Source organism: Caulobacter radicis (assembly GCF_003094615.1).
Taxonomy (GTDB): domain Bacteria; phylum Pseudomonadota; class Alphaproteobacteria; order Caulobacterales; family Caulobacteraceae; genus Caulobacter; species Caulobacter radicis.
Window position 1 is genome coordinate 56,131 of sequence record NZ_QDKO01000009.1, and the last position, 53,449, is coordinate 109,579.

At 71.1% G+C, this 53,449-nt stretch carries 62 protein-coding genes and 1 riboswitch (2 of these 63 running past the window's edge); of the genes, 42 read left to right on the plus strand and 20 right to left on the minus strand.

Translation table 11 applies throughout. The features are described from left to right. From DDF62_RS02695 to DDF62_RS02720, 7 genes are all read left to right on the plus strand, one after another. Positions 1–390, plus strand: the 3' end of a protein-coding gene (locus DDF62_RS02695; protein WP_116487686.1) for a phage portal protein. It extends 747 nt beyond the left edge of the window; only the last 390 of its 1,137 coding nucleotides appear in the window; its start codon lies off the left edge, out of view; its stop codon occupies positions 388–390. A 157-nt stretch (positions 391–547) separates the two neighbouring features. Beyond that, entirely contained in the window at positions 548–799 is a 252-nt protein-coding gene (locus tag DDF62_RS02700; protein WP_116487687.1) for a hypothetical protein, read from the plus strand. Continuing rightward, positions 796–1,194, plus strand: coding sequence for an HK97 family phage prohead protease (locus tag DDF62_RS02705; RefSeq protein ID WP_116487688.1), 399 nt, complete (start codon positions 796–798; stop codon positions 1,192–1,194). The genes DDF62_RS02700 and DDF62_RS02705 overlap by 4 nt, the downstream gene beginning before the upstream one ends. Before the next feature lie 158 nt (positions 1,195–1,352). Then, complete coding sequence (locus DDF62_RS02710) at positions 1,353–2,588, plus strand: phage major capsid protein (protein WP_116487689.1); 1,236 nt, start codon at positions 1,353–1,355, stop codon at positions 2,586–2,588. A 205-nt stretch (positions 2,589–2,793) separates the two neighbouring features. Continuing rightward, positions 2,794–3,060, plus strand: coding sequence for a head-tail connector protein (locus tag DDF62_RS25980; RefSeq protein ID WP_244286682.1), 267 nt, complete (start codon positions 2,794–2,796; stop codon positions 3,058–3,060). Next, entirely contained in the window at positions 3,057–3,452 is a 396-nt protein-coding gene (locus tag DDF62_RS25985) for a DUF3168 domain-containing protein (RefSeq protein ID WP_244286683.1), read from the plus strand. The genes DDF62_RS25980 and DDF62_RS25985 overlap by 4 nt, the downstream gene beginning before the upstream one ends. A 25-nt stretch (positions 3,453–3,477) precedes the next feature. Beyond that, positions 3,478–3,894: a phage major tail protein, TP901-1 family gene (locus DDF62_RS02720; RefSeq protein WP_058349350.1), complete on the plus strand. Its 417-nt coding sequence runs from the start codon at positions 3,478–3,480 to the stop codon at positions 3,892–3,894. Here the strand turns inward: DDF62_RS02720 and DDF62_RS02725 are convergent. After that, positions 3,891–4,268, minus strand: a complete 378-nt coding sequence (locus DDF62_RS02725; protein ID WP_116487691.1) for a hypothetical protein — start codon at positions 4,266–4,268, stop codon at positions 3,891–3,893. The two genes, DDF62_RS02720 and DDF62_RS02725, sit on opposite strands and share 4 nt — an antisense overlap. A 65-nt stretch (positions 4,269–4,333) precedes the next feature. Between DDF62_RS02725 and DDF62_RS02730 the strand changes: the two genes are divergently transcribed. Genes DDF62_RS02730 through DDF62_RS02740 form a run of 3 tightly spaced genes read left to right on the plus strand, consistent with a single transcriptional unit; the run spans position 4,334 to position 5,318 of the window. Further along, entirely contained in the window at positions 4,334–4,615 is a 282-nt protein-coding gene (locus DDF62_RS02730) for a GTA-gp10 family protein (RefSeq protein WP_116487692.1), read from the plus strand. Beyond that, a complete protein-coding gene (locus tag DDF62_RS02735; RefSeq protein WP_244286684.1) occupies positions 4,612–4,806 on the plus strand; it encodes a phage tail assembly chaperone in 195 nt (64 codons plus the stop codon). The genes DDF62_RS02730 and DDF62_RS02735 overlap by 4 nt, the downstream gene beginning before the upstream one ends. After that, positions 4,803–5,318, plus strand: coding sequence for a phage tail tape measure protein (locus tag DDF62_RS02740; protein ID WP_116487694.1), 516 nt, complete (start codon positions 4,803–4,805; stop codon positions 5,316–5,318). Before DDF62_RS02735 ends, DDF62_RS02740 begins: the two co-directional genes overlap by 4 nt. Here the strand turns inward: DDF62_RS02740 and DDF62_RS02745 are convergent. From DDF62_RS02745 to DDF62_RS02775, 7 genes are all read right to left on the minus strand, one after another. After that, entirely contained in the window at positions 5,315–5,737 is a 423-nt protein-coding gene (locus tag DDF62_RS02745; RefSeq protein ID WP_116487695.1) for a DUF805 domain-containing protein, read from the minus strand. The genes DDF62_RS02740 and DDF62_RS02745 overlap by 4 nt on opposite strands. After that, on the minus strand, positions 5,734–6,168 hold the full coding sequence (locus DDF62_RS02750; protein ID WP_116487696.1) for a DUF805 domain-containing protein: 435 nt from the start codon (positions 6,166–6,168) through the stop codon (positions 5,734–5,736). The genes DDF62_RS02745 and DDF62_RS02750 overlap by 4 nt, the downstream gene beginning before the upstream one ends. Beyond that, positions 6,165–6,584 (minus strand): hypothetical protein, encoded by a 420-nt coding sequence (locus DDF62_RS02755; protein WP_116487697.1) that lies wholly within the window; start codon positions 6,582–6,584, stop codon positions 6,165–6,167. Before DDF62_RS02755 ends, DDF62_RS02750 begins: the two co-directional genes overlap by 4 nt. Then, a complete protein-coding gene (locus tag DDF62_RS02760; RefSeq protein WP_116487698.1) occupies positions 6,581–6,982 on the minus strand; it encodes a hypothetical protein in 402 nt (133 codons plus the stop codon). The genes DDF62_RS02755 and DDF62_RS02760 overlap by 4 nt, the downstream gene beginning before the upstream one ends. 5 nt (positions 6,983–6,987) lie before the next feature. After that, positions 6,988–7,401, minus strand: coding sequence for a DUF805 domain-containing protein (locus DDF62_RS02765; RefSeq protein WP_116487699.1), 414 nt, complete (start codon positions 7,399–7,401; stop codon positions 6,988–6,990). A gap of 233 nt (positions 7,402–7,634) precedes the next feature. Then, positions 7,635–8,093 carry a DUF805 domain-containing protein gene (locus DDF62_RS02770; protein ID WP_116487700.1) on the minus strand — a complete coding sequence of 153 codons (459 nt, stop codon included), beginning with the start codon at positions 8,091–8,093 and terminating at the stop codon, positions 7,635–7,637. Positions 8,094–8,172: 79 nt separating this feature from the next. After that, a complete protein-coding gene (locus tag DDF62_RS02775) occupies positions 8,173–8,688 on the minus strand; it encodes a hypothetical protein (RefSeq protein WP_116487701.1) in 516 nt (171 codons plus the stop codon). 87 nt (positions 8,689–8,775) lie between these two features. Here DDF62_RS02775 and DDF62_RS02780 point away from each other — a divergent pair, with 87 nt between their 5' ends. The 6 genes from DDF62_RS02780 to DDF62_RS02805 all read left to right on the plus strand — a co-directional run bounded on the left by DDF62_RS02780 (position 8,776) and on the right by DDF62_RS02805 (position 15,579). Continuing rightward, a complete protein-coding gene (locus tag DDF62_RS02780) occupies positions 8,776–9,411 on the plus strand; it encodes a DUF2460 domain-containing protein (RefSeq protein ID WP_116488190.1) in 636 nt (211 codons plus the stop codon). Then, entirely contained in the window at positions 9,411–10,076 is a 666-nt protein-coding gene (locus DDF62_RS02785; protein ID WP_116487702.1) for a baseplate hub domain-containing protein, read from the plus strand. Before DDF62_RS02780 ends, DDF62_RS02785 begins: the two co-directional genes overlap by 1 nt. Next, a complete protein-coding gene (locus tag DDF62_RS02790) occupies positions 10,073–10,510 on the plus strand; it encodes an NlpC/P60 family protein (RefSeq protein ID WP_116487703.1) in 438 nt (145 codons plus the stop codon). The genes DDF62_RS02785 and DDF62_RS02790 overlap by 4 nt, the downstream gene beginning before the upstream one ends. Next, positions 10,510–14,262, plus strand: coding sequence for a baseplate multidomain protein megatron (locus DDF62_RS02795; protein WP_116487704.1), 3,753 nt, complete (start codon positions 10,510–10,512; stop codon positions 14,260–14,262). Before DDF62_RS02790 ends, DDF62_RS02795 begins: the two co-directional genes overlap by 1 nt. Before the next feature lie 86 nt (positions 14,263–14,348). After that, complete coding sequence (locus DDF62_RS02800; protein WP_116487705.1) at positions 14,349–15,287, plus strand: DnaJ C-terminal domain-containing protein; 939 nt, start codon at positions 14,349–14,351, stop codon at positions 15,285–15,287. 91 nt (positions 15,288–15,378) lie between these two features. Then, on the plus strand, positions 15,379–15,579 hold the full coding sequence (locus DDF62_RS02805; RefSeq protein WP_101718418.1) for a hypothetical protein: 201 nt from the start codon (positions 15,379–15,381) through the stop codon (positions 15,577–15,579). A 300-nt stretch (positions 15,580–15,879) separates the two neighbouring features. Here DDF62_RS02805 and metE read toward each other — a convergent pair whose 3' ends face one another. Then, positions 15,880–18,228 (minus strand): 5-methyltetrahydropteroyltriglutamate--homocysteine S-methyltransferase, encoded by a 2,349-nt coding sequence (gene metE / locus DDF62_RS02810; protein WP_116487706.1) that lies wholly within the window; start codon positions 18,226–18,228, stop codon positions 15,880–15,882. 116 nt (positions 18,229–18,344) lie between these two features. Next, positions 18,345–18,559, minus strand: a riboswitch (cobalamin riboswitch). A 157-nt stretch (positions 18,560–18,716) separates the two neighbouring features. On the opposite strand from metE, the gene DDF62_RS02815 reads away from it, so the two are divergent. From DDF62_RS02815 to DDF62_RS02875, 13 genes are all read left to right on the plus strand, one after another. Continuing rightward, positions 18,717–19,034 (plus strand): PepSY domain-containing protein, encoded by a 318-nt coding sequence (locus tag DDF62_RS02815; RefSeq protein ID WP_101718416.1) that lies wholly within the window; start codon positions 18,717–18,719, stop codon positions 19,032–19,034. Between the two features lie 17 nt (positions 19,035–19,051). Next, positions 19,052–19,729 (plus strand): response regulator transcription factor, encoded by a 678-nt coding sequence (locus tag DDF62_RS02820; protein WP_101718415.1) that lies wholly within the window; start codon positions 19,052–19,054, stop codon positions 19,727–19,729. A 16-nt stretch (positions 19,730–19,745) separates the two neighbouring features. After that, the gene (locus tag DDF62_RS02825; protein ID WP_116487707.1) at positions 19,746–21,140 is read left to right on the plus strand and encodes an ATP-binding protein; all 1,395 of its coding nucleotides are present in this window, start codon (positions 19,746–19,748) and stop codon (positions 21,138–21,140) included. Between the two features lie 172 nt (positions 21,141–21,312). After that, on the plus strand, positions 21,313–22,644 hold the full coding sequence (locus tag DDF62_RS02830) for a hypothetical protein (RefSeq protein ID WP_116487708.1): 1,332 nt from the start codon (positions 21,313–21,315) through the stop codon (positions 22,642–22,644). Positions 22,645–22,723: 79 nt separating this feature from the next. Next, on the plus strand, positions 22,724–23,836 hold the full coding sequence (gene ccmI, locus DDF62_RS02835) for a c-type cytochrome biogenesis protein CcmI (protein ID WP_116487709.1): 1,113 nt from the start codon (positions 22,724–22,726) through the stop codon (positions 23,834–23,836). Next, complete coding sequence (gene ccmE, locus DDF62_RS02840) at positions 23,833–24,327, plus strand: cytochrome c maturation protein CcmE (RefSeq protein ID WP_116487710.1); 495 nt, start codon at positions 23,833–23,835, stop codon at positions 24,325–24,327. Before ccmI ends, ccmE begins: the two co-directional genes overlap by 4 nt. Next, positions 24,324–26,306 (plus strand): heme lyase CcmF/NrfE family subunit, encoded by a 1,983-nt coding sequence (locus DDF62_RS02845; protein WP_116487711.1) that lies wholly within the window; start codon positions 24,324–24,326, stop codon positions 26,304–26,306. The genes ccmE and DDF62_RS02845 overlap by 4 nt, the downstream gene beginning before the upstream one ends. Next, the gene (locus DDF62_RS02850) at positions 26,303–26,764 is read left to right on the plus strand and encodes a cytochrome c-type biogenesis protein (protein ID WP_244286685.1); all 462 of its coding nucleotides are present in this window, start codon (positions 26,303–26,305) and stop codon (positions 26,762–26,764) included. The genes DDF62_RS02845 and DDF62_RS02850 overlap by 4 nt, the downstream gene beginning before the upstream one ends. Positions 26,765–26,907: 143 nt before the next feature. Beyond that, a complete protein-coding gene (locus tag DDF62_RS02855) occupies positions 26,908–28,485 on the plus strand; it encodes a Do family serine endopeptidase (protein ID WP_116487712.1) in 1,578 nt (525 codons plus the stop codon). A gap of 182 nt (positions 28,486–28,667) precedes the next feature. Then, a complete protein-coding gene (locus DDF62_RS02860; RefSeq protein WP_116487713.1) occupies positions 28,668–29,339 on the plus strand; it encodes a response regulator transcription factor in 672 nt (223 codons plus the stop codon). A gap of 33 nt (positions 29,340–29,372) precedes the next feature. Next, positions 29,373–29,588 (plus strand): hypothetical protein, encoded by a 216-nt coding sequence (locus tag DDF62_RS02865; RefSeq protein WP_116487714.1) that lies wholly within the window; start codon positions 29,373–29,375, stop codon positions 29,586–29,588. A 10-nt stretch (positions 29,589–29,598) separates the two neighbouring features. Beyond that, the gene (locus DDF62_RS02870; protein ID WP_116487715.1) at positions 29,599–29,895 is read left to right on the plus strand and encodes a type II toxin-antitoxin system RelE/ParE family toxin; all 297 of its coding nucleotides are present in this window, start codon (positions 29,599–29,601) and stop codon (positions 29,893–29,895) included. A 3-nt stretch (positions 29,896–29,898) separates the two neighbouring features. After that, positions 29,899–31,305 (plus strand): sensor histidine kinase, encoded by a 1,407-nt coding sequence (locus DDF62_RS02875; RefSeq protein WP_116487716.1) that lies wholly within the window; start codon positions 29,899–29,901, stop codon positions 31,303–31,305. Between the two features lie 9 nt (positions 31,306–31,314). Here the strand turns inward: DDF62_RS02875 and DDF62_RS02880 are convergent, their stop codons facing one another. Further along, positions 31,315–31,794, minus strand: coding sequence for a HEAT repeat domain-containing protein (locus DDF62_RS02880; protein ID WP_116487717.1), 480 nt, complete (start codon positions 31,792–31,794; stop codon positions 31,315–31,317). 328 nt (positions 31,795–32,122) lie between these two features. On the opposite strand from DDF62_RS02880, the gene DDF62_RS02885 reads away from it, so the two are divergent. After that, positions 32,123–32,959, plus strand: a complete 837-nt coding sequence (locus DDF62_RS02885) for an alpha/beta fold hydrolase (RefSeq protein WP_205685389.1) — start codon at positions 32,123–32,125, stop codon at positions 32,957–32,959. A gap of 94 nt (positions 32,960–33,053) precedes the next feature. Further along, positions 33,054–34,331, plus strand: coding sequence for a Xaa-Pro dipeptidase (locus tag DDF62_RS02890; RefSeq protein ID WP_116487719.1), 1,278 nt, complete (start codon positions 33,054–33,056; stop codon positions 34,329–34,331). A gap of 47 nt (positions 34,332–34,378) precedes the next feature. Here the strand turns inward: DDF62_RS02890 and DDF62_RS25325 are convergent, their stop codons facing one another. Continuing rightward, positions 34,379–35,155, minus strand: coding sequence for a hypothetical protein (locus DDF62_RS25325; protein ID WP_133244874.1), 777 nt, complete (start codon positions 35,153–35,155; stop codon positions 34,379–34,381). Positions 35,156–35,557: 402 nt separating this feature from the next. On the opposite strand from DDF62_RS25325, the gene DDF62_RS02895 reads away from it, so the two are divergent. The 4 genes from DDF62_RS02895 to DDF62_RS02910 all read left to right on the plus strand — a co-directional run bounded on the left by DDF62_RS02895 (position 35,558) and on the right by DDF62_RS02910 (position 40,212). Beyond that, positions 35,558–38,065: a S9 family peptidase gene (locus DDF62_RS02895; protein ID WP_116487720.1), complete on the plus strand. Its 2,508-nt coding sequence runs from the start codon at positions 35,558–35,560 to the stop codon at positions 38,063–38,065. 13 nt (positions 38,066–38,078) lie between these two features. After that, entirely contained in the window at positions 38,079–39,080 is a 1,002-nt protein-coding gene (locus DDF62_RS02900) for a methionine ABC transporter ATP-binding protein (protein ID WP_116487721.1), read from the plus strand. Beyond that, a complete protein-coding gene (locus DDF62_RS02905) occupies positions 39,077–39,739 on the plus strand; it encodes a methionine ABC transporter permease (RefSeq protein ID WP_116487722.1) in 663 nt (220 codons plus the stop codon). The genes DDF62_RS02900 and DDF62_RS02905 overlap by 4 nt, the downstream gene beginning before the upstream one ends. Before the next feature lie 113 nt (positions 39,740–39,852). Next, positions 39,853–40,212, plus strand: a complete 360-nt coding sequence (locus DDF62_RS02910; RefSeq protein WP_116487723.1) for a hypothetical protein — start codon at positions 39,853–39,855, stop codon at positions 40,210–40,212. A gap of 7 nt (positions 40,213–40,219) precedes the next feature. On the opposite strand, the gene DDF62_RS02915 is transcribed toward DDF62_RS02910, so the two are convergent. Continuing rightward, positions 40,220–40,675, minus strand: a complete 456-nt coding sequence (locus DDF62_RS02915) for a hypothetical protein (RefSeq protein ID WP_116487724.1) — start codon at positions 40,673–40,675, stop codon at positions 40,220–40,222. A gap of 161 nt (positions 40,676–40,836) precedes the next feature. Between DDF62_RS02915 and DDF62_RS02920 the strand changes: the two genes are divergently transcribed. The 4 genes from DDF62_RS02920 (at position 40,837) to DDF62_RS02935 (ending at position 44,213) form a co-directional block, all read left to right on the plus strand. After that, entirely contained in the window at positions 40,837–41,640 is an 804-nt protein-coding gene (locus tag DDF62_RS02920) for a MetQ/NlpA family ABC transporter substrate-binding protein (protein WP_116487725.1), read from the plus strand. 222 nt (positions 41,641–41,862) lie between these two features. Further along, complete coding sequence (radC, locus tag DDF62_RS02925) at positions 41,863–42,636, plus strand: RadC family protein (protein WP_116487726.1); 774 nt, start codon at positions 41,863–41,865, stop codon at positions 42,634–42,636. Between the two features lies 1 nt (position 42,637). Beyond that, positions 42,638–42,901, plus strand: coding sequence for a hypothetical protein (locus tag DDF62_RS02930; protein WP_116487727.1), 264 nt, complete (start codon positions 42,638–42,640; stop codon positions 42,899–42,901). A gap of 94 nt (positions 42,902–42,995) precedes the next feature. Next, positions 42,996–44,213, plus strand: coding sequence for a dipeptidase (locus tag DDF62_RS02935; RefSeq protein WP_116487728.1), 1,218 nt, complete (start codon positions 42,996–42,998; stop codon positions 44,211–44,213). Positions 44,214–44,340: 127 nt separating this feature from the next. On the opposite strand, the gene msrQ is transcribed toward DDF62_RS02935, so the two are convergent. The 7 genes from msrQ to DDF62_RS02970 form a co-directional block, all read right to left on the minus strand. After that, entirely contained in the window at positions 44,341–45,105 is a 765-nt protein-coding gene (gene msrQ / locus DDF62_RS02940) for a protein-methionine-sulfoxide reductase heme-binding subunit MsrQ (protein WP_116487729.1), read from the minus strand. Beyond that, positions 45,105–46,055: a protein-methionine-sulfoxide reductase catalytic subunit MsrP gene (msrP, locus tag DDF62_RS02945; RefSeq protein ID WP_116487730.1), complete on the minus strand. Its 951-nt coding sequence runs from the start codon at positions 46,053–46,055 to the stop codon at positions 45,105–45,107. Before msrP ends, msrQ begins: the two co-directional genes overlap by 1 nt. Positions 46,056–46,076: 21 nt before the next feature. After that, positions 46,077–46,595, minus strand: a complete 519-nt coding sequence (locus DDF62_RS02950) for a periplasmic heavy metal sensor (protein ID WP_116487731.1) — start codon at positions 46,593–46,595, stop codon at positions 46,077–46,079. After that, positions 46,592–47,035, minus strand: a complete 444-nt coding sequence (locus tag DDF62_RS02955) for a hypothetical protein (protein WP_116487732.1) — start codon at positions 47,033–47,035, stop codon at positions 46,592–46,594. Before DDF62_RS02955 ends, DDF62_RS02950 begins: the two co-directional genes overlap by 4 nt. Before the next feature lie 22 nt (positions 47,036–47,057). Next, positions 47,058–47,618, minus strand: coding sequence for an RNA polymerase sigma factor (locus tag DDF62_RS02960; RefSeq protein WP_116487733.1), 561 nt, complete (start codon positions 47,616–47,618; stop codon positions 47,058–47,060). 34 nt (positions 47,619–47,652) lie between these two features. Further along, positions 47,653–48,060 carry an EF-hand domain-containing protein gene (locus DDF62_RS02965; protein ID WP_116487734.1) on the minus strand — a complete coding sequence of 136 codons (408 nt, stop codon included), beginning with the start codon at positions 48,058–48,060 and terminating at the stop codon, positions 47,653–47,655. Positions 48,061–48,291: 231 nt separating this feature from the next. Further along, positions 48,292–51,180: a bifunctional [glutamine synthetase] adenylyltransferase/[glutamine synthetase]-adenylyl-L-tyrosine phosphorylase gene (locus DDF62_RS02970; RefSeq protein WP_244286686.1), complete on the minus strand. Its 2,889-nt coding sequence runs from the start codon at positions 51,178–51,180 to the stop codon at positions 48,292–48,294. A 98-nt stretch (positions 51,181–51,278) separates the two neighbouring features. On the opposite strand from DDF62_RS02970, the gene DDF62_RS02975 reads away from it, so the two are divergent. From DDF62_RS02975 to DDF62_RS25480, 3 genes are all read left to right on the plus strand, one after another. Then, positions 51,279–51,647 carry a BlaI/MecI/CopY family transcriptional regulator gene (locus tag DDF62_RS02975; RefSeq protein WP_058349304.1) on the plus strand — a complete coding sequence of 123 codons (369 nt, stop codon included), beginning with the start codon at positions 51,279–51,281 and terminating at the stop codon, positions 51,645–51,647. After that, positions 51,637–52,545: a M56 family metallopeptidase gene (locus DDF62_RS02980; protein ID WP_116487736.1), complete on the plus strand. Its 909-nt coding sequence runs from the start codon at positions 51,637–51,639 to the stop codon at positions 52,543–52,545. The genes DDF62_RS02975 and DDF62_RS02980 overlap by 11 nt, the downstream gene beginning before the upstream one ends. A gap of 179 nt (positions 52,546–52,724) precedes the next feature. Continuing rightward, positions 52,725–53,282 (plus strand): hypothetical protein, encoded by a 558-nt coding sequence (locus DDF62_RS25480; RefSeq protein ID WP_165832155.1) that lies wholly within the window; start codon positions 52,725–52,727, stop codon positions 53,280–53,282. A gap of 78 nt (positions 53,283–53,360) precedes the next feature. On the opposite strand, the gene DDF62_RS02990 is transcribed toward DDF62_RS25480, so the two are convergent. Then, a protein-coding gene (locus DDF62_RS02990; RefSeq protein WP_116487737.1) for a TonB-dependent receptor crosses the window boundary here: on the minus strand, positions 53,361–53,449 show its end. 2,698 nt of this gene lie beyond the right edge of the window; only the last 89 of its 2,787 coding nucleotides appear in the window; the start codon falls outside the window, past its right edge; it ends in the stop codon at positions 53,361–53,363.

Sequence of the window (53,449 nt, forward strand, 5' to 3'; positions counted from 1 at the left end):
CTGCTGGAGGGCGGGCTGGAGTGGAAGCCGATGTCGCTGACGCCGGCCGACCTGGATTTCGTCGAGGGCAAGCATGCCGCGGCGCGCGAGATCGCCCTGGCCTTCGGGGTTCCGCCGCAGCTCTTGGGGATCCCCGGCGACAACACCTACGCCAACTATCGCGAGGCCAACGGGGCGTTCTGGCGGCACACGGTGGTTCCGCTGGCCGAGCGGGCGGCGCGGGCCATCACCGCCTGGCTGGGGCGCAAGTTCCCCGGCGCGCGGGTGGGCTGCGATCTCGACGCCGTGCCGGCGCTGAGCGCCGAGCGGGACGCGCTGTGGGCGCGGCTGGAGGCGGCGAGCTTTTTGACCGGCGAGGAGCGGAGAAGGCTGGCGGGGTTGGAGGGGTGATCAAGATCCTCCCCCCGAAGGGGGAGGTGGCCCGAAGGGCCGGAGGGGGAAGCCCCTTCGGCCTCCGGTGCATCGCCACCTCCGCAATCACATCCCCCTCCGTCGGCTTCGCCGACAGCTCCCCCTTCAGGGGGAGGATCCTGGAGAACGGACTTCCATGACTTCATCCCCCAACCGCTGGCGGCTGGACCGCCAGATCTCGGCGGCCGTGCTGGTGGCGGTGACGCTGCAGGCGGCCGCGGCGCTGATGTGGGCCGGGCGGGCCAGCGCGCGGATCGACGAGATGCAGAAGCGCCTCGACGCCCAGGCCCCGGTGGCCGAGCGGCTGGCCAGGCTCGAGACCCAGGCCGAGGCCACGCGCGCGGCCCTGGTGCGGATCGAGGCCAAGCTGGAAGGGGGCGGTCGATGAGCGAGCTGCGCATCGAAGGCTACGCGTCGCTGTTCTGGACCCGCGATCTCAACGACGACGTCACCGCCGCCGGCGCCTTCAGGCAGAGCCTGGAGGCCGGGCCGATCCGCATGCTGCACCAGCACGACGAGGCCGAGCCGGTGGGCGTCTGGGACGAGGCGTTCGAGGACGCGCGCGGCCTGTTCGTCCGTGGGCGGATCATCACCGCGACGCCGCGCGGGCGGCTGGTGGCGGCGCTGGTGAAGGCCGGCGCGCTGGACGGGCTGTCGATCGGCTTTCGGCAGGTCAAGGCGCGACGCGACGGGCGCTTGCGGGTGCTGAGCCGCGTCGACCTCTGGGAGGTGTCGATCGTGACGTTTCCGATGCTGCCGGCGGCAAGGCTGGCGGTGGTTTGAGATCTCCCTTCCCCCTTGATGGGGGAAGGGCCGGGGTTGGGGGTGGAGCGGCCTTTCCGCGCCCCTGACCGCCGATGGCTGCGGGGCTGACGCGCTGCGTCACCCCCATCCCAAACCCTTCCCCCATCGAGGGGGAAGGGCTTTTCACGGAGAACTCCATGAAGGAAACCAAACAGGTCCCGGCCTCGCCGGAGGCCCGGGCGGCGCTGGCCGAAATGCTGGCGGCGTTCGAAGGCTTCAAGGCCGCCAACGACCAGCGGCTGGCGGCCATCGAAAGCAAGAGCGCGGACGTGCTCCTGGAGGAGAAGGTGTCGCGCATCGACGCGGCCCTGAACGCCGCCCAGGACCGGCTGGACCGCGTGCTGGCCGAGAGCCGCCGTCCGGCCCTGGCGAGCGAGGCGCCGGCCGCGCGGGTCGACGAGCGCAAGGCCGCCTTCGACCGCTATGTGAAGACCGGCGAGACGGCCGGTCTTGTCGGGGGGCTGCTCGAGGCCAAGGGCCTGTCGGAGGGCGTGGCCACGGCCGGCGGCTATGTGGCGCCGCCGGAGCTGGAGCGGCAGATCCTGCGCCGCCTGGCGGCCACCAGCCCGATGCGCGAGATCTGCCAGGTGCGCACGATCGGCGGCGGTACGTTCCGCAAGCCGGTGTCGCCCACGGGCCTGGCCGCCGCCTGGGTGGCCGAGACCGCCGCGCGTCCCGAGACCACGGCGCCGACGCTGGACGTCATCGACTTCCCGGCCGGCGAGCTCTACGCCAGTCCGGCCGCGACTCAGGCGCTGCTGGACGACGCCTATGTCAGCATCGACGAGTGGCTGGCGGAAGAAGTGCAGGACGCCTTCGCCGCCCAGGAGACGGCGGCCTTCGTGGCCGGCGACGGGGTCAACAAGCCCAAGGGCCTTCTGGCCTACACCGCCGCCCCGGACGCGTCGTACGCCTGGGGCCAGCTGGGCTATGTGGCCACCGGCGTGGCCGGCAACTGGCCGGCCAGCAACCCGACCGACAAGCTGATCGACCTGATCTATTCGGCCAGGGCCCAGTACCGCCAGAACGGCCGCTTCGTGCTGAACCGCAGGACGGTCAGCGCGGTGCGCAAGTTCAAGGACGCGCAGGGCAACTACATCTGGAACGCGGCCCTGCAGCCGGGCCAGTCGGCGTCCCTGCTCGGCTTTCCGGTGACCGAGATCGAGGCCATGCCCGATGTCGGCGCCAACAGCATCGCCGTGGCCTTCGGCGACTTCGAGAAGGGCTACCTGATCGTCGACCGCGCCGGGGTGCGGGTGCTGCGCGACCCCTATTCGGCCAAGCCGCACGTGCTGTTCTACACCACGAAAAGGGTGGGCGGCGGCGTGCAGAACTTCGACGCGGTGAAGCTGCTGAAGTTCTCGGTGAGCTGATCTGAACCTTCCTCCGACCTTCCGGGAACCTCTCCCTGTGGGGGATGCGGCCCGGAGGGCCGGAGGGGGGACGTTCTCAGCTGTCGCGGAGACGGCCGGTTTCGCAGGTCTCCCCCCACCGATCGCTGCGCGATCGCCTCCCCCACGGGGGGAGGTTCCCGAAGGCCGACCCGCAGGGCGCCTTCCCCCAACACTGGAAATCCCCATGCCCAATTCCGTGACCCTGGCGCAGGCCAGGGACTTCCTGCGCGCAGGTGGCGAGGACGAGCTGGTTTCCCTGCTGATCGACGCCGCCGAGACGCGGGTCGGGCAGGCGGCCGGGGTCGTCATGAGCGCCGCCAGTCCCGCGCCGCTGCGCCTGGCGGTGCTGATCCTCGCCTGCCACGCCTACGAGCACCGCGGCGACGCGAGGCCGCCGCCGCTGTCGCTGGTCGAGCCGTGGCTCGCGCCGTTCCGGCAGGCGCGGCTGTGAGCGCCGAGATCGCCCTGGCCAGGGCCTTGGCCGACCTGCTGGCGGGCGCGCCGGCGGTGGCGGCGATCGTGGGGACGCGGGCGCACGCCGCCCCGCCCCGGATGCTGACCTATCCGTGCATCAGCGTCGGCCGGATCGAGAGCCGGCCCGTGGGCGAGGGCGACCTGCTCGAGCACGTCGTGACCCTCACCTGCGCCTCGCGCTTCGGCGGGGCGGAGGAGGCGCGGGCCATGGTCGCGGCCGCCCGGCTGGCGCTGCACGACGCCGCGCCGGCGGTGGAGGGCCGCGCGCTGGCCTCGCTGAAGGTGCGGTTCTGCGACGTGTTCTCCGCCGCCGACGACGAGCTGACCCTGGGCGTGCTGCGGGTGCGCGCCGTCAGCGAGCCGGCCTGAAGTCCAACAACGAAGGAGATCGACCATGGCCGCGCAAGCCGGCAAGGACATGCTGCTGAAGATCGGCGACGGGGGCTCGCCGCAGGCCTTCGTGACGGTGGCGGGCCTGCGGGCCCGGACCATCAGCCTGAACGCCAGGACCATCGACGCCACTGACGGCGACAGCGCCGGGCGCTGGCGCGAACTGCTGGCCGGGGCGGGCGTGCGCTCGGCCGCGGTGTCGGGGGCGGGGGTGTTCCGCGATGCGGCCTCGGACGCCCTGGTGCGCGACAGCTTCTTTTCGCAGACGGCCAGGACCTGGCGCCTGGTGATCCCCGACTTCGCCCAGCTGGAGGGGCCGTTCCTGGTCTCGGCGCTGGAATATGCCGGCCAGCACGACGGCGAGGCGGCCTTCGCCCTGACCCTGGCCTCGGCCGGGGCGGTCAGCGTGACGGCGATCTAACCGAGGAAGAAGCGCTGGTTCTCGGCCTTGAAGGCGCGCAGGCGCTCGGGGTCGTCGTCGCGCAGGTCGGGGTCGGAGACCAGTGTGGCCTCCACGCCGACGCGGAAGATCTCGACCCGGCCGTCGTCGCGTTGCAGCGACACCCGGTAGAGCCGCCACGGCGGCGCGCCGTTGCGCTGGGGGAAATCGAGGCCGGCGAAGGCGATCTCGAGAACCTTGCGGCCGGACCCCTCGTAGTCGCGCTTGATGCGCAGGTGGTCGCGCTCGCGCCCGGCGGCCACGAGCCAGCCCAGATACAGCGCGAACGGGCCGCAGCAGGCGGCGAGCACGAACAGGAAGCCGATGACGTCGAGGAGGTCGGACAGGGCGGCCATCGCGAAGAAAGGGGACCAGGCGGGCGCAGCCTAGCTTTCGGTCCGGCAAGCAACAAGGAGGCGAGATGGGCGAGGTGAATCGCGCGCGCGGCGAGGTCGCCGTGACGCTGGGCGGGGTGACGCGGCGGCTGTGCCTGACGCTGGGCGGCCTGGCCAGGATCGAGGCGGCGCTGGGCTTGTCCGACTGGAGCCAGCTGCCGGCGCGGCTGGCGCGGCCGTCGGCGAGCGAGCTGATGGCGGTGCTGGAGGCGCTGGTCGACGACGAGCTGGGGCCGCTGGACGCGGGCCGGCTGGACCCGCGCGAGGCCGCCGCGGCGGTGGCCATGGCCCTGGCGGCGGCCGCGTGAGCCCCTGGGGCGAGATGCTGCGCCGGGCGGCGGTGGCGTTCGCCATCCCGCCGGCGGCGTTCTGGCGGCTGTCGCTGAAGGAGTGGCGGGCCTTGGCGGGCGAGGGCGAGGTCGGCGGCGCAGCGATGGGGCGGCCGGCGCTGGCGGCGCTGATGGCGCGGTTTCCCGACGCGATGGAGGACGAGGCATGAGCGGTTTCAATGAGGTCGAAGGCCTGCCGCTGCGCACGGCCGAGGCGGCAGACGCCCTGGCGGGCCTGGAAGCCCCGGCCCGGGCGGCGGCGCGGTCGATCGAGGACGCCTTCGCCCACGCCGGCGAGAACCTGGCGCGGTCGCTGGCGAGGGCGGCCGCCGACGGCGAGCTGTCGCTGGCAGACCTGGCGCGGGCGGTGCTGGGCGCGGTGTCCGGCGGTCGCGGAAGCGGCCTGGGCGAGGCGCTGAGCGCGGCGGTGTCGGGCGTGTTCTCCGGGGCGCGGGCCGAGGGCGGTCCGGTGACCGGCGGCGGGGCTTATCTGGTCGGCGAGCGCGGGCCCGAGGTGTTCCGGCCGGCCGGGGCGGGAACGATAGAGCCCGTTGGCGGCGGGGGCGGGATCAGCGTGACCGTGCAGGTCAGCGGCGGCGACGCCCCGGCCCTGGCCCGCTCGGACGCCCAGCTGGCCCAGGCCCTGGCGCGGGCGGTCAGCCTGGGCGCGCGCCGGCTCTAGCCGAAGACGTCGGCCCGCTCCCTGGGCGTGGGCGGCGGGGCGGGCTTGGATCTCCAGGCGCCGAGCAGGATGATCAGCGCGATGACGACCAGGGCCGTCACGAGGTTGACGGCGCTCAGGCTGCTCAGGCCGCTGACGACGTTGTCGCTCGCCTGGATCATCAGCCGGTAGATCCCTCGGCCGGCGAGCACGACGGCCAGCGGAAACGGCGCCAGCCAGAACGGCAGGCCGACGTCGCGCAGCCGGCGGGCGGCGAAGACGCACCAGGCCGCCAGGCTCGTCCAGTCGAGGACCTTGCCGGCCAGGTCGCCGTCCGTGAGGTTGGTGATGGTGAGCGACACGACGGTGATGGCGACGACCGCGATCCAGTACTCGGCGCGTCGGCCGCGACCACGCAGATAGGCCAGCACCAGCTTCATCCGAACACCTCCGCTCGGGTCTTGGGTTCGATCCGGGGCGCGCGCGAGGGCAGGCAGCCCAGGAGGATCACCGCGCCGGCGACGAGCGCCAGCACCGCGCCCTCGACCTGGATGCGCAGGACGACGTGGAAGGCGACGTCGTGCTGGCCGTACGCAAGGTCGAAGAAGGCGGCGCTGGCCAGGCTGGCGATTGGGGCCGGGACGCTGAGCCAGAGCGGCCAGCGGGCGTCGCGCAGCCGGCGCACGGCGGCGACAACCCAGACAAGCCACAGCAGCAGGCGCAGGGGCCAGTCCAACGACAGCAGGTTCGGCGCGACGGTGGCGATGATCGCGGTGGCGGCCATGTTGGCGGCCAGGACGCCGGCGCACCACAGCCAGAACTCAAGCCGCCGGCTTCGGCCGCGCAGATAGGCGCCGACGGCCGGGCTCATCCGAACACCTCGGCCTGCGTCTCGGGCGTCGGCGGCCTGAGGGCCTTGGAGGGCCAGAAGCCGAGCAGCAGGTTGAAGGCCAGCCAGCCAAAGCCGATCGGCGCCAGCGAGGTGTCATACAGCTTCTGGGGATCAGGGATGGTTCTGGCCAGCAGGAGCAAGGCGAAGAAGAAGGCCAGGACGGTGATGATCGGCGCGAGCGACAGCCAGGGGCTCCACCCCATCGCGCGCAGCCGGCGCGAGGCCAGCAGCAGCCACAGGGCGGTCAGGATCAGCGGCAGGACGTTGAGATAGAGGGGGCTTGGCGCGAAGGCCGCCGACAGCGTCAGGCCAAAGAACAAGGCCAGGCCCGCCCAGAACTCGCGCCGCTTGCCGCGGCCGGTCAGGTAGCGCCAGAGGGCGGGCAGCGGGCTCATGCGAACACCTCGGCCTTGTCCTCGCCGGCGGGACGGCGCTTCGGCTTCCAGAGGCCGATGGCGATGACGAAGACCGCCCAGACCCAGCCGGAGATCATCAGCAGCACGCTGACGGTCAGGGTGACCCAGGCGTCGGTGACGAGCGGAAGCACGGCCAGCAGCACGGCGAGCGCCATCAGCGCGATCGGCGCCAGCGACAGCCAGGCGGGCCAGCCGATGTCGCGCAGCCGGCGGACGGCCAGCACCATCCAGAAGACCAGGCCGGAAAGGTTCACCAGCAGGCGGACGACGGGATGCGGCAGCAGCCGCGCGACCACCAGCAGGGCCAGCAGGACGACGAAGCCGAGCCAGTATTCGCGCCGCTTGCCGCGGCCGCGCAGGATGGTCGACAGGCTCATGGCGGTCAGTCGAAGACCTCGGCCAGGCGCGGGGCCTCGTCGAGGCGGGCGGCTTCCTTCCGCGACGGGCGCGCGCCGAGACAGATGATGAAGGCCCAGGTGGCGACGACGCCGACTGCCACCGACAGCAGCTTGGCGGTGTCAACCGTCATGACGGGGACGATCGTGCGGACCATGCCCATCAGGACGCCGAAGCCGAAGCTTCCGCCCAGCGGGGCCAGGCTGAGCCAGGGCGACCAGCCGACGGCGCGCAGGCGGCGGATGGCGATCGGCAGCCACAGGAAGAAGCCGATGGCGTTGCCGAGGATCGCGTGGCCCAGGGCGCCGGCGCTTCCCGACGCCAGCACCAGCAGGACCATGCTGATCCAGAACTCGCGCCGGTTCGACCGGCCCGTCAGATAGCCCTTGATCGCGTTCACGCCACGCCCCCGACACACAAAACCCCGCCGCGACAGTAGCGGCGGGGTTGCGTGGGCGAAAGGGCTCTCGCGCGGTTTGCCCGGCGTGGCGACATTCGGCGTCTGAGACGAAAACCTCGCCCTTCGACGGGCTCAGGATGAGGTTTTTCTACGATCTCCGCCTGTAATCTGGTCCTCATCCTGAGCTTGTCGAAGGACGAGGACCACACTCGGATCTTGAATGTCGATCTACCCTAGACGGCCAGTGCGTTCAGCGGCCGGTCGCCCCAGCGGTTGTCGCTGGTGTCGCCCGGGGTGGCGCCGACCCACAGCGTGAAGCCGATGCTGACCAGGAAGCCCAGCAGCAGGGACATCACCACGCCGCCGGCGCCGGCCAGGGCGAACAGTTCGGGGTCGCCGCCGTTGAGGGCGATGGCCGCGGCGCCGAAGCCCAGCCACAGGGCCGAGCCGATCAGCATCACCGGACCCAGCACGATCGGCAGGGCCTGCCACCAGCCGCTCTTGCCCATGTCGTGCAGGCGCTTGGTGTAGATGCAGACGAAGCAGTAGAGCGACGCCAGGGCGACGAGATTGCCGATGACCGGGACCCACCCGGCCACCACATTGGCGCCCAGCAGCATCAGCCAGGCGATCCAGAACGCCTGACGGCCGATACGGCCGTCGGCGGAGAACATCAGGGTCTTCCAGTCCATGTCTTTGTCTCCCAACCTTGAGGAGAGACTAGGGCCGGCCCCGTCGCGGCTGAAGTGAAATGGACGTCATGACAAGGGTTTAACCCGCCACGGCGAGCGCGGGTGACGGCGTGGGCGCGGGCGTCGCGCGGCGCGGGCCGGGCTCGACGCCCAGCCAGCCCAGCAGCGCCAGCCACAGCAGGCCCGAGGCCCCCGCGCCGGTGAAGATCGGCACGATGACGGCCATGCCCTGCAGGTGGCCCATCCAGGCCATCAGCCCGCCGGTGAGGATCAGGTCCAGGCCCCAGACGCCGACCAGCGGCCAGGGGCCGTGGCCCATGTCGCGCAGGCGCTTGAGGCACAGCACGCCGCTGACCCAGCCTTGCAGGGCCAGGATGCCAAGGCCGGGGATCCAGCCGTCGAAGCCGAAGGCCGGGCCGCTGACGTCGACCAGCCAGGGCCCGACCAGCGGGATGGCGGCTATGGGGGCCGCGCCATGCCGTCCGAACGCCAGGAAGCCGCCGACCTCGAGCCCGAGCAGCAGGAACAGGCCCAGCCAGAACGGTCCGCGGCCGATGGCGCCGCGCGGCGAGAAGAGCAGGGCGAAGAAGGGCACGGCGGGGTCTCCGGCGGGTCTGGATGGAATGTAAGTAAATAATCACTCACATTGTGCAGCTGTCAAGGAGGGCTCTTCATGAGCTTGGTGATGAGCGCCTTTCACGAGGTGCGGCTGCCCGTGCGCCTGGCCTTCGGCGGGACCAGCGGGATCGAGCGCCGCACCGAGATCGTCGGCCTGGCCTCGGGCGCCGAGCACCGGTCCAGCCCGTGGGCGCAGGGGCGGCGGCGCTACCTGGTCGGCACGGCGACGCGCAGCCTGGACGAGGCCGCCGAGCTGGTGGCGTTCTTCGAGGCGCGGCGCGGGCGGCTGCACGGCTTTCGCTTCAGGGACCCGGCCGACTTCAAGTCGTGCGCGCCGTCGCTGAACCCCACCCCGACCGATCAGGTGCTGGGAACCGGCGACGGGATCCGGAAGACGTTCCAGCTGGCCAAGGCCTATGGGACCGGCGCGACGGCGGTGTCGCGACCGATCAGCAAGCCGCAGGCCGGGACCGTGCGGGTGGCCGTGGCCGGGGTGGAGCAGGCGGCCGGGGCCTTCGCGGTGGATGCGACGACGGGCCTTGTCGCCCTGGCGGCCGCGCCGGCGGCGGGGGCGGCGGTGACCGCCGGTTTCCTGTTCGACACGCCGGTGCGCTTCGATCTCGACCGCATCGACGTGACCCTGGAGGGGTTCGGGGCGGCGCGGGTCGGGGCGGTGTCGCTGGTCGAGGTGCGGGCCTGATGCGCGCGGTCGAGGCGGCGCTGGCGGCGCGGATCGAGAGCGGGGCGGCGCGGCTGTGCCACGCCTGGGTGCTGACCCGGGCCGACGGCGTGGCGCTGGGCTTCACCGACCACGACCGCGACCTGACGGTGGCGGGGACGGTCTGCCGGGCGGCCAGCGGCTGGAGCGCGGGGGCGGCCGAGGACGAGGCGGGGTTCGGGCCTGGCCTGGCCGCGGCGCTGGGGGCGCTGGACGGCTCTTCGCAAGATGGGGCGGCGATCACCGCCGGCGACATCGAGGCGGGGCTCTATGACGGCGCGCAGGTGGTCTGCCGGCGGGTGGACTGGAGCGCGCCGGACCTGCTGGTCGAGCTGTGGCGGGCCCGCGTGGCCAGGGTGTCGTGGACCGGCCAGGCCTTCACCGCCGAGCTGGAGGGGCCGGCGGCGGACCTGGAGCGGGCAGCGGGGCGGACCTACGCCCGCAGCTGCGACGCGACCCTGGGCGACGGGCGCTGCGGCGTCGACCTGGCGGCCCATCCCGGCGCGACCTGCGACCGGCGCTGGACGACCTGCCGCGACGTGTTCGCCAACGCGGCCAATTTCCGGGGCTTTCCGACCCTGCCGGGCGAGGACTTCCTGACGCTCTATCCCGCCGAGGGCGAGACCAACGACGGAGGGCGGCGATGAGGGCCCGGGTCGTCAGCGAGGCGCGGCGCTGGCTGGGCACGCCCTACCAGCACCAGGCCAGCCTGAGGGGCGCGGGCTGCGACTGCCTGGGCCTGGTGCGCGGGGTGTGGCGGGCGCTGCACGGGGCCGAGCGCGAGGCGCCGCCGCCCTATCGCCCCGACTGGGCCGAGCTTTGCGACGGCGAGCCGCTGCTGGAGGGGCTGGCGCGGACGCTGGTGGCCGTCGATCCGGCGAGTGCGCGGCCCGGCGACGTGGTGGTGTTCCGCATGCTCGCCGGGGCGGCGGCCAAGCACTGCGCGATCCTGTCGGCCGATGGGCCGAAGGGCGCGCGGATGATCCATGCCTATTGGGGCCGGGCCTGCGTCGAAAGCTGGCTGGGACCCTGGTGGCGCGCGCGGCTGGTCGCCGCCTTCTCGTTTCCGGAGCAGGACTGATGGCGCAGATGATCCTCACCGGGGCCGGTTCGAGCCTCGGGTCGCTGGGCGCGATCAGCGCCACCCTGGGGGCGATGGTCGATGTCGGCCTGGCCGCGGCCCTGGCCCCGGCCCGGACCTCGGGTCCGCGCATCGCCGAACTGAAGCTGACCGGCGCGGCCGAGGGGGCGCCCATGCCTTGCGCGTTCGGCCGGACGCGGGTGGCCGGCCAGGTGATCTGGGCGGCGCGTTTCCGCGAGCACCGCCGCGAGGCCGGCGGCAAGGGCGGGCGCGTGCGGTCCTACGGCTACAGCCTGTCGTTCGCCCTGGCGGTGGGCGAGGGGCCGATCGACGGCATCGGCCGGGTGTGGGCCGACGGCAAGGTGATGGACATGGACGGCGTGACCATGCGCGTCCATCGCGGCACGGAGGACCAGATGCCCGACCCGCTGATCGCAGCGGTGGAGGGCCAGGCGCCGGCCTATCGCGGCACAGCCTATGTGGTGTTCGAGGACCTGGCGCTGGACGCCTTCGGCGGGCGGCCGCCGCAGCTGTCGTTCGAGGTCTTCCGCCGGCCGGGCGGCGACGGGACGGGGCTGGAGGACCGGCTGGAGAGCGTGTGCCTGATCCCGGGGGCGGGCGAGTTCGTGCTGGCGACCGACGTGGTGCTGCGGCGCGAGGGGCTGACGCGGACCAGCGCGGAGAACCAGAACAACGCCGAGGGCCGGGCGGACCTTCTGCTGTCGCTGGACCAGTTGCAGGCGCAGCTGCCGAACGTGCGGCATGTGAACCTGGTGGTCAGCTGGTTTGGGACCGACCTGCGCTGCGGGTCGTGCGAGATCCGGCCGGGCGTCGAGGCGGCCGACAAGCCGACCGAGCCGATGGCCTGGCGTGTGGCGGGGCTGGAGCGCGGGCAGGCGCGGCTGATCTCGCAGAGCGGCGGGGGCGTGGCCTATGGCGGCACGCCGGCCGACGCGGCGGTGGTGCAGGCGATCGCCGAGCTGAAGCGGCGGGGCTTTGCGGTGACGCTGTATCCGTTCGTGCTGATGGACGTGCCGGCCGGCGCCGGTCTGCCCGATCCGCGCGGCGGGGCCGAGCAGGCGCCCTATCCCTGGCGCGGGCGGATCACCTGCCATCCGGCCCCGGGACGGGCGGGCTCGCCGCACAGGACCGGCGCGGCGGCCGCGCAGGTGGGGGCGTTCTTCGACGGCGAATGGGGCTTTGGCCGCTTCGTGCGGCACTATGCGGACCTGGCGGCGCGGGCCGGCGGGGTGGACGGCTTCCTGATCGGCTCGGAGCTGGTGGGGCTGACCCGCGTGCGCGACGTGGCGGGCTTTCCGGCCGTGGCGGCGCTGAAGGCGCTGGCCGGGCAGGCGCGGGCGCTGCTGGGGGCGGCGACCAGGATCGGCTACGCCGCCGACTGGAGCGAGTATTTCGGCAGCCAGCCGGCCGACGGCTCGGGCGACGCGCACTTTCACCTGGACCCGCTGTGGGCCGATCCGGACATCGACTTCGTGGGCATCGACTACTATCCGCCGATCACCGACTGGCGGGACGGCGCGGATCATCTGGACGCCGTGGCCGGCTGGGGCGGGCCGCACGATCCCGGCTACCTGCGCCACGGCCTGACGGGCGGCGAGGGCTTCGACTGGTTCTACGCCTCGGACGCCGACCGCGCGGCGCAGGTGCGCACGCCGATCACCGACGGGGCGCATGGCGAGCCGTGGGTGTTCCGGCCCAAGGACCTGCTGTCGTGGTGGAGCCGCCCGCACCACGACCGGCCGGGCGGGGTGCGGTCGTCGACGCCGACGGCCTGGGTTCCGAAATCCAAGCCGATCCGGTTGATCGAGTTCGGCTGCGGGGCGGTGGACAAGGGCGCCAATGCGCCCAACCTGTTTGTCGATCCCAAAAGCGCCGAGAGTTCGCTGCCGCCCTTTTCGGACGGCGGCGCCGACGCGCTGGGCCAGCGGCGGGCGCTGGAGGCGGTGCTGGCCATGGTGGGCGATCCGGAGGCCAATCCGGTCTCGCCGGTCTATGGCGGGCCGATGATCGAGGAGGCCAGCGCCTGGTGCTGGGACGCGCGGCCCTTCCCCGACTTTCCGGCCCGGGCGCAGGTGTGGGCCGACGCGCCCAACTGGCGGCTGGGCCACTGGCTGAACGGCCGGGCCGGCGCGGCGGGCCTTGGCGAACTGGTCATGGCCGTGGCGGCGCGGGCCGGGGTGGAGATCGATCCCGGCGAGGCGTCAGGCCCCATGGGAGGCCTGGTGGAGGGCTATGTGGTCGAGCGGCCGATGCGCCTGCGCGACGCCCTGTCGCCGCTGACCGAGGCCTTCGGGCTGGACGCGGTGGAGCGCGGCGGGCGGGTGCGGCTGGTGTCGCGCTCGGGCCCGGCGCAGGGGGCGCTGGCCGGGGACGACCTGGCCTGGCCGGAGGATCGCGCCGCGCCGGCCAGCGCGGCGCGGCGGCTGGAGGACGCGGCCGGCGCGGTGCGGCTGCGGTTCGTCGACCTGGCGCGCGACTACCAGGCCGGCGGGCTGGTGGTGCGGAGCGGGCCGGGGGCGCTGACCTTGGATGTCGAGGCGCCGCTGGTGCTGACGGCGACTCAAGCTGGCGCCATCGCCCGGCGGCGGCTGGACGCGCAGAGCGCCGCGCGGCGCGAGCGGGTCGTCCACCTGTCGCCGCTGGCGGCGCTGCGCTGGCAGGCCGGCGACCGCCTGGCGCTGGACGGCGAGACCTGGCGCGTGGCGCGGGTGGATATCGACGAGCGGCCGAGGATGAAGCTGCTGCCCGTCTTGCCCGCCGTGGGCGAGGCCGGCGAGATCGACTGGAGCCCGGCCCCGCCGCGTGCGGCGCTCGGGCCGCCGGCCGTGGTGGTGCTGGACCTGCCGCCTCTGCCCGGCGCGGAGGAGGACGCCCGGCCGCTGGTCGCCGTCGCCGCCCAGCCGTGGCGGACCTTCGACGTGCATGCGGGGGCGGAGGTGGAGGCGCTGCGCGTACGGGGGACGGCGAACACCTGCGCGAGCGTGGGGACGACGCTGTCGGACCTGCCGGCCGGGCCGCGCTGCCGGTTCGACCGGGGAACGCGGCTGGTGGTGCGGCTGGAGGGCGGGGCGCCGCAAAGCCGCGGCCGCGCGGCGGTGCTGGCCGGCGAGAACCTGCTGGCGGTGCGCGGGGCCGAGGGCTGGGAGCTGTTGCAGTTCCTGAGCGCCGAGATGGTCGGGCCCGACGCCTGGGCGCTGAGCGGCCTGCTGCGCGGGCAGCAGGGCTCGGACATGGCGGCGCTGGTCGCGGCCGGGGCGAGGGTGGTGCTGGTCGACGAGGCCCTGGTCCGCGCCGAGCTCGGCCTGGCCGAGCGCGGCCTGCCGCTGGCCTGGCGCGCGGCGCCGGCCGGCGGTCCGGCGGCGGGGCCGGCGATGACGCAGGTCGAGGCGTCCTGGCGGGGCGCGGCCCTGCGGCCGTGGTCGCCGGCGCATCTGAGGGCGAGGACCGTGGGCGATGAGGTGCGGCTGTCGTGGATCCGCCGCGCGCGGATCGGCGGCGACGGCTGGGAGGGCGAGGTCCCGCTGGCCGAGGCGGGAGAGGCCTGGCGGGTGGAGATCCTCGACGGCGAGACGGTGGTACGGACGGTCGAGACGGCGACGCCGGGCTTTGCCTGGACGGCGGCGATGCGGGCGGCCGACCTGCCGTCGGGGGCGGCCGGGACGCTGTCGGCGAGGGTGGCGCAGGGCTCGGCGACCTGGGGCTGGGGCGCGCCTGCGACGACAGCGCTGTGATATTAATGCAACATTTGGCTTGCGCCCGGCGCGGAACCGCCTAATTGAGGGGCTTCGACATTTCCGTACTGTCTTGAGGGCCTTCCTTGGCGCGCGACCCCTATCTGGAGCTTGGCGTTTCCCGCGGCGCGAGCGCGGACGAGATCCGCAAGGCTTTCCGCAAGCTGGCCAAGCAGTATCACCCCGACACCAATCCCGGGGACAAGAAGGCCGAGGACAAGTTCAAGCAGGTCAGCGCGGCCTTCGACATCCTCGGCGACGCCGAGAAGAAGAAGAAGTTCGACGCCGGCGAGATCGACGCCGACGGGCGCGAGACCATGCGCGGTTTCGGCGGCGCGGGCGGCGGTCCGTTCGGCGGCGGCTTTGGCCGGGGCGGCGGCTTCGGGCGCGGCGGCGGCGGGGGCGAGGGCCCCGAGATCGACCTCAACGACCTGTTCGGCGACATCCTGGGCCGCAATCGCGGCGCGGGGGCCGGCGGCGGCTTCGGCGGCGGCGGCTTCTCGGCCAAGGGCGCGGACGTGCGCGCGCGGCTCGACATCGACCTGGAAGAGTCGATCAAGGGCGGCAAGAAGCGCGTGGCCTTCTCTGACGGCCGCACCATCGACGTGACCATTCCGGCCGGCGCCCAGGAAGGCCAGACCCTGCGCCTGAAGGGCCAGGGCAGCCCAGGCCGCGGCGGCAACGGCGACGCCCTGATCGAGCTGGCGGTCAAGCCGCACCCGATCTACCGCAAGGAAGGCGAGCACCTGGTCATGGACCTGCCGGTCAGCGTTCCCGACGCGGTGCTGGGCGGCAAGGTCGAGGCCCCGACGCCCGACGGTCCGGTCAATGTGACGGTGCCCAAGGGCGCCAACAGCGGTTCCAAGCTGCGGCTGAAGGGCCGTGGGCTGGCCGACGCCAAGGGCCATCGCGGCGACCTCTACGCCCGCCTGGTCGTCACCCTGCCCGAGACCATCGACGAGGACCTGGAGAAGTTCGCCCAGGCCTGGCGCGAGCAGAAGCCCTACGCGCCCAAGCGACGCTAGGGGCGGGCGCATCGGGTCTTAACCATGCCTGGTCAGGTCTGGTTAAGACCTGGCGAACAGATTGCGCGGTGTTTCCAGAAGGGAAGTCGCCGTGCAGGTTTCCGCAACCAACGCCGCCGTCCGCTACGCCCCGCCGCGGCCGGCCGGTTCGGGCGAAGCCGCCGCGGCCATCGTCGACCTGACCCAGCTGGCGGTGGCGCAGACCAACGCCAAGGCGACCCAGGCCGCCGGCGCGGCCCTGGCCCAGGCCACTGGCGAACTGACCGGCGTGCTGGTCGACATCTCGGCCTGAGGCCCAACAGGTCATTTCCGCCGCGAGGGCCGGTGTTGACCAAAGCCGGCAGTTGCTTGCGACGTCGATCTGGAGTCCGAAGCCGGCCCGGCGAGCAACGTCTGGTCGCGTCCCGTTGCGGACGTCCTTAGACCCTCTCTCCCTGAGAGAGGGGCTCGAAGCGCGCTCCCCCCCATAGCCGCCATCAAATCCACCTGCTTTGTGAAGGCTGTCGGTAGCAGATGGAGGTCCTTGCACGAGGGGGCGGAACGACGGGCTGCGGCAAAGGGCGCGCCTCGTGCGGCGCGCCCTCCGTGTCGGCTAGGCCCCGACCAGTTGCTCGCGCGCGGCTTTCGCGGCGGCGACCATGTTGGCGAGGGCCGGTTCGACCTCCTCCCACTTGCGGGTCTTCAGGCCGCAGTCGGGATTGACCCACAGCTGGGCCGGCGACAGGCGCTGGCCGGCCTTGGCCAGCAGGTCGAGCATTTCGTCGGAGGCGGGGCTGCGGGGGGCGTGGATGTCGTAGACGCCGGGGCCGATCTGGGCCGGGTAGGCGTAGGCCTCGAAGGCGTCGAGCAGCTCCATCTTCGAGCGCGCGGTCTCGATGGAGATGACGTCGGCGTCCATGGCGCCGATGGCGGCGATGATGTCGTTGAACTCCGAATAGCACATGTGGGTGTGGATCTGGGTCTCGTCGCGCACGCCGCTGGCGGCGATGCGGAAGGCCTCGACGGCCCAGGCGAGATAGGCGTCCCAGTCGCCGCGGCGCAGGGGCAGGCCCTCGCGCAGGGCGGCCTCGTCGATCTGGATGATCGCCGCGCCGGCGGCCTCGAGGTCGACGACCTCGTCGCGGACGGCCAGGGCGATCTGGCGGCAGGTTTCACCGCGGGGGATGTCGTCGCGGACGAACGACCACTGCAGGATGGTGACCGGGCCGGTCAGCATGCCCTTCATCGGCCGGGCGGTGAGGGATTGGGCGTAGGCCCACCACTCGACCGTCATCGGCGCGGGGCGCGAGACGTCGCCGTAGAGGATCGGCGGGCGCACGCAGCGCGAGCCGTAGGACTGCACCCAGGCGTGCCGGGTGAAGGCAAAGCCGTTCAGCCGCTCGCCGAAATACTGGACCATGTCGTTGCGCTCGAACTCGCCGTGGACCAGCACGTCGAGGCCGATCTCCTGCTGCCAGGCCACCGCGCGGGCGGTCTCGGCGCGCAGGAAGTCGGCGTAGTCGGCGTCGGCCAGCTGGCCCTTGGCGTGGGCGGCGCGGGCCTGGCGGACGGCGGCGGTCTGCGGGAACGAGCCGATGGTGGTGGTCGGCAGGGGCGGCAGGTTAAGCCTTGTCTGTTGCAGCACGATGCGCTGCTCGAACGGCGTGGCGCGGGCCGCGTCATCGGTGGTTACGGCGGCGGCGCGGGCCTGGACGGCGGGGTCGTGGATGCGCGGCGAGGTCTTGCGCGAGGCGACGGCGGCGCCCGCGGCGTCGAGTTCGGCGCGAACGGCGGCGCGGCCCTGGTTGAGGGCCTTGGCCAGGATCGCCAGCTCTTCCAGCTTCTGCACGGCGAAGGCCAGCCACTGGCTGACCTCGGGGTCGAGATCGGTCTCGATGGCGAGGTCCAGCGGGGTATGCAGCAGCGAGCAGGACGGGGCCAGGATCACGCGGTCGGGGCCGCGGGCGGCGACGATCGGCTCGACCCGGTCGAGGATGGCCGTCAGGTCGGCGCGCCAGACATTGCGGCCGTCGACGACGCCCAGCTCAAGAACGAGGCTGTCGCGGGCCAGGGCGATGACGGCGTCGAGGTCGCCCGGGGCGCGGACGAGGTCGAGGTGCAGTCCGTCGACGGGCAGGTTGGCGGCCGTCGACAGGTTGTCGCCGTAGGTCCCGAAATAGCTGGCCAGCAGGATGCGGATGCGCGGGGCGGCGTGGGTCAGGGCGCCGTAGGCGCGGCGGATTTCGGCGCGCTCGAAGTCGGTGAGGTCGAGCGCCAGGCACGGCTCGTCGATCTGCACCCAGTCGGCGCCGGCCTGGGCCAGGCGTTGCAGGACCTCGGCGTAGACGGGCAGCAGAGAAGACAGCAGCGACAGCGGCTGGAAGTCCCCATGCGGGTTGGGGTCCTTGCTTTTCGCCAGTTTGAGGAAGGTGACGGGGCCCAGGATCACCGGGCGGGTGAAGATCCCCTGCGCCTTGGCCTCGAGGAAGTCGTCGACGACCTTGGTCGAGGTCAGGGCGAAGGCCTGGCCGGGCGACAGCTCGGGGGCCAGGTAGTGGTAGTTGGTGTCGAACCACTTGGTCATCTCGAGCGCCGGCAGGCCGGTGGGCGAGGTCTCGTGGGCGCAGCCGTGGTCGCAGGCCTGGCGACCCTGCGTGCCGCGCGCCAGGGCGAAGTAGAGGGGCAGGTCGACCGGTCCGCCGGTCCAGCCGTAGGCGGCGGGAACCGCGCCGACCATGACGGCGGTGTCGAGCACGTGGTCGTACAGCGAAAAATCGTTGCTGGGCACGTGGTCGACGCCCAGGTGCGCCTGGCGGCGCCAGGCCAGGGCGCGCAGGGTGGCGGCCTCGGTCTGGAGCCCTTCAGCGTCCAGGCGGCCGGCCCAGTGGGCTTCGAGGGCGGTCTTCAGGCGGCGCTGGGGGCCGATGCGGGGAAAGCCGAGGGCGGCGACGGTGACGGTCATTTCTTAGCCTCTGTCTCGATGGTGACGGAGGCTGGACGGGGCGCAGGCGCACAGGCGCGCGAACGGGATGGCCGACCCGCGCCTGGAACTCGCGACCAGACCGGGCACCCCGCCGGAGGACGTTATCTGTCGAGGCAGGTCTCCTGGCTCGCGGGTCAACGCCGCCGTCCTGGCCTTCCCGGCGCCCCACCGAGTCGAGTTCGGGGCGCCAGTGACACGTATCGGACGGCCGCTCGCCGCTTACAGTTGCGGGGGCAGCGCCGGTTTCACACCGGCTTCCCTCTTAGCTTTGGGCGCGAAACGCCCGCAGACCACGACCCCCTTATCAAGCCTGGGGTCGCGCGCCTTGTCAATTGGGACATAAAGATATCTTTATGTGATCTCCGATTGCGTCGGAGCGTGGCCTTGGCCCGTGACAGGACGTCGCACACCGTTCATAAACCCCGCGTTCAGTCTCCATTCAGCCGTCCCCGGCTAAACCGGACGCCATGAAGCCGATCCGAGCCATACTCGCCGCAGCCGCCATCGTCGCCGCCCTCCCGGGCGCGGCTCTGGCCCAGCGCGGCCCTGACTCCCTGGGCGCCGACTGGCGCGCCCGGCAGGACCAGGCGCGCGGCGGCGTTCAGTCGGGCCGGCTGGTGCCGCTGAGCGTGGTCATCGACCGCATCTCGCGCCGCACCCCCGGCCGCCTGCTCGACGCGGGCCTGGAAGGGCGCAACTATCGCATCCGCTGGGCGACGACCGACGGCCGCCGCATCGACTTCATCGTCGACGCCGAGAGCGGCCAGATCCTCAGCGGGGGCTAAGGAGTTCCTAGGTTAACATGCGCATCCTGCTCGTCGAAGACGATCCCGACCTGTCGCGCCAGCTGAAGCTGGCCCTGGCCGACGCCGGCTACGCGGTCGACCATGCCGCCGACGGCGAGGAGGCCCAGTTCCTGGGCGAGACCGAGCCCTATGACGCGGTGATCCTCGACCTGGGCCTGCCCAAGGTGGACGGGGTGTCGGTGCTGGAGCGCTGGCGGCGCGGCAGCGTCGCCACGCCGGTGCTGATCCTCACCGCCCGCGGCGCTTGGAGCGAGAAGGTCGCCGGCTTCGACGCGGGCGCCGACGACTACCTGACCAAGCCCTTCCACACCGAGGAGCTGCTGGCGCGCCTGCGGGCGCTGCTGCGGCGCTCGGCCGGCCACGCCGCGCCGAGCCTGACCTGCGGCGGCCTGCGCCTGGACCCGCGCGCGGCGCGGGCCAGCGTCAACGGCGAGCCGCTGCGCCTGACCTCGCTGGAATACCGCCTGCTGCACTACATGATGATGCACCAGGGCCGGGTGATCGGCCGCACCGAGCTGGTCGAGCACCTGTACGACCAGGACTTCGACCGCGACAGCAACACCATCGAGGTGTTCATCGGCCGGCTGCGCAAGAAGCTGGGCGCCGACCGCATCGAGACGGTGCGCGGCCTGGGCTATCGCCTGATCCCGCTGGAAGGCGAGACGGCCGGGTGATCCCGCGCGGCGGCGCCTGATGCTGCTCGGCTTCCGCAAGCGCTCGCTCGTCCGGCGGCTGGTGCTGCTGGCGGCCAGCTGGACGCTGATCGTCCTGCTGGCGGCCGGGGCCTTCCTGACCGCCCAGTTCCGCGACGCGGCGATCCGCCGGTTCGACCAGTCGCTGGCGGTGCTGACCGACGACCTCTACGCCGGCTCGGCGGTGGAGGACGGGGTGCTGAAGGCGCCGTTCCTGACCGACATCCGCGCCACGCGGGCCTATTCGGGCCGGTACTGGACGATCTTCGCCCAGCGCAACGGGTCGCTGAAGGCGGTAGAGCGCTCGCGCTCGCTGTTCGACAGCGACCTGATGCTGTCGACCGCCCAGGTCGACCGGCTGACCGCCGACCCGGGCAAGACCCAGTTCTTCGACATGCACGGTCCGCAGGACAAGCCGCTGCGGGCGGCGGCGATCCTGGCGCGGCTGCCCAACTATCCCGATCCGGTGGTGTTCATCGCCGCCGAGGACCGCTCGCCGATCGACGCCGACGCCGACCGCTTCGGGCGGATCACGATCTTCGCCCTGCTGCTGCTGGGCGCGGGCCTGATCCTGGCCATCGTCGTGCAGGTGCGTTTCGGCCTGCAGCCGATCTTCCGCCTGCGCCGCGAGATCGCCGACGTGCGGCGCGGCAAGGCCGAGCGGCTGGCCGGCCCCTATCCGGTGGAACTGGAGCCGCTGGCCGAGGAACTGAACGGCCTCCTGGCCCACAACCAGGAAGTCGTCGAGCGCCAGCGCACCCACGTCGGAAATCTCGCTCACGCCCTGAAGACGCCGCTGTCGGTGATGCTGACAGAGGCCAGCCAGCAGGGCGGCCTTCTGGCCGAGGTGGTCGAGCGCCAGGCCCAGACCATGCGCGAGCAGGTCGACCACCACCTGCGCCGGGCGCGGGCGGCGGCGCGCTCGCAGACCAGCGGCGAGCGCACGCCGGTCGAGCCGATCCTCGACGAGCTGGCGGTGACGCTGGAGCGGATCTTCCAGGACAAGGACGAGGGCCGGGGCGTCGAGATCGACTGGCGCTGCCCCGAAGACCTGTGCTTCCAGGGCGAGCGGCAGGACTTCATGGAGCTGGCCGGCAACGTCATGGAGAACGCCGGCAAGTGGTCGAAGGCCAGGATCCGGGCCGAGGCGAAACCGGACGGCGAGGGCAAGATGCTGCTGATCGTCGACGACGATGGTCCGGGCATTCCGCCCGAGCAGCGGGCCCAGGCGCTCAAGCGCGGCCAGCGGATGGACGAGCACACCCCGGGCACGGGCCTTGGCCTGTCGATCGTCGACGAGCTGGCGCGGGCCTATGGCGGCTCGGTGACGCTGGACGATTCGCCGCTGGGGGGGCTGCGGGTCGTGCTGTCGCTGCCGCGCGCCGAGGGTTAACGCTACCGGGCGCCATTTTGGGGCGAGCTCGCTGTCGCGGAGGTGGAGCCGAGGGCCCCGCGACCATTCGCCCGACCTTCCCGCATTGAAAAAGCAGCGGTTTCGGAAAGTTTTAACCTCGTCCGCAACATGGTTGACGCTGCCAGGACCCCCCAGTTCCCGGCGGAGATCCATGGCCGCACTCGCCGCGCAAAAACTGCAGATCATCCGGACGCTGGTCGAGACCGCGCCCGATGCGGCTCTGCGCAGTCTCGAGCTGGCCCTGGCCAATGCGACGGGCGGGGCGCTGTCGACCGTGAGGGCCCTCGTCGAGGACGAGACGGCCGACCGCTACGTCCGCAACACCATCCTTTCGCCGATCGCCCCGCTGTGCCAGCCGCGCGCGGCCGACCTGCCGCAGTTTCCGCGCCGGGCGCTGGCCCTGCTGTGGATCGCGCTGAAAGCCGAGGCCCCGCGCCAGGTCGCCGAGGGCGCGGCGCGCTGCAATCCCTGGGACCTCGACAACGGCGCCCCCGACGTCTTCAACCAGCTGTGCAAGATCGCCGCGCGCGGCCTGCGCGCGCCGGCCCGGCCCGAGTTCGAGGCGGTGGGCCAGATCTGCGACGCGGCGGCCCTGGCCGACTATCTCGACCTGTCGGTGATCGTCCGCAACGCCCTGCCGCGGCTGTCGGAATGGGTCAGCCGCATGAACGGCGAGCGGGCGGCCTCGGCGCGCCTGGCCTATCGCGACGCCTGCGCCATCAGCGGCGACGCCGGGCCCCGGATGTTCGAGATGCTGGCCGCGCACCTCCCCGAGCCGTGGCGGATCCTGCGGGTGATCTCGGCGGTGATGGACCGTCCTAACGACCGCTACCTGGCCTCGTCGGAGGTCAAGGCCTTCGGCGAGCGGATGCTGGCCGACATCGAGGCCAGCATCGAGCAGGTGCGCGGCTTCGACCTCGCCGGCGGCGTGGCGGCCGGGCGCGAGGCGGCCGCCAGCGCCCAGCGCATCGCCAACCAGCTGACCGAGTTCGAGCAGGCCGTGGACGTGGCCAAGGACGGCCCCTGGGGCAAGCGGATCTCGAAGTTCAAGCAGGCCGCCGCCCAGGCGGCCGAGGCGCGGATGAACGCGGCCGACAAAGAGCTGTCGCTGGCCCTGCCGTCGCGGCCGATCTCGATGATGGGCAAGATGGGCGGCGGCAAGGGCGTGCCCAAGCTGGACGCGGCGCCTGACGAGGCCCTGGTGCGCCGGGCGGCGGGGGCCCTGTCCTTCATCGAGGACCTGCGCCCCTGCGCGGCCCAGGCCGGCTATGGCGCGACCCGCACCAAGGCGCTGGAAAAGCTGAACCAGCGCCTGGACCAATACATCGAGGACTGCCTGCACGTGGCCCGCACCGGCGAGGGCGGCGACCCGCAGATCGCCCGGGCCTATCTCGACATCGCCGCCGGCTACATCGTCCATACGCGCGACGAGAAGACCGCCGAGATCGTCCGCCGCCGCGCCGTCGCGGCCATGGCGGCCTAATCCCTCCCTTAAGAGCGTTTTTTCACTGACGGGCGGACGCTTCTCCGGCTAACAGCGATCTCATGATCGGTTTCTGGCCATGATAGGCTTCTGGATCGCCGCCGCGGGTCTGTCCGCCGCCGTCGCCGCCCTGGTGCTGCGAGGCGCGGCGCGTGGCTTGGCGCCCGCCGGGGACGATCCGGCCATGGCCGTGCACCGCCGCCAGCTGTCCGAGATCGACGAGCTGGCCGAGCGCGGCCTGTTGGCGGAGGGCGAGCTGAAGGCCGCCCGCGCCGAGGCCGGGCGTCGCCTGCTGGCCGCCGCCGACCAGAGCACGGCCTGGCCCAGGGAGGGTCTTGGCCCGCGCCGCGTGACGGTGATCGCCGCGGCCGCCGCGCCGCTGCTGGCGCTTGGCCTCTATGTGGCTGTCGGCGCGCCGGGCGCGCCCGACCAGCCGTTCGCCAAGCGAGTGGCCGAGTGGAAGGCCGGCGATCCGGCCATGCTGGACCCGCCGCGCATCGTGGCGATCCTCGAGCAGGCGGCCCGCGGCAAGGACGGCGCCAATCCCGAGCTCTATCGCAACCTCGCCATCGCCCGCATGGCCGGCGGCGACGCGGTCGGCGCGGCCGAGGCGCTGCGCAAGGCCGTGCGCCTGGCGCCGCAGCGCGCCGACCTGTGGACCGCGCTGGGCGAGGCCTTCGTGACCAGCGAGGAGGGCCAGGTGGGCGCCGACGCCCGCACGGCCTTCGCGCAGGCGCTGGAGCGAGACCCCAAGAACCTGTCGGCCCGCTATCACCTGGCCAAGGGCGAGATCGCCGACGGCAAGCTGGAGACGGGCCTTGCCGGCTGGCGCGCGGTGCTGGCCGACCTGGCCGTGGACGACCCGCGTCGCCCGGTGCTGGCCGCCGAGATCGACCGCACCGCCCAGGCCGGCCGCCTGGTCGACGCGGCCCCGCAAGCGGCCGCCGCCGGCGAGGTTACGCCCGACATGATCCAGGGCATGGTCGAAGGTCTCGCTCAACGCCTGGCCGCCGCGCCCGACGATCCCGAGGGCTGGGTGCGACTGGTGCGCGCCTATGCCGTGCAGGGCGACGCCGCCCGCCGCGACGCGGCCCTGAAGGACGCTTCGGCGCGCTTCAAGGACCAGCCTCGGGTGCTGGCCGCCCTGCGCCAGGCCGCCGACACGCCCCCGCAGAATCTGAACGGCCGATGAGCTTTCTCCCGAAATCCCGCAAGGCGCGCCGGCGCCTGACCATCCTGCTGGCGATCGCGCCGGTCGCCGCCCTGGCCGTGGGCCTGGCGCTGTACGGCATGCGGGACTCGATCTCGCTGTTCTACACCCCCGCCCAGGCCCAGGAGGCCAGGGTGCCCGCCGGCCGCAAGGTGCAGCTGGGCGGGCTTGTCCAGGCCGGCAGCGTGGTCAAGCATCCCGACGGCCTGGTGGAGTTCACGGTCGCCGACCAGAAGGCGACCAGCAAGGTGCGCTACCAGGGCGACCTGCCCGACCTGTTCCGCGAGGGGCAGGGGATCGTCGCCACCGGCGCCTTCGACGAGGGCGGCGTGTTCGTCGCCAAGCAGGTGCTGGCCAAGCACGACGAGCGCTACATGCCGCGCGAGGTGGCCAAGGCCATCAAGGAGCAGGGCGAGTGGCGCGGCGAGGGCGCGCCTCCGCCGTCCTATGGTCCGGAGAAGGCCGCCCAATGATCGTCGAGTTCGGCGCCTTCGCGCTGGTCCTGGCCCTGGCCCTTTCGGTCGCCCAGACGGGTCTTTCCGCCGCCGGCGCGTGGCGGCGTTCGGGCGTGCTGGCCGGGGCGGGGCGCGGCGCGGCCCTGGGCGCCTTCGCGGCCCTGGCCTGCGCCTTCGCGGCGCTGATCTACGCCTTCGTCGGCTCGGACTTCTCGGTGGCCAACGTGGCGGCCAACTCCCACACCGCCAAGCCGCTGCTCTACAAGGTGGCCGGCGCCTGGGGCAGCCACGAGGGCTCGATGCTGCTGTGGTGCCTGGTGCTGACCGGCTACGGCGCGGCCGTGGCGGTGTTCGGCGAGCGCCTGCCGCCGCGCCTGCGGGCCTGGGCCGTGGCCGTGCAGGGCGCGCTGGGCGTGCTCTTCCTGGCCTATACCGTCTTCGCCTCGAACCCGCTGACCCGCCTGGCCGACCCGCCGGTGGAGGGCCGTTCGCTCAATCCGCTGCTGCAGGACTGGGCGCTGGCCGTGCACCCGCCGTTCCTCTACGCCGGCTATGTCGGCTTTTCGGTGGTGTTCTCGTTCGCGGTCGCCGCCCTGATCGAGGGCAAGGTCGACGCGGCCTTCGCCCGCTGGGTGCGGCCCTGGACCCTGGCGGCCTGGAGCCTGCTGACCGTCGGCATCACGCTCGGCGCCTTCTGGGCCTATTACGAGTTGGGCTGGGGCGGCTGGTGGTTCTGGGACCCGGTCGAGAACGCCAGCTTCATGCCCTGGCTGATCGGCGCTGCGTTGCTGCACTCGGCCATCGTGCTGGAAAAGCGCGGCGCCCTGCCGGGCTGGACGGTGTTCCTGGCGCTGGCGGCCTTCGGCTTCTCGATGCTGGGGGCGTTCCTGGTGCGCTCGGGCGTGCTGACCAGCGTGCACGCCTTCGCCGTCGACCCGACGCGCGGCGTGCTGCTGCTCACCATCATGGGGATCGCGGCCGGGTTCGGCTTCCTGATGTTCGCCATCCGCGCGCCGAGCCTGAACGCCGGCGGCCTGTTCGCGCCGGTCAGCCGCGAGAGCGCCATCGTGCTCAACAACATCATCCTGTCGGCGGCGACGGCGACGGTGCTCTTGGGCACGCTCTATCCGCTGATCCGCGAGGCCATGGACGGCGAGGCCGTCTCGGTGGGCCCGCCGTTCTTCAACCTGACCTTCACGCCGCTCTTGGTGCTGGCCCTGGCCATCCTGCCGGCCGGGCCGCTTCTGGCCTGGAAGCGGGGCGACGCGCGCCTGATGGTGCGCCGCCTGTGGCTGGCCCTGCTGGTCGCCGCGATCCTGGGCCTCGTCGCCTACGCCGTGGTGACCCCGCGCAAGGCGCTGGCGAGTCTGGGCCTCGTCCTGGGCTTCTGGCTGATCGGCGGGGCGCTGGCCGAGCTCTTCGAACGGGTGAAGGCCTTCCGCGTCCCCTGGGCCGAGGTGCGTCGCCGGGCCGGCGGCCTGCCGCGCGGAGCCTGGGGCACGACCATCGCCCATGCTGGCCTTGGCCTGTTCGTGCTGGGCGCCAGCTTCGAGACCGCCTGGAAGGTGGAGACCGCCCAGGCGCTGTCGGTGGGCGGCGGGTTCGAGCTGGGCGGCTATGTGCTGACCCTGACCGACGTCGGCACGCTGGAAGGCCCCAACTACCTGGCCGAGCGCGGCATCGTGCGGATCGAGAAGCAGGGCGGGGGGCCTGTCTGCACCGCCCAGCCCGAGCGGCGGTTCTTCCCCACGGGCGGCCAGACGACCTCGGAAGTGGCGCTGTGCCCGCGCGGCCTGGACGATCTCTATGTCGTCATCGGCGAGCGCCGGGCCGGCGCGAACGGCCAGCCGGCCTGGCTGGTGCGGGCCTATGTCAATCCGTGGGTGCGGCTGATTTTCCTGGGACCGCTGGTGATGGCGCTGGGCGGCATCGTCTCGCTGTCGGACCGCCGGCTGCGCATGGGCGTCGCCAGAAAAGCCAAGGGAGCGCAGGCGTGAAGGCCTTCCGCACCCTCGCCTTGGCCATGGCCGCCATCGCCTGCATGGCCGCCGCGTCCGACCCTTCCGAACGCCTGCCCGACCCCGCCCAGGAGGCCAGGGCGCGCGATCTGTTCAAGGAAGTGCGGTGCCTGGTCTGCCAGAACGAGTCCATCGACGACTCGGAGGCCGCTCTGGCCCGCGACCTGCGTCTGCTGGTGCGCGACCAAGTGAAGCAGGGGCGGAGCGACGCGCAGATCCGTGCGTTCCTGACGGAGCGCTACGGCGAATTCGTGCTGCTGAAGCCGCCGTTCTCGGCTGGAAACGCGGTGCTTTGGCTTACGCCGCTGGCGGTTCTGCTGGCCGGCGGGGGGCTGATGGTCGCGCTGCTGCGGCGTCGGCGGGTTCCGGAAGCCGGGCCTGAAGCGCTGTCGGCGGAGGAAGAAGCGCGGCTGAAGGGACTACTCGAGGGCGAATGACACGATTGCGCCCTGATGAGGCCGCAAGAAACGCCGCGAGGATGAAGGAAAGATAATCCTGGAACCGTTGCACGAATTGCTGGTGCAACTAGGTTCTGTTCGAGAACCCGGCGCGGAGCGTCGTGGGTGAGGAAAGACGAAAGATGGCTGCTCGGAAGTCAGGATTTATTGTTGGCGCCGTCGCGGGGGCCGGCGTTGCTTGCGCCGCCCTGGCCGGCGTGGGCATGCGCATGGGACCGGCCGGCGCGGCCGAGCAGGAGCCGTCGCTGGTGCGCGCTTCGGCGACCAGCGCCCCGATGTTCGCCCCGCCGCCCGGCGCGCCGCTGTCCTTCGCCGACATCTTCGAGAAGGTCTCGCCGGCCGTCGTGCAGATCGACGTGACCTCGAAGGCCGACCCGAAGGCCCGCCTGCGCATTCCGGGCCTGGAAGGCCTGCCGTTCGACATCGTGCCGCGCGGCCAGAAGCCGGGCGAGGAGGGCGAGGACGCCCAGGCCGCGCCCAAGCAGCAGTCCTCGGGCTCGGGCTTCTTCATCTCGGCCGACGGCTACATTGTCACCAACAACCACGTGGTGGCCGACGCCGACACCGACGGCATCAATGTCGTCATGAAGGACGGTCGTGAGCTGAAGGCCACCATCGTCGGTCGCGACGAAAGCACCGACCTGGCTGTGATCAAGGTCATCGACCCGCAGGCCAAGGGCGCGGCGTTCCCGTTCGTGAACTTCGAGAACCAGGCCCGTCCGCGCGTCGGCGACTGGGTGATCACCATCGGCAACCCGTTCGGCCTGGGCGGCACGGCTACGGCCGGGATCATCTCGGCCTATGGCCGCGACCTGGGCGACAACTCCTCGCAGTTCGTCGACTACATCCAGATCGACGCCCCCATCAACCGCGGCAACTCGGGCGGTCCGTCGTTCGACATCTACGGCCGGGTGATCGGCGTGAACACGGCGATCTTCTCGCCGACCGGCGGCTCGGTGGGCATCGGCTTCGCGATCCCGGCCGACGTGGCCGAGGCCACCGCCAAGCAGCTCATCAACGGCGGCAAGGTGGTGCGCGGCTACATCGGCGCCCAGATCCAGCCGTTCACCAGCGAGATGGCCGAGGCGCAAGGCCTGGCCGGGACCAAGGGCGCCATCGTCGCCGACCTGGTGCCGGGCGGTCCGGCCCAGCGCGGCGGCCTGATGCCCGAAGACGTGGTCACCAGCGTCAACGGCGTGGCGATCAAGAGCGGCTCGGAACTGACCCGCGAAGTGGCCAAGGCCCGTCCGGGCGAGGTCATCAAGCTGGCCGTGCTGCGCGGCGGCAAGCCCCGCACCGTCGAGATCCGCTCGGGCGTGCGCCCGACCGAGAAGGAACTGGCCGACAACGACAACGAGGACGGCGGTGACAAGGCCGCTCCGGCCAAGCCGGCGGCTCCCAAGGCCGAGGCCCTGGGCATGAGCCTGTCGCCCCTTGATGACGCGGCCCGCAAGGCCAACGGCATCGACAGCGCCGTGAAGGGCCTGCTGATCGACAGCGTGAAGGCCACGTCCGACGCCGGCGAGAAGGGCCTGCGCAAGGGCGACGTGATCAGCAGCATCAACGGCGAACAGGTCGTCACGATCGGCGAGGTCAACGCCGCCATCGACGCGGCCAAGAAGCTGCAGCGTCCGAGCGTCAACCTGCGCATCATCCGCGCCGGCCGCCCGACCATCATCGCGATCAAGATCGCTCCCTGAGCGCCCCTTCCATCGTGAACGATCAGCCCCGCCTCGATCCGTCGAGGCGGGGCTTTTCGTATGTGACCAAGGTTTAAGGGACGGCCGCGCGCGAAGCCGGTATCCAGTCGCCAACTATCGCGCCGGTCGATAGAATCGGGAGAACGTCGATTGTTCTCTGTCGGCGCACGAGGGGTTGGCTGATGCGTATTCTGATTATCGAGGACGATCTCGAGGCCGCCGGCGCGATGTCCCATGGCCTGACCGAAGCCGGCTACGCCTGCGTCCACGCGCCCGACGGCGAGGCCGGCCTGGTCGAGGCCGGCAAGGGCGGCTTCGACGTACTGATCGTCGACCGCATGATGCCCAAGAAGAACGGCGTCGAGGTGGTCTCGACCCTGCGCCGCGAGGGCGACCAGACGCCTGTGCTGTTCCTGTCGGCCCTGGGCGAGGTCGGCGACCGCGTCGACGGCCTGAAGGCCGGCGCCGACGACTACCTGGTCAAGCCCTACGCCTTCCCCGAACTGATCGCCCGCGTCGAGGCCCTGTCGCGCCGCCGCGAGACTGGAGCCGTTGCGACCACCCTCAAGGTGGGCGAGCTCGAAATGAACCTCATCAACCGCACGGTCCATCGCCAGGGCAAGGAGATCGACCTGCAGCCCCGGGAGTTCCAGCTGCTGGAGTTCATGATGCGCCACGCCGGCCAGTCGGTGACCCGCACCATGCTGCTGGAGAAGGTGTGGGAATACCACTTCGACCCGCAGACCAACGTCATCGACGTGCACATCTCCCGCCTGCGCAGCAAGATCGACAAGGGGTTCGACCGGGCCATGCTGCAGACCGTGCGCGGGGCCGGCTACCGGCTCGATCCGTAGGCGGCTCGTCGGACCCGTGTTAGGCTCGTGGCCATGAACAAGCCGTCCAAGCCTTTTACCAAGGACGTCGCCACCGATCCGGAGCTCTCCGAGGCGGACCTCGATGCGTGGCTCTCGCGGAACGAGGATGCGCTGGAGGCGCTCGTCGCGGAGGCGGACGCCCAGGGCGGTGAGCGCTCGGTGCTCGATGTGGAAAAGCTGATCGCAGAGGAGACCTCCCGGTTTCTTCAAGTCCAGCGCAAGTCCTGACCCGTCCACCGTGCCGCCGCGTTTCGTCACCACGGCCAAGGCTGAGGCGGACCTTCGCGACATCTTTCGTCAGGTCGCTTCCGACAACGGGCTTTCGGCGGCGTCGGCGGTGCTGAGAAGACTGGAGGCGGCCTTGCCAAACCTGGCGGCTTTTCCGCACCTTGGCCGGGCTACACGCCGCGGCGCGCGCGTTCACAGCGTCAAGCCGTGGATCATCGTTTATCGCCCGATATCGGGCGGCGTCGAGGTGCTGCGGGTCTTGGACGGCCGGCGCGACCTTGACGCTCTGATCGGTAAGAAGACCTGATCCATGCGCCTGCCGCGCCTCGTTCGATCGACGCCTTTTCGGCTCACCCTGCTGTTCCTGGCCCTGTTCGCGGCGGCGGCGACGGCGTTCCTCGGCTATATCTACATCGCCACCGCCGGCGAGGTGGATCGGCGCGCCGACGCCGAGATCACCCGCGAGATGGAGAGCCTGGAGGCGGCCTATCGCCAGGGCGGGGTCAACGCCCTGAACCAGACCCTGGTCGAGCGGGCCATCGGCGAGCGGCCGTTCCTCTATTATTTCGCCGACAAGACCGGCAAGCGGATTACCGGCTCGATCGAGGAGTCGCCGATCGACGACTTCACCGGGTCGGGGCCGACCTGGCGCAGCTTCACCCTGACCGAGACCGATCTCGACGGCGCCGCCGTTCGGCGCTCGGCCCGGGGCGTGCAGGAGCGGCTGGCGGGCGGCGAGATCCTGTTCGTCGGCGCCGACGTCGCCGAGTCCCAGGGCTATGTGATGAAGATCGTCCGGGCCCTGTGGGGCGCAGGCGCGCTGGTGATCATCCTTGGCCTGGCCGGCGGGGTGCTGATCAGCCGCAACGTCAGCCGCAGCATGCAGGGCCTCGTGGACGTCGTGAACGCCGTCCGCGGCGGCGACCTGCACGCCCGGGCCAAGATCCGCGGCGCCCGCGACGAGTACGACGAACTGGCCGAGGGCCTGAACGACATGCTCGACCGCATCGAGCGGCTGATGGGCGGTCTGCGCCACGCCGGCGACGCCATCGCCCATGACCTGCGCAGCCCCCTGACCCGCCTGCGCGCCCGCATGGAAGTGGCCCTGATCGACGCCGAGAACGGCAAGGGCGATCCGGTGGCCGCGCTCGAGACGGCCCTGGCCGACGCCGACGGCGTGCTCAAGACCTTCAACGCCGTGCTGGCCATCGCCCGCCTGCAGGCCGCCGGCCAGGCGCCCGACCAGAAGACCTTCGAGGCCAGCGACCTGGCCACCGACATGGCCGAGCTCTACGAGTTCTCGTGCGAGGACAAGGGGCTGGACTTCAAGGCCGAGATCACGCCGGCCCTGTCCCTGCGCGGCAACCGCGAGTTCATCGCCCAGGCCCTGGCCAACCTGCTCGACAACGCCATCAAGTATACGCCCGAGGGCGGGGCGATCATGCTGCGCCTGCGCCGCCGCTCGTCGGGCGAGCTGGAGTTCTCGGTCACCGACACCGGCCCCGGCGTGCCCGAGGAGGACCGCGCCCGCGTGGTTCAGCGCTTCGTTCGCCTGGAGAACAGCCGCAGCGAGCCGGGCGCGGGCCTTGGCCTGTCGCTGGTACAGGCGGTGGCCGCCTCGCACGGCGGCCGGCTGGAACTGGCCGAGGGGCCGGGCGAATACAACGGCATGGGCCCGGGCCTGCGCGTGGCCCTGGTGCTGCCCCGCGTCGAGTAGGCCCGCGACCTATTCAGGCGGCGAAGCGGCCGCCTCACAGGCCGCCAGCGCGTCGGCGGCCAGGGCGTCGATATAGGCCTCGTCCGACGGCTCGGCCCAGACCTTCAGGTCGGCGACCAGCGAGGGATGGGCGCACAGCGCGGCGGCCTCCAGCGCGGGGCCGGCCACGGCCTCGGCGGCGAGCGCGGCCTGCACGAAGGGCAGGGCGAGGTTGGCGTCGCGCTGGGCCAGGCCCAGCATCGCTTCGGCCCGGACGATGTCGTCTTCGTCCTCGGCGGCGCGCAACAGCGCCTCGCGAACCTCCGGGCCGTCGACCTCCTCCTGGGACAGCAGCAGGACCGCCCAGTCGCGGTTCGACCGGTCGGCGTCGGCGGTCAGCGCGATCAGCCGGCGCAAGTTCTCGTCGGCGCCTTTTGCGCCCGATAGCGGCGCCTGCTCGGCGATGACCAGCTTGAGAAAGTCGGAGGTCGGCTCGTAGCGGTCGGACATTGCGCCAGGATGGCGCCTGGGCGTTGGGATCGCAAACGCCCCCTCCTGCTCAATCCGGCTCCGCACGCTCCGGCGCGTTCGTCCCAGCGGTCGCGCGATACGTTCAAGCCCCATGAGGCGCCCTGGGCCACCTTGCACGGGCTCGGGGCCGCAACGAAACGCGCCCCGGATTGTTCGATGCAGAGGGCGACCGATGACCACCCAACCTTCCGACGACGGCGCCTCGCGCCGGGACGTCCTCGCCGTCGGCCTCGGCCTGGCGGCTTTCGCGGTCGCCCCGACCTTCGCCGCGGCCTCGCCCGCGAGCCCTACCCCAGGAGCCAAGACCATGAGCAGCGGTTTCGTCACGACCAAGGACGGCGTGCAGATCTACTACAAGGACTGGGGTCCCAAGACCGCCCAGCCGATCGTGTTCCACCACGGCTGGCCGCTGACGGCCGACGACTGGGACAACCAGATGATGTTCTTCTACGCCCAGGGCTTCCGGGTGATCGCCCATGACCGCCGCGGTCACGGCCGTTCGACTCAGACCGACACCGGCAACGAGATGGACACCTACGCCGCCGACGTCGCGGCCCTGACCGACCACCTCGACCTGAAGAACGCCATCCACGTCGGCCACTCGACCGGCGGCGGCGAGGTGATCCACTACGTCGCTCGCGCCAAGCCGGGCCGCGTGGCGAAAGCCGTGCTGATCGGCGCGGTGCCGCCGATCATGGTCAAGAGCGACAAGAACCCGGGCGGCCTGCCGATCGAGGTGTTCGACGGCTTCCGCGCCGCCACCGCCGGCAACCGCGCCCAGTTCTTCTACGACGTGCCGGCCGGCCCGTTCTACGGCTTCAACCGTCCGGGCGCGAAGGTCGACCAGGGCGTGATCTGGAACTGGTGGCGCCAGGGCATGACCGGCAGCGTCAAGGCCCACTACGACTGCATCAAGGCCTTCTCCGAGACCGACTTCACCGACGACCTCAAGAAGGTCGACGTGCCGGTGCTGGTGATGCACGGCGACGACGACCAGATCGTGCCGATCGCCGACTCGGCGCTGCTGTCGGCCAAGCTGGTCAAGAAGGGCGAGCTGAAGGTCTACAAGGGCCTGCCGCACGGCATGTGCACCACCCACCCGGAGATCATCAACCCGGACCTGCTGGCCTTCTTCAAGGCCTGACGAAAAAGGGGCGGCCGCCATGCGCGGCCGCCCTTTCCACTTTCACGGTCACGCTCTAGCGTCCTCGCCTGCAACTTGAAGCGAGGCCGACCGGATGCGTGGACCGACGATTTCGACCCTGGCGGTCGCCCTGGCGCTGGCCGCGAGCGCCGCGCACGCCGCCGAGACCAAGGTCGTCACCGCCGCGCGGCTGCTCGACGTCGCCACCGGGCGCTATGTGGACAAGCCGGTGGTGCTGGTGGTCGCCGGCCGGATCACCGCCGTCGGCAAGGCCGGCGATTTCGCGATCCCCCCGGAGGCCGAGGCCGTCGACCTGCCGGGCGCGACCCTGCTGCCGGGCCTGATCGACATGCACGTGCATCTCGACGCCTCGCCGGTCTATGGCGGCTACAATTCCCTGCAGTTCAGCGACGCCTTCTGGAGCGTGACCCAGACCGCCAACGCCAAGGCTACGCTGGAGGCCGGCTTCACCACCGTGCGCAATGTCGGCGCTGATCGCTTCAACGACGTGGGCCTGCGCGAGGCGATCGACGAGGGGATCGTGCCCGGCCCGCGCGTGGTCACCGCCGCCTACGCCATCGGGGCGACCGGCGGGCACTGCGACTCGACCTTCTTCCCGCCGTCGATGGACCAGAAGGCCCCCTACAACATCGACAGCCCCGACGAGGCCCGCAAGGCGGTGCGCACCCTGAAGAAGTACGGCGCCCAGGTGATCAAGATCTGCGCCACCGGCGGCGTCTTCTCGCGCGGCGACGAGCCGGGCCAGCAGCAGTTGACCTATGACGAGATGAAGGCCGTGGCCGACGAGGCCCACATGGCTGGCCTGAAGGTCGCCGCGCACGCCCACGGCGGGGCCGGCATCAAGGAGGCCATCCGCGCCGGCATCGACACCATCGAGCACGCCAGCCTCGTCGACGACGAGGGCATCAGGCTGGCCGCCCAGAAGGGGACCTGGTTCTCGATGGACATCTACAACACCGACTACACCCAGTCCGAAGGCCGCAAGAACGGCGTGCTGGAGGACAACCTGCGCAAGGACCGCGACATCGCCGAGGTCCAGCGCGAGAACTTCCGCAAGGCCCTCAAGGGCGGGGTGAAGATGATCTACGGCACCGACGCCGGGGTCTATCCGCACGGCGACAACGCCCGCCAGTTCGCGGTGATGGTCCGCTACGGCGCCACGCCTTTCCAGGCCATCCAGGCCGCCACGGTCAACGCCGCCCAAGCCCTGGGCCGCGAGAAGGACCTGGGCCAGGTGACCGCCGGCCGCTACGCCGACCTGATCGCGGTGTCGGGCGACCCGCTGGCGGACGTGACCGTGCTGGAGAAGCCGGTGTTCGTGATGAAGGGCGGGGCGGTGGTGAGGCGGTAGGGGGCAAAGCGTTCATGGAGGCGTCCTGGTGGCACCCAGCCAGCAGGCTATGCTGGCTTTTGCCGGGCGAGTTTCTTGTGTCTAATCGGCGACTTTCTACCCGAGGAGAGCTTTGGGTTGGTTGGAGGCTTGGGCGTTTTCGCTAGTTCGTCCTCCAGGTGCGACCAGGCAGAAGTTTTGCGCAATATGGCCAGCCAATAGCGCTTCTCGGTGCGAGTGCTACCCCAGCGCAAGTATCCTCCTTTGATGTCGACAGTCTTACGTGGCTTGTTGAGCAGCATTGCTTCGGCGATCATTCGCGACGTCGCGGTTTTGGGGTCGTCGAACATGTTGTCCAGTAGGATTTTTATCTGCCGTTTAACAGTCAGTGGCTCTCTGTTTGCGATAGCCTTTAGAATTTCACCTTCTCGCCAAACGACCAGAACGCCGTGATCTAGCCGGCAGTTGGGCTTGAATTCTGGTAGGTTGGATTTGGGCGGTCGGGCGGCGTTGAGAAAGGCGCCATCTATGTCGCGGATGCGCAAGGCGTCCTTGCCTATGCCTCCAGCCATAGTCTTTGCCATCTTCTTGAATTTGACCTCAAGAACCGCCCAGTCACCGGTTCTTTCATTGGCAAAAACGAAATCGATACGCCTGGAATCACCGCGCTGCCCGGGCCTGCGAGGAAACGGAAATTCGCGCTCCACATGGTAGCCGTTAGCCTCGGCTATCTCGCGGATTGGATCGTAGAGCGTGTTTTCCTCGTGGTGACGCACCTTTCGACGCATGTCTTCATAGGTCAGCCAGCCAGCGAGCCCTGAGGCAATGGTCGGTAGGATTTTCACGTCGCGCACTCGTCTAGCAGTTGAGAGCGTTAAGCTTGGCCATAAATTCTATACGAGTGTTTACGGCCGCCGCACCCAATGCGAGCGTTCCTATCTAGTTTCGATCGCCCCCCCCCCCCCGGTCCGTTCTGCGCCGGTGACGTGCCGGCCTGCGCCACACTGACTGTCCGGAAGCTGCCGGGGTCGCTAGTAGGCGAGTGATGTTTGGCAGTCTTGCAGCACACGTGGTTGAGCTCGTTCTCGGCTTGGTGTTGAAGAGCAGGCTGGCTAGGTGCTCTCCTCCCCTGCTTCCCCAACACGCAAATCCCAACCACCGATATCCCGCCCGCCGCGCACTTTCCCGTTCACCTGAGCCGTAAGCGCGCCTATTGCTGCCCCTCCTACGCGTTTCCCGGGGGCTTCATGTTCGACACCCAATTCCGTCGCCGCGCCGTGGCGCTGGCTTCGACCGCCGTGCTGGCGGCCATGGTCTGTGGCGCGGGCGTCGCCACCGCCAGCGAGGCCTATCGGACGCCGCCGGCGCCGATCGCCCAGATCCTCGACGCCGCGCCGACGCCGGGCGTCAGCCTGAGCCCCGAGCGCAAGACGCTGGCGCTGCTGGGCCGCGAGAACCTGCCGCCGATCCGGGCCGTGGCCGATCCGATCCTGCGGCTGGGCGGCTACCGCATCAATCCGCGCACCAACGGCCCGATCGAGGCCCGCACCACCTGGATGAACAGCCTGGCCTTCGAGGACGTGAAGACCGGCGCGGTGCGCGAGGTCGTTTTGCCCAAGGGCGCGCGCTTCATCGAGACCCGCTGGTCGACGAACGGCCAGAGCCTGGCCTTCGTGATGGAGGCGCCCAGCGGCCTGGAGTTGTGGGTCGCCGACCTGAAGACCGCGACGGCGCGCAAGCTGACCGGCCCGGTGCTGAACGCGGCCTTCGGCGGCAGCTACGACTGGCTGCCCGACGACAGCGGCTTCCTGGTGCGCCAGATCCCGGCGGGCCGCGGCGCGGCCCCGGCCGAGCCGCCGGCGCCCGAGGGCCCGATCGTCCAGCAGTCGGCGGGCCGCACCGCCGCGATCCGCACCTATCAGGACCTGCTGGGCAACGCCCATGACGAGGCGCTGTTCGACCACTACTTCACCAGCCAGCTGACCCGCGTGGCCCTGGCCGACGGCGCGGCGACCCCCGTGGGTGCGCCGGGCGTGATCAACGGCTTCTCGGTCTCGCCCGACGGCCGCTACCTGCTGGTGACGCGCCTCAAGCGCCCCTACAGCTACCTAGTGCCGGCCGGCCGCTTCCCCACCGAGATCCAGATCGTCGACGCCGAGGGCGGCAAGCCGGTCAAGACCCTGGTCGACCGCCCGCTGGCCGACAACCTGTCGTCGGCCTTCGACGCGGTGGTGGCCGGCCCGCGCAGCCCGCAATGGCGCAGCGACGCGCCCGCGACCCTGGTCTGGGCCGAGGCCCAGGACGGCGGCGATCCCAAGAAGAAGGTCGAGATCCATGACCGCGTGCTGATGCAGGCCGCGCCGTTCGAGGCCGCGCCGACCACGCTGGTCGACCTGGACCTGCGCTATGCCGGGATCAGCTGGGGCCGCGACGACTTCGCCGTGGTCACCGGCCGCTGGTTCGACAACCGCAAGGAAAAGCGCCTGGCCATCGATCCGTCCAAGCCCGGCGCCACGCGCCTGCTGGTCGAGCGCAACTACCAGGACCGCTACAACGACCCGGGCAGCCTCCTGAGCCGCCGCAACGCCAAGGGCGAGGCGGTCCTGCACTTCACGCCCGACGGCAAGGGCGTGTTCGTGTCCGGCGACGGCGCGAGCGCCAAGGGCGAGTTCCCGTTCGTGGGCGTGATGAACCTGGCCGACGGCAAGACCGCGCGCCTGTGGCAGGCCAAGGCCCCGTACTACGAGGCGCCGGTGGCCCTGGCCGACGAGGCCGGCAAGACGCTGATCACCCGCCGCGAGAGCAAGGACGAGGTTCCCAACTACTTCGTCAAACCCCTCAAGGGCGGCAACGGCAAGGCGCTGACCAAGTTCGTCGACCGCGCCCCGCAGTTCGCTGGCGTCACCAAAGAGACCATCACCTACAGCCGTCCCGACGGGGTGAAGCTGTCGGGCGACCTCTACCTGCCGGCCGGCTACGACAAGGCCAAGGACGGTCCGCTGCCGATGCTGATGTGGGCCTATCCCGAAGAGTTCACCGACGCCTCGGTGGCCGGCCAGACGGTGGACGCGGGCAACCGCTTCACCCGTCCGGGCGGCGCCAGCCACCTGTTCCTGCTGACCCAGGGCTATGCGGTGCTGGACGGCCCGGGCATGCCGATCATCGGCAAGGACGGCGCCGAGCCCAACGACAGCTATGTCGAGCAGCTGACCGCCGACGCCAAGGCCGCCGTCGACGCGGTGGTGGCCCTGGGCGTGGCCGACCGCGACCGCATCGCCGTGGGCGGCCACAGCTACGGCGCGTTCATGACCGCCAACCTCCTGGCCCACAGCGACCTGTTCCGGGCCGGCATCGCGCGGTCGGGCGCCTACAACCGCACCCTGACGCCGTTCGGCTTCCAGTCGGAGCAGCGCACCTACTGGCAGGCCACCGACACCTATACGAAGATGAGCCCCTTCACCTATGTGAAGCAGGTCAACGAGCCGATCCTGCTGATCCACGGCGAGGCGGACGACAACTCCGGCACCTTCCCGGTCCAGAGCGAGCGCTTCTACGCCGCGCTGAAGGGGGCGGGGGCCACCGTGCGCTACACCGTGCTGCCCTACGAGGCCCACGGCTATCGCGCCCGGGAGTCGGTGATGCACACCCTGTGGGAGATGACCGACTGGATGGACCGCTACGTCAAGAACGCCCCGCCGCGCCCGGAAGCCCCGACGACGGCCGCCCCGGCCGCCGTCGCTCCGGCCGCGAAGTAAGGACCCGCCGCCGGTGATCCGTTTCGAAGCCGTCTCAAAGACCTACGCCGCCGCGCGCGGGGCGACCGGTCATGCGGCCCTGCGCGAGGCCTCGCTCGAGGTCGCGCAAGGGCAGGTGTTCGGGGTCATCGGCGCCTCGGGGGCGGGCAAGTCCACCCTGATCCGCCTGATCAACGGCCTGGAGCTGCCCACCGGCGGCAAGGTGATCGTCGACGGCGACGACGTGGCGGCGCTGGACGTCGCGGGCCTTCGGGCCCTGCGCCGCCGCGTCGGCATGATCTTCCAGCACTTCAACCTGCTGTCGTCCAAGACCGTCGAGCAGAACGTCGCCTTCCCGCTGAAGCTGGCCGGGCGCGGCCCTGCCGAGATCAAGGCGCGGACGGCCGAGCTGCTGGCGCGGGTGGGCCTGTCCGACCACGCCGCCAAGTATCCGGCCCAGCTGTCGGGCGGCCAGAAGCAGCGGGTCGGCATCGCCCGGGCCCTGGCCACGGCGCCCAAGGTCCTGCTGTGCGACGAGGCCACCAGCGCGCTCGATCCGGAGACCACCGAGCAGATCCTGGCCCTGATCTCCGACCTCAACCGCGAGCTTGGCCTCACCATCGTGCTGATCACCCACGAGATGGACGTGGTGCGCCGCGTCTGCGACCGGGTGGCGGTGCTGGAGGGCGGCCGCGTGGTCGAGCAGGGGCCGGTGGAAGAGGTGTTCCTGCACCCGGCCAGCGACACGGCCCGCCGCTTCGTCGGCGAGGTCGAGGAGACATCCGAGACCGCCTTGCCGGCCGGCGTGCTGGTGCGCCTGACCTTCAAGGGCGAGGCCACCTACAAGCCGGTGCTGGGGGCCGTGGCCCGCGAGACCGGCGTCGACTACTCGATCCTGGGCGGGCGCATCCACAAGCTGCGCGACGCGCCGTATGGCCAGCTGACCCTGGCGCTCACCGGCGGCGACGTCGAGGCCGCCATCGCCCGCTTCGAGGCCGCCGACGTGCGGGTGGATCGCCTGGAGGGCCGCCGATGAGCCTGTTTTCCAACATCGACTGGACCGACATCGGCCTGGCCACGATCGACACCCTGACCATGCTCGGCGGCTCGATGACCCTGACCGTGATCCTGGGACTGCCGCTGGGCGTGATCCTGTTCCTGACCGGCAAGGGCCAGATGCTGGAGAACAAGGCCGCGCACGCGGGCCTGGGCCTGCTGGTCAACATCCTGCGCTCGGTGCCGTTCGTGATCCTGCTGATCGTGATGATCCCGCTGACGGTGCTGCTGGTCGGCACCTCGCTGGGCGTGGCCGGCGCCATCCCGCCGCTGGTGGTGGGCGCCGCGCCCTTCTACGCCCGTCTGGTCGAGACCGCCCTGCGCGAGGTCGACAAGGGCGTGGTCGAGGCCAGCTTCGCCCTGGGGGCCACGCGCCGCCAGGTGGTGCTGGGCGCGCTGCTGCCCGAAGCCATGCCCGGCATCATCGCCGGCGCGACGGTGACGGCCATCGCGCTGGTCTCCTACACCGCCATGGCCGGCGTGGTCGGGGCCGGCGGGCTGGGGGATCTCGCCATCCGCTTCGGCTACCAGCGCTTCCAGACCGACGTCATGGTGGTCACCGTCGTGCTGCTGCTCGTCCTGGTGCAGGCGTTGCAGATGGTCGGCGACACGGTGGTGCGGAAGGTCTCGCACCGGTAGGGGCTTTCTCCAGTTTCCAGCCGTCATCCCGGCCGAAGCGCGTTCCGCGCCTGCGCCCGAGATGACGGCGTGGGTTGTTGCGGGAGAAAATCGGGCGGCCTAAGAACCCGTCCATGACCGACGAAATTCTTTCCGCCCCGCCGCCCGAGCACTGGGACCAGGCGCTGGCCGACACCCTGCCGGGCCGCATCATTCTGGTGGGCCTGACCTTCCTCGACGCCGACGGCGAGATCGAGGACGTCGAGCAGTTCCATGGCGTCATCCTCTCGGCCGATCCGGAAGAGGGAATCCTCGTCGATCTGCTGACGAAGGAGGAGGATGGCGACACCTACCTGCTGCCGCCCCAGACCTCGAGCATCAGGCCTGCCCAGCCGGGGACCTACACCCTGGCCAACGGCGAGGTGCTGGAGAACCCCGACTTCGTGTCGAACTGGACGATCCAGGGGCCCGAGGATCCGGCCAACGACGACTGAGGCCCGGTCAGGTTCCCAGGCAGCGCCGCACGGCCAGCTCGATCAGGCGGCGCCGTTCCAGCATCGTGCCGACGGCGTCCCGGGCCCCTTCCACGGCGACATCGCCCACCATGGAGTCGTGGCAGACCAGCGCGCGCTGCGCCACGCCCTCGGTCGTCAAGGTGCAGACCCCGCCATAGATCGTGCCGGGGTAGTGGGTGGTGGTGCTGGTCGGCATGGAAAAGCCGGCGTCGCAGTCGGTGACCTTGGTGGTCAGCTTGTTGAACTTCAGGCCGCTCTGCAGCTTCCGGTTCACCTCGTCCAGCGTCGCGCCGTCGGCCCAGTCGAGCGGATAGTCGTATTCGCCGATGCGCACCGACTGCAGGTCCCTGGCGATGCGTATGGGACCTTCCAGGGCCTGGGCGGCGTTGGTCGTCGCCAGCGCGAGAAGGACGGCGAGGGCGCAAAGGGCGGGCGTCTTCATCGGCGGCGCTCATGGCTGCATGGGTTCCGTGCGCAACCTATAGTCAAGCTGTCGCCACGCCAACCACGCCGCCCTCTTGGCCGCCTCAGGAAAACTGATTCCGTGCGAGCGGCGTTTGTGCGCAATACCCTCCCGGAATTATCGACTTATCGGAGCCGTTCATGGTCGCCCGCCGCGCCGCACTCGTCAGCCTCGCCGCCTTCGCCCTGCTGGCCGCCTGCAGCCGCCAGCCCGCGCCGTCGGCCGCCGACACCCTGGTGGTCGGCGCCACCGCCGTGCCGCACGCCGAGGTCCTGGAGTTCATCAAGCCGAAGCTGGCGGCCGAGGGGCTGAAGCTCGACGTCAAGGTGTTCAACGACTACGTCCAGCCCAATGTGCAGCTGGCCGAGAAGCGCCTGGACGCCAACTACTTCCAGACCGGCCCCTATCTCGACAACCAGAACGCCGACCGCGGCTGGGACCTGGTCAAGGTGGTCGGCGTGCACATCGAGCCGCTGGGCGCCTATTCCTCGAAGATCAAGGCCATCGCCGCGCTGCCGGCCGGCGCCACCGTGGCCATTCCCAACGAGCCCAGCAACGGCGGCCGCGCCCTGCTGCTGCTGAACAAGAATGGCCTGATCACGCTGAAGGACCCGTCCAACCCGGTCTCGACGCTGAAGGACATCACCGCCAACCCCAAGAACCTGAAGTTCAAGGAGCTGGAGTCGGCGACCCTGCCGCGCGTGCTGAACCAGGTCGACCTGGCGGTGATCAACACCAACTACGCGCTGGACGCCAAGCTCGACCCGTCCAAGGACGCCCTGCTGATCGAGGACAAGACCAGCCCCTATGTGAACTTCCTGGTCAGCCGCGCCGACAACGCGTCCGACCCGCGCGTGGCCAAGCTGGCCAAGGCCCTGACCTCGCCCGAGGTGAAGGCCTTCATCGAGCAGAAGTACCAGGGCGCGGTGGTGCCGGCGTTCTGATTTCCTCCCTTCGATCTCCTTCAGGTCGTCATCCCGGAAAGCCCGCAGGGCTTCTCCGGGAACCAGGGGACTGGGCGCGGCGGATGGTCCTCCACCCAAGCGGTCGCGAGCGTTTTGCGGCGGCCCTTCGTCCGGGATGACGGGCGTTGGGCATAAGGGGCGAACACCCACTCGACAACCTCTGATTGCTAAGCTCTAATCGGCCTCTCGCAGAGGGGCGCGATGGTCAGCGGCAAGTCCTTGAAGGTCTCGGAGGCCGCGCCGCCCGTGCTCCAGGCGGCGGAGCCGGCCAGGACCGGCAAGCCGAGCAAGGCCGCGCTGGTCGCCGCCCACCACTCCGGACATCGCGAGCGCCTGCGCGAGCGGGCCAGGGCCGGCGGCCTGGCGGCTCTGCCCGACTACGAATTGCTCGAACTCTATCTCTTCCGCAGCCTGCCGCGCGGCGACGTCAAACCCCTCGCCAAGGCGTTGCTGGGCCGGTTCGGCTCGTTCGCCGGCGTGCTGGGCGCCACCGTCGAGGAGCTGAAGACCGTGCCCGGCGTCGGCGAGACGGCGGCGGTAGACCTGAAGATCCTGCACGAGGCGACCCTGCGGGCCGGGCGCGAAGGCATCACCAAGCGGCCGGTGATCTCGTCCTGGACGGCGCTCCTGGGCTATGTGCGCGTGGCCCTGGCCAACGAGTCCCGCGAGCAGTTCCGCGTGCTGTTCCTCGACAAGAAGAACCAGCTGATCGCCGACGAGGTGATGAACCACGGCACGGTCGATCACGCGCCGGTCTATCCGCGCGAGGTGATGCGCCGGGCGCTGGAGCTTTCCAGCTCCAACCTGATCCTTCTGCACAATCACCCCAGCGGGGATCCGACCCCCTCGCGCCCGGACATCGAGATGACCAAGCAGATCATCTCGGCCGGAAAGGCGCTGAGCATCGCTGTTCACGACCACCTGGTGGTCGGCCGCGACGGCGTGGCCAGCTTCAAGGCGCTGGGGCTGATCTGACGTGCTGCGCGTCCTGCTCGTCATCGTCGGGGTTTTGCTGGCGCCGCCGGCCGTCTTCTTCGGAGGCGTGGCGCTGGGCGTGCTGGAACACGGCTACGGCTGGTCGGAGATGGACTGGAACAGCGACGGCTGGACCAGCTTCGGCGAGGTCATGGACGCGGCCGATATCGGCAAGCGCGGGGCGGTGGTCTGTCAGCGGATCTGCACCGAGTACTTCGCCTACAAGGACGGCCTGCCGGTCCGCACCGACTGCCCGCCGCCCTAGCAGTCAGGGCCGATCGCGCGAAGAAAATCTAATGTCCTTGACGAGGGGCGCGGCATTGCGGAGCTTGGCGGCATCAGCTGTTCCGGAGTGTTCCATGCGTCGCCTGCTGTCAGTCCTCCTCGGCTCGGCCGCCCTCTTGGGCGCCGCCGCCCACGCCGCCGAGGCGCCGGTCTCCAAGACCGACAAGGCCTTGCACGAGCGCATCCTGACGCTGGACACCCACCTCGACACGCCCGAGCACTTCGCCCGGCCCGGCTGGAGCATGGTCGACCGCCACAGCGTGCCGCAGGACTTCAGCCAGGTCGACCTGCCGCGCATGAACGACGGCGGCCTCGATGGCGGCTTCTTCGTGATCTACACCGGCCAGGGCGACCTGACCGCCGAAGGCTATCGCAAGGCCCGCGACTTCGCCCTGACCCGCGCGACCGAGATCCGCGAGATGGTGGCGGCCCATAGCGACAAGTTCGAGCTGGCCTATACGCCCGAGGATGCGATCCGCATCAGCAAGGCGGGTAAGAAGTTCGCCTTCCAGAGCATCGAGAACAGCTGGCCCTTGGGCGAGGACCTGACCCTGCTTCAGACCTTCTACGGCGCGGGCGTGCGGATGGCGGGTCCCGTTCACTTCCGCAACAACCAGTTCGCCGACAGCTCGACCGACCCCAAGGGCAAGATCTGGAACGGCTTCTCGCCGCTCGGTCTGCGCTGGCTGGCCGAGGCCAACCGCCTGGGCGTCCTGATCGACGTCAGCCACGCCTCCGACGATGTCGTCGACCAGGCCGTGGCCCTGTCGAAGGTCCCTGTCATCGCCTCGCACTCGGGCGCCCGGGCGGTGTTCGACCATCCGCGCAATCTCGACGACGCGCGGATCCGCAAGATCGCCGAAAGCGGCGGCGCGATCTGCATCAACTCGGTCTATCTGCGCGCCTCGACCACCAGTCCCGAGCGCAAGGCGGCGCTGGAGGCCCTGGGCCGGGGACCTGGCGACGACGCCACCCAGGCCGACTTCGTGGCCTACGCCAGGAAGCGCGCCGAGCTCGACAAGAAGTTCCCGCCGGTCCGCGCCAACTTCGACACCTTCATGGACAGCATGAACCACGTGCTGAAGATCGGCGGCGCCAAGGCTGTCTGCGTCGGCGCCGACTGGGACGGCGGCGGCGGCGTCGAGGGCCTGGAAGACGTGGCCGACCTGCCCAAGATCACCGCCCGCCTGAAGGCGGCCGGCTATTCGGACGCCGACGTCGAGGCGATCTGGAGCGGCAACGTGCTGCGCCTCCTGGGCCAGGCGCAGGCGTATGCGAAGGGGGCGAAGTAGATCCCAATAGATCCTCCCCCTCTGGGGGAGGTGGCCCAAAGGGCCGGAGGGGGGACGTTTTCAGCTTTCGAGTTGGTTGGAAGTCATCACCGACTTCCCCCTCCGTCGCTCCGCGACACCTCCCCCTTCAGGGGGAGGATCTTGTCGCTCGCCAAACCCGCCACCCCAGCAGCACCGCCAGGATGCCCGCATAGACCAGCGGCGGGCGGTGGTCGGCCTTCACCAACAGGTAGTAGTGGGCCACGCCCAGCGGCACGATCACGTAGATCAGCCAGTGCAGCCGGCTCCAGGCCGCCCGGCCCATGCGGATCACCCAGCCGTTGGTCGAGGTCACCGCCAGCGGGACCAGCAGCGTGAACGCCGCCATCCCCAGGGTGATGAACGGCCGCTTGAGGATGTCCTTCCACAGCTGCTGGAAGTCGAAGAACAGGTCGACGCCGATGTAGCTGAAGAGGTGCAGCGACACGTAGGCGAAGGCGAACAGGCCGATGGTCCGCCTAAAGCGCACCAGGCGCGGTCTCTTCAGGATCACGGCGGCGGGGGTGATCGCCAGCCCCACCAGCAGCAGCCGCAGGCCCCAGACGCCCAGCTGCCGCACCAGGGTCTCGATCGGATTGACGCCCAGGTCGCCGGTGAAGGCGCGGAAGGCCAGCCACGCCAGCGGCGCGGCGCAGGCCAGCCAGACGGCGGCGTAGACGAGGTTGTCACGGGTCTTGGAGGGGCGTTTCTTTTGAGCCCTTCCCCCTTGATGGGGGAAGGGTTGGGATGGGGGTGGCGACGGCGGCGCAGTCTTCTCGACGGCGGACGATCTATCGCCGGCCAGCGCCGCATCACCCCCAACCCCGGCCCTTCCCCCATCAAGGGAGAAGGGGGCTTTTTCCGCGTCCTGCATCAATAGAACTTCTTCAGGTCCATGCCCCGGTACATGTCCGCCACCCACTCGCCATAGCCGTTGAAGGCCAGGGTGTCGCGTCGCCGGAACTCGCCGATGCGGCGCTCGGTGGCCTGCGACCAGCGGGGGTGGTCCACGGCCGGATTGACGTTGGAATAGAAGCCGTACTCGCGGGGCGCCGAGAGGTTCCAGGCGGTCGGCGGCTGGCGGTCGGTCAGGCTGATCCGGGTGATCGACTTGATGCTCTTGAAGCCGTACTTCCACGGCACGACCAGACGCAGCGGCGCGCCGTTCTGGTTGGGCAGGGTCTCGCCGTAGAGCCCGACCGCGATCAGTGTCAGCGGGTGGACGGCCTCGTCGATGCGCAGGCCCTCGCGATAGGGCCATTGCAGCACGTCCCAGCGCTGGCCGGTCATTTCCGAGGGCCGCATCAGGGTCTCGAAGGCGACGAACTTGGCCTTGGAGGTCGGCTTGACCGCCGCGATCAGGTCCTTCAGCGGGAAGCCGACCCAGGGGATCACCATCGACCAGCCCTCGACGCAGCGCAGGCGATAGATGCGTTCCTCCAGCTTGTTGGCCTTGATCAGGGCGTCGATGTCGAAGGTCTTGGGCGCCTCGCAGGCGCCGTCGACGCGGACGGTCCAGGGACGGGTCTTCAGCTTGCCGGCGTTCTCGGCGGGATCGCCCTTGTCGACGCCGAATTCGTAGAAGTTGTTGTAGCTGGTGACGTCGTCCTTCGGCGTCGGCTTTTCGGTGGTCGAAAAGCCCTTGGTGAAGGCCAGCGGCGCGGCGCCGGCCATGCCGCCCAGACCGGCGAGACCCAGGCCCGCGACGCCGGTGATGAACTCGCGCCGGCGCAGATAGAGCCCCCGGTCGGTGACGTCGTTGTCGGTCAGGTCGGGGCGGTGGCGGATCAGCACGGGCGTGTCTCCGGTTTCAGTGTCGAAGATACGGAGCCGGACGCGGTTTGGTTATGTCCCGCCGTCGTTTTTTCTACGCGGCCGCTCGGGGCGATCCTCGCGGGGCTTCTGGCGCGGGGCGTAGACCCGGCGCAGGCCCTCGCCCAGCACCTTGCGCTCCTCGGGCGGCAGGCTCTCGGCGAAGGCGACGAGGCGGCCGTCGACCTTGGCGCGGACGCCGCTTTCCAGCGCCCGGGCGGCGGCTATGCGGCGCTCGGCCTGCGCGCGGTCGAAGCGGCCGTCGGCCATGGCCTCGACCACGGCGCGGCGCTCGGCGCGGGCGGCCTGGGCGTCGGCGCGGTTCTCGAGCGCGGCCTCGCGCAGGCTGCGGCGCAGGGCGCGGCGCTGGTCGGGCGGCAGGTCGCGGCCGGCGGTCCACAGCGGCGGACGCTGGGCCAGGGCGGCGGCGGCCGGGGCCTCGCGGCGGGCCTCCTGGCGCATCCAGGCCGCGCCGGCGATGCCGCCGACCAGGAACAGGTTCAGCGCGCCGGAGACCACAAGGGCGACGATCAGGGAACGGTTGGCGCTCATAGGTCGGTCGCCTCATCCAGGAGCTCGGGCAGGGCCTCGGCCGTCGTGTCGGGTTCGGCGGGCTCATAGGCGGCCGCCAGGATGGCGTCGGCCCGGCGGTCCAGCCGCTCGCCCGCGCCCGAGGCGACGCCGACGGCGACCCCCGCCACGGTGGCGGCGGCCAGGCCCAGGCCCGCGGCCAGCCCCGCCCACCAGGCGCCGGTCGATCGGCGCGGCCTGGGCGCGGCCTCCAGCAGCCGGCCCAGCAGCGCGGCGTCGGCGCTCTGGGCCGGGGCCAGGTCGAGCAGGCGGTCCAGATCGGCCTCGGCGGCCAGCACCGCGCCCAGGCCGTGCGGATCAGAGGCGAGCGCGGCGCGGGCGGCCTCGCGCAGGTCCTGCGGCCAGCGGCCGATGTCGCCGCCATGGGCGGTCGCCAGTTCGGCGAAGCGGTCGGGGGTCATGGCCGCGCGCCCTCCCTCATGATCATCTCACCGCCTCCATCAGGTCGGCCAGGGCCGCGCGCAGGGTGCGCCGCCCACGGCCCAGCAGGCTTTCCAGCGTCTCGACCGACACCCCCAGCAGGGCGGCGGCCTCCTTGTTGCCCATGCCCTGGTGGTGGCACAGTACGATCGCCTCGCGCTGGCGTTCGGGCAGGGCGGCCAGGGCCGCCTCGATACGGCCACCGATCTGGACGCCCAGCAGCGCGCCCTCGCCGGTGGGGCCCGCGTCGATCATCTCCGGCGGCTGCGCCATCGCCGTCTCCCGCCGTCGCCGCAGCCGGTCGCGGCACAGGTTCAGCGCCACGCGGTGCAGCCAGGTGTCGAAGCGGGCCTGGCCGGGGCGCCACGAGGGCGCCTGCTTCCAGGCCCGCAGGAAGGTTTCCTGGGCCACGTCCTGGGCCTCGTCCGGATCGGCGAGAAGCCGGCGGGCCAAGGCGAGGATGCGCGGCAGGCGGGCGTCCAGCAGCCGTCGCACGGCGGCCTGTTCGCCCCGTCCAACGCCTTCCACCAACGCCAGGTCGGGGTCTTCCCCCTCGCTCGCCAAGCCTCACCTCGTCACGCCAAGCCCATGCCGGCCGTCACATCGCGGCCTTGGCCTTGCCGGCGCTGGCCTGTCGTTCGGCCGAGGTGAGCACGCCGTCGCCGTCGGCGTCCATCCGCTTGAAGCGCTTGGCCGCCATGGCCTCCAGCTCGGCGCGCGACAGGAAGCCGTCCTTGTCGGCGTCGAGCCGGCCCCACAGGCGCTCGCCACGGCCGGCCTTCGCGCCCTGGGTTTGGGCGCCGTCCGCCTTCTTCTGACGCATGGCTTCGAACTCAGTCTTGGAGAGCTTGCCGTCCTTGTTCGCGTCCAGCCTGGCCAGCATCTGGCCCGCGCGCTGGCTCTGGAAGGCGGCCTCAGTTGCGCCGGCCGGCTTGGTCTGGGCCTGGGCCGAGGCGGCGCAGGCGGCGATCGCGGTCGCGGCGACCAGGGTGGTGAACGTCTTCATCGAATGCTCCGGGTAGATCCCTCGGGAGCTTCAACGGGGCAGGGCGGGGTTTCCGTCGTTGTGGTCGAGATCCTCCCCCTGAAGGGGGAGGTGTCGGCGAAGCCGACGGAGGGGGAAGTGGGCGGACTGTCGGCGCAGCGAAAGCTGAAAACGGCCCCCCTCCGGCCCTTCGGGCCACCTCCCCCAGAGGGGGAGGATCTTGAGCAGCGGCAGCTGCCGCCGTCTCTCCCCCTACCTCACCACATCCTCGAACGCCTTGCGGGCTTCGGCCTTGGCCTTGACCAGCTTGGCCTTCAGCGAGCGGAACTGGGTGACGTGGCCGGCGCGGGCCAGCAGGGCGCGGAAGGCCTTGGGTTCGCTTTCCGGGTCGTCGCCGTTCTCCAGCGCGACCTTGATCAGTTGTGACAGGTCCTGCTCCAGCCGCCAGGCCGACAGGGCCGCGGTCAGGGCCGCCTTGTCGGCAAGGCCCGCCTCGATCAGCGCCGACAGCGCCTCGCCGGTATTCTGGGCCAGCGGGCCCCCGTTCGGCCCATGGGCCAGTTGCAGGTACTGGGCGATGAACTCGATGTCGACGAGGCCGCCGGGATCGAGCTTCAGGTCCCACGGGCCCTTGCCGGGCCGCTCGCGCTCCATCAACTCGCGCATCTCCAGCACGTCGGCGGCGGTCCTGGCCACGTCGCGCGGTCGGCGCAGGGCGGCCTCGATGGCGCCTTCGGCCCGCGCCTTGAAGGCCGGCGAGCTGGCCCAGATCACCCGCGCGCGGGTCAGGGCCAGGAGCTCCCAGGTCTCGCACTCGCGCTCGTAATAGTCCTCGAAGGCGGTGAAGCTGACCGCCACCGGTCCCTTGCTGCCCGAGGGGCGCAGTTTCAGGTCCACCTCGTAGAGCGTGCCTTCGGCCGTCGGGGCCGACAGGGCCGAGGCCAGGCGCTGGGTGAAGCGGGCGTAGAAGACGTCGGCGCTCCAGCCCTTGATCTCCGAAACGACATCCCCCCGGGCCGCCGGCGCGTCGGCGGCGTAGAGCGTCATCAGGTCGAGATCGGACTTGGCGGTCATCTCGCGCGAGCCGGCCTTGCCCAGGGCGACCACGGCCACCTGGCCCGGGAAGGCGCCGCCAAGCCGCTCGACCTCGGCCAGGGCGGCGGGCGCCAGGCCGCCGACGATCAGGTCGCCGAGGTCGGCGAAGGCCCGGCCCACGTCGCGGGCGCCGGCCGTGCCGCTCATCACCCGCACGCCGATGCGGAAGGCCTGGTCGCGGAACAGGCGCCGGGCCGCGTCCATCGACGGCTCGAACTCGCTGGGATCCCACGGAACCTCCGAGGGCATCTCCATGGGGCCGAAGAAGGCGGGGTCGAGCAGGGCGTCCAGCGCCGTCGGCCGGCGGGCCAGGGTGGCGGCCAGGCGCGGGGCGAAGGCCATGACCTGCACCACCAGCTCGAACAGGCGCGGCTGGGCCAGGAACAGCGACTGGATCTGCACGCCCGAGCTCAGCGAGGCGAAGAAGTCGGCGAAGCGGTTGAAGGCCGCGTCCGGCGCGCCCGTCGCATTGGCGGCGTCCAGCAGGCGCGGGGCAAGGCGCGTGAAGAGCTCGCGGCCGCGCTCGGTGCGGGTGGCGGCGATGTGGCCGTGGTGCCAGCCGCGGATGGTGGCGGCCACCCGCTCCGGCGACGAGAAGCCCATGCGCTTGAGCGTGGCCAGGGTCTCCGGATCGTCCTCGACGCCGGTGAAGACCAGGCTGCCGAACCGCGACGACAGCTCCTCCTCGCCCTTGAACAGGGCGCCGTAGCGCTGGTTGACGCCCTTCAGCATCTTGCCGACGGCGGCGTCGAAGCTGCGCAGATTGCCGTGGTTCCACAGGGCGGCGACCTTCTTCCGGTCGGCGTCGGACTCCGGCAGCTTGTGGGTCTGGTCGTCGGCGATCATCTGGGCCCGGTGCTCGAGGGCCCGCAGGTCGTGATAGGCGGCGGTCAGGTATTCGCAGTCCTCCGGCGTCACGTGGCCCGCGTCGCGCAGGGCGGCGAGCGCATCGAGGGTGCGCGGGCTGCGCAGGTCCGGATGGCGGCCGCCCAGGATCAGCTGCTGGGTCTGGACGAAGAACTCGATCTCGCGGATGCCGCCGCGGCCCAGCTTCAGGTCCGCGCCCTTGGCCTCCAGCCGCTCGTCCACCTTGTAGGCGTGGATCTGGCGCTTGATCGAATGGATGTCGGCGATGGCGGCGAAGTCGAGATTGCGCCGCCAGATGAAGGGCTGCAGTTCGTGCAGGAAGGCCTCGCCGCGGGCGATGTCGCCGGCCGCGATGCGGGCCTTGATGTGGGCGGCCCGTTCCCAGTTCTGGCCGACGCTTTCGTAGTAGTCCAAGGCCGCGTCGATCGGCATGGCCGGCGGGGTCGAGCTGGGATCGGGGCGCAGGCGCAGGTCGATGCGGAAGACGTAGCCGTCGGCGGTGCGCTCGGCCAGCATCCGGCCCAGGTGCTGGGTCAGGCGAACGGCCACGCCCTGCGGCTCGGTCCCCTCCGTCACCGGCAGCACCTCGGGCGCGTAGAAGATCGAAAAGTCGATGTCGCTGGAATAGTTCAGCTCGTAGGCGCCGTGCTTGCCCATGGCGATGCAGAACAGGCCCGGGATCGGACCGTCCGCGCCATCCCCCACGCCGGTCAGGGCGCCGCGCGCCACTTCCACCCGGGCGGCCTGGGCCAGGGCCGCGTGCAGGCTGGCGTCGGCGAAGCGGGTCAGGGCGCCGGTGACCGCGTCGAGGTCCCAGACGCCGCCCAGGTCGCACAGGGCGGTCAGCAGGTGCAGGTCGGCCTTCAGGTCTCGGAGCGTCCTGCGGGCGGTCTCGAAGTCGGGCTCGGCGGCGACGGCCAGGGCGGCCGCCAGGATCTGCGCCAGGCGAGCCTGCGGCTCGCTGTCCAGGATGCTGGTCAGGCGCACGCCGTCGCGCCGGGCCAGGCCCGCCAGGTAGGGGCTGGCGGCGAACACCGGGGCCAGGGCCGGCCAGGCGGAATCGACGAGGCTCATACGTTCGCCGGCCCGCTTGGCGATCATCTCGTGGGCGCGCTCGGCGGCCTTGGGATCGACGATCGGACCGCACGGCGCGAGACGGGGAGCGAGCAGAAGAGTCATGGCGCGCACTCTTAACCGACTGCCCGCGTCCGCCAAGCATCGCTTGACGGCTTCATTTACGGGCGTAATCATCCAGGTCAGTAGAGCAGCGGACAGCCATGAGCATCACCCACGCCGAAAGCCACGTCATGGAAGCGCTCTGGAGCCAGAGCCCCCTGACCGTCGAGGAGATCCTGGAGGCCGTCGCCGGCCCGCAAGGGTGGGGCGAGGCCACGGTCAAGACGCTGATCAACCGCCTGCTCAAGCGCAAGGCCATCGAGTCGCGCCGCATCGACGGCCGCGTCCGCTACGTGCCGATCGTCAGTCGCGCCGAATACCTGCAGACCGAGAGCCAGGGCCTGCTGGACCGCCTGTTCGAAGGCCGCCTGACGCCGCTGGTCGCCCATTTCGCCAAGCACCGCTCGCTGTCGCCCGACGAGGTCAAGCAGCTGAAGCAGCTGATCGCGGAGCTGGACGATGCTGATTGAGCTGCTGGCCATAACCCTGCTGCGGGCGCAGCTGGCCGCCGCCGTCGGCGTGCTGGTCGTCCTGGCCCTGCGCGTGCCGGTGCGCCGCCTGGTCGGCTCGGAAGCGGCCTATAAGCTGTGGCGCCTGGCGCCGGCGGCGGCCCTGGCCAGCGTCTTCCCCAGCCTGTCGGACGCCCTGGGCGCGGGCGCGGCGCAACAGCCGCCCGAGCGCCTGCTGGCGGTGGGCTTCCTGGTCGTCTGGCTGGTCGGCGTCGTCGGCCTGGCCGGCTTCATCGCCCTGGCCGAGCGCGCCTTCCGCAAGCGGGCCCGCGCCGGCCTGGAGGGCCCGGCGGTCATGGGCGTGTTCTGCCCGCGCCTGGTCATCCCGCGCGACTTCGCCCAGCGCTTCGACGCCGCCGAGCGTGAGCTGGTCCTGGCCCACGAGCGCGCGCACATGCGGCGCGGCGACCCTCGGGGCAACCTGATCATCACCGCCTGCCAGGCCCTGGGCTGGCTGAATCCGATCGTCCACCTGGGGGCGTTCGTCGCCCGCCTGGACCAGGAGATCGCCTGCGACGGCGATGTCGTCGCCCTGCATCCCAAGGCCCGCAAGCGCTACGCCGAGACCCTGATGAAGGCCCACGCCTTCACCGCCGCCTCGCCGCTGGCCTGCGCCTTCGGCCGCCACCCGCTGGTGTCGCGCGTGCGGGTCATCGCCGGGCCGGGTCCGGTCTCGAACGAAGGCCTGACCGCCGCCGTCACCCTGGGCGCGCTGACCGTGATGATCGTCATGGGCGTCTGGACCCTGGCCCCGCGCGGCCCCGCCCCGCCCTCGACCCGCATCCCCGGCGCCAGCGCCCGCCTGTTCGTCGACGGCGTCACCCCGCCGCCGCTGAAGCGGGGCGTGGAGGCGCGGTAAGCTCGGTGCGTCCTTCGAGGCTCGCCTTTCGGCTCGCACCTCAGGATGAGGACGCTATTGCACTGAGATCCTCATCCTGAGGCGCCCGCGCAGCGGGCCTCGAAGGACGCAGGGCGTATCCGCTTGAACTTAAAAACTACACGTGTAATCTTTCCCTCGATCAAAGGGGGAAGATCACCATGTCGTTCGTCCTGCCGGTTCCCGACGCCCATGTCGGCCGCAAGCGCGGCGTCGCTGTCGCCTGGCGCATCCTCGGCCTCGTCATGGTCGCCTCGATGCTGGCGGCCCTGGCCTACGGGATCTTCGACTTCATCCGGTTCGAGCGGGCCATGGGGCCGCTGCCGCCGGCGGAAGGCGCGGCGCTGGAGCCGGCCCGCCGCCAGGCCGCCCAGCGCTGGGCCGTGGTGCAGCCGGCCCTCGTCGCTCGCCTCAAGCAGTCGCGCGAGCTGGAGCTGGGCGGGGTGTGGATGATGCGCACGGGCCGGGTCTGCGGGGTGGTCAACGGCAAGACCAGCTTCGGCGGCTTCACCGGCATGACCCGGTTCTACACCGACGGCGACACGCCTGTTTTTCCCTATGACGACAAGGGTCGCTTCCGCGAGACCTGGCATCAGTGCGACCGCGACCGCTGGGCGGTGATCCGCCAGGGCTCGGACGAGACCGGCTTCTGCGCCACGAAGTTTGGCCAGACCCGCTGCCGGGTGGTGCGCCGCCAGGCGACGACGATGCCGAGGTAGCCCCAAAAGAAAACCCGCGCCGCCCTGGAAGGAGAGCGACGCGGGCTGCCTAGGCGCCGGGGGGAGGTAGGATCGCGCCTAGAAGTTGTAGCGGAGGCCGACCAGGAACTGGCGGCCGCTGTGGGTGTAGACGTTCAGCCGGTTGCTATCGCCGACGTACTGGTCGT

Excerpts from the sequence above, each read along its gene's own strand:
- DDF62_RS02700 (WP_116487687.1), top strand. The coding sequence starts at position 548 with ATGACTTCATCCCCCAACCGCTGGCGGCTGGACCGCCAGATCTCGGCG.
- DDF62_RS02705 (WP_116487688.1), top strand. The coding sequence starts at position 796 with ATGAGCGAGCTGCGCATCGAAGGCTACGCGTCGCTGTTCTGGACCCGC.
- DDF62_RS02710 (WP_116487689.1), top strand. The coding sequence starts at position 1,353 with ATGAAGGAAACCAAACAGGTCCCGGCCTCGCCGGAGGCCCGGGCGGCG.
- DDF62_RS25980 (WP_244286682.1), top strand. The coding sequence starts at position 2,794 with ATGCCCAATTCCGTGACCCTGGCGCAGGCCAGGGACTTCCTGCGCGCA.
- DDF62_RS02720 (WP_058349350.1), top strand. The coding sequence starts at position 3,478 with ATGGCCGCGCAAGCCGGCAAGGACATGCTGCTGAAGATCGGCGACGGG.
- DDF62_RS02725 (WP_116487691.1), bottom strand. The coding sequence starts at position 4,268 with ATGGCCGCCCTGTCCGACCTCCTCGACGTCATCGGCTTCCTGTTCGTG.
- DDF62_RS02730 (WP_116487692.1), top strand. The coding sequence starts at position 4,334 with ATGGGCGAGGTGAATCGCGCGCGCGGCGAGGTCGCCGTGACGCTGGGC.
- DDF62_RS02740 (WP_116487694.1), top strand. The coding sequence starts at position 4,803 with ATGAGCGGTTTCAATGAGGTCGAAGGCCTGCCGCTGCGCACGGCCGAG.
- DDF62_RS02745 (WP_116487695.1), bottom strand. The coding sequence starts at position 5,737 with ATGAAGCTGGTGCTGGCCTATCTGCGTGGTCGCGGCCGACGCGCCGAG.
- DDF62_RS02750 (WP_116487696.1), bottom strand. The coding sequence starts at position 6,168 with ATGAGCCCGGCCGTCGGCGCCTATCTGCGCGGCCGAAGCCGGCGGCTT.
- DDF62_RS02755 (WP_116487697.1), bottom strand. The coding sequence starts at position 6,584 with ATGAGCCCGCTGCCCGCCCTCTGGCGCTACCTGACCGGCCGCGGCAAG.
- DDF62_RS02760 (WP_116487698.1), bottom strand. The coding sequence starts at position 6,982 with ATGAGCCTGTCGACCATCCTGCGCGGCCGCGGCAAGCGGCGCGAATAC.
- DDF62_RS02770 (WP_116487700.1), bottom strand. The coding sequence starts at position 8,093 with ATGGACTGGAAGACCCTGATGTTCTCCGCCGACGGCCGTATCGGCCGT.
- DDF62_RS02785 (WP_116487702.1), top strand. The coding sequence starts at position 9,411 with ATGCGCGCGGTCGAGGCGGCGCTGGCGGCGCGGATCGAGAGCGGGGCG.
- DDF62_RS02790 (WP_116487703.1), top strand. The coding sequence starts at position 10,073 with ATGAGGGCCCGGGTCGTCAGCGAGGCGCGGCGCTGGCTGGGCACGCCC.
- DDF62_RS02795 (WP_116487704.1), top strand. The coding sequence starts at position 10,510 with ATGGCGCAGATGATCCTCACCGGGGCCGGTTCGAGCCTCGGGTCGCTG.
- metE (WP_116487706.1), bottom strand. The coding sequence starts at position 18,228 with ATGACCGTCACCGTCGCCGCCCTCGGCTTTCCCCGCATCGGCCCCCAG.
- DDF62_RS02815 (WP_101718416.1), top strand. The coding sequence starts at position 18,717 with ATGAAGCCGATCCGAGCCATACTCGCCGCAGCCGCCATCGTCGCCGCC.
- DDF62_RS02820 (WP_101718415.1), top strand. The coding sequence starts at position 19,052 with ATGCGCATCCTGCTCGTCGAAGACGATCCCGACCTGTCGCGCCAGCTG.
- DDF62_RS02830 (WP_116487708.1), top strand. The coding sequence starts at position 21,313 with ATGGCCGCACTCGCCGCGCAAAAACTGCAGATCATCCGGACGCTGGTC.
- ccmI (WP_116487709.1), top strand. The coding sequence starts at position 22,724 with ATGATAGGCTTCTGGATCGCCGCCGCGGGTCTGTCCGCCGCCGTCGCC.
- ccmE (WP_116487710.1), top strand. The coding sequence starts at position 23,833 with ATGAGCTTTCTCCCGAAATCCCGCAAGGCGCGCCGGCGCCTGACCATC.
- DDF62_RS02845 (WP_116487711.1), top strand. The coding sequence starts at position 24,324 with ATGATCGTCGAGTTCGGCGCCTTCGCGCTGGTCCTGGCCCTGGCCCTT.
- DDF62_RS02855 (WP_116487712.1), top strand. The coding sequence starts at position 26,908 with ATGGCTGCTCGGAAGTCAGGATTTATTGTTGGCGCCGTCGCGGGGGCC.
- DDF62_RS02860 (WP_116487713.1), top strand. The coding sequence starts at position 28,668 with ATGCGTATTCTGATTATCGAGGACGATCTCGAGGCCGCCGGCGCGATG.
- DDF62_RS02865 (WP_116487714.1), top strand. The coding sequence starts at position 29,373 with ATGAACAAGCCGTCCAAGCCTTTTACCAAGGACGTCGCCACCGATCCG.
- DDF62_RS02875 (WP_116487716.1), top strand. The coding sequence starts at position 29,899 with ATGCGCCTGCCGCGCCTCGTTCGATCGACGCCTTTTCGGCTCACCCTG.
- DDF62_RS02880 (WP_116487717.1), bottom strand. The coding sequence starts at position 31,794 with ATGTCCGACCGCTACGAGCCGACCTCCGACTTTCTCAAGCTGGTCATC.
- DDF62_RS02885 (WP_205685389.1), top strand. The coding sequence starts at position 32,123 with ATGAGCAGCGGTTTCGTCACGACCAAGGACGGCGTGCAGATCTACTAC.
- DDF62_RS02890 (WP_116487719.1), top strand. The coding sequence starts at position 33,054 with ATGCGTGGACCGACGATTTCGACCCTGGCGGTCGCCCTGGCGCTGGCC.
- DDF62_RS02895 (WP_116487720.1), top strand. The coding sequence starts at position 35,558 with ATGTTCGACACCCAATTCCGTCGCCGCGCCGTGGCGCTGGCTTCGACC.
- DDF62_RS02905 (WP_116487722.1), top strand. The coding sequence starts at position 39,077 with ATGAGCCTGTTTTCCAACATCGACTGGACCGACATCGGCCTGGCCACG.
- DDF62_RS02910 (WP_116487723.1), top strand. The coding sequence starts at position 39,853 with ATGACCGACGAAATTCTTTCCGCCCCGCCGCCCGAGCACTGGGACCAG.
- DDF62_RS02915 (WP_116487724.1), bottom strand. The coding sequence starts at position 40,675 with ATGAAGACGCCCGCCCTTTGCGCCCTCGCCGTCCTTCTCGCGCTGGCG.
- DDF62_RS02920 (WP_116487725.1), top strand. The coding sequence starts at position 40,837 with ATGGTCGCCCGCCGCGCCGCACTCGTCAGCCTCGCCGCCTTCGCCCTG.
- radC (WP_116487726.1), top strand. The coding sequence starts at position 41,863 with ATGGTCAGCGGCAAGTCCTTGAAGGTCTCGGAGGCCGCGCCGCCCGTG.
- DDF62_RS02935 (WP_116487728.1), top strand. The coding sequence starts at position 42,996 with ATGCGTCGCCTGCTGTCAGTCCTCCTCGGCTCGGCCGCCCTCTTGGGC.
- msrQ (WP_116487729.1), bottom strand. The coding sequence starts at position 45,105 with ATGCAGGACGCGGAAAAAGCCCCCTTCTCCCTTGATGGGGGAAGGGCC.
- DDF62_RS02950 (WP_116487731.1), bottom strand. The coding sequence starts at position 46,595 with ATGAGCGCCAACCGTTCCCTGATCGTCGCCCTTGTGGTCTCCGGCGCG.
- DDF62_RS02955 (WP_116487732.1), bottom strand. The coding sequence starts at position 47,035 with ATGACCCCCGACCGCTTCGCCGAACTGGCGACCGCCCATGGCGGCGAC.
- DDF62_RS02965 (WP_116487734.1), bottom strand. The coding sequence starts at position 48,060 with ATGAAGACGTTCACCACCCTGGTCGCCGCGACCGCGATCGCCGCCTGC.
- DDF62_RS02970 (WP_244286686.1), bottom strand. The coding sequence starts at position 51,180 with ATGACTCTTCTGCTCGCTCCCCGTCTCGCGCCGTGCGGTCCGATCGTC.
- DDF62_RS02975 (WP_058349304.1), top strand. The coding sequence starts at position 51,279 with ATGAGCATCACCCACGCCGAAAGCCACGTCATGGAAGCGCTCTGGAGC.
- DDF62_RS02980 (WP_116487736.1), top strand. The coding sequence starts at position 51,637 with ATGCTGATTGAGCTGCTGGCCATAACCCTGCTGCGGGCGCAGCTGGCC.
- DDF62_RS25480 (WP_165832155.1), top strand. The coding sequence starts at position 52,725 with ATGTCGTTCGTCCTGCCGGTTCCCGACGCCCATGTCGGCCGCAAGCGC.